The organism is Pseudophaeobacter arcticus DSM 23566 (genome assembly GCF_000473205.1).
GTDB lineage: Bacteria > Pseudomonadota > Alphaproteobacteria > Rhodobacterales > Rhodobacteraceae > Pseudophaeobacter > Pseudophaeobacter arcticus.
Genome location: NZ_AXBF01000005.1, coordinates 114,215 through 169,823 on the forward strand (window position 1 = coordinate 114,215; position 55,609 = coordinate 169,823).

Genomic DNA, 55,609 nt, shown 5'->3' on the forward strand with positions numbered 1-55,609 from the left:
AACGCCGCGACCGCGATGACGGAGGCCAGCCCGGCGACACCGTCGAGCGCCCAGAACAGCCACACGGCGGTAGCAAGCAGCAAGACCCCCATGACGCTTTTGATGATCAGCATCCACCGACCAGGCTTGGGCATGAACGCGACCAGACGCGGGAACGCGGCGATGACGAGATAGGGCAGCGCGAGGCCGAGGCCGAGGCTCGTAAAGACTATGAGGATGTCCAAGCCACGCCCGGCCAAAGCAAAGGCCACAGCGGTGCCGAGGAACGGTGCCGAGCAGGGCGTTGCCATGACGGCACCAAACATGCCAGTGAAAAAGTCGGCGGAATACCCGTTGCGTCCTCCGGCCCCTGCAAGCCGCGTCTGCATGCCGTGTGGAAGGGCGAACTCGAACGCTCCGAACAGATTTGCCGAAAAGACGAGCAGAACAGCGATCATCACCGCAAGAAACAGCGGGCTTTGAAACTGCAGACCCCACCCGACGCTGAGGCCTGCCGTCTGGAGCGCCCAGAGGACGAGCGCCAGACCCCACATGAACATCATGATGCCAGCGGCGGCTGCGACGAAGCCGAACCGGACACGGGTTGTGTCGTGATCGGTGTGTTTGAGCACGGACGACACCTTGATAGACAGCACCGGCAGTACACAGGGCATCACATTCAGAATCAATCCGCCCAGCAGCGCGATCGCGGCAATCCAGATCAGTTCCAACATGTCCGGTGTCGTGGCGGCCAGTTCAAAGGGCGGTGCGATGCCTTGCGCCACGCGATCCGCGATGATCGTGAAGGCCCGGTTCTCGCCGTCGGTGACGGTAATCGACGGCACCACCGTCACATCCGTATTCGACGAGAGGATCGGCAAGCGCGCCCACAGCAAACGATCCTCTTCTCCCAAACGGATATCGGGTTTGCCAAGCGCAACACCCATACCCAGTTCGGGAAACACATCCGGCGACTGGAGTGGTTCATCGACGCGCAGACTGACGATCAACTCCGTGAGGTCTTCGTCGATGAAGGCATTTGCCTCGCTGACGCCACCCGCCTCGGCTCCTTCGGGGACGCGCTCGGAAAACGTGCCAATCAGCCCAGCCGCAGTGCTGTCGATGCCGTTGCCGCGTCCGAGGCGAAGTGACAGGTCAAACTCTTCCGGGACACAGACATTGGAGCACACCAGCAGTTTGACCTGCGCGGAAAGAGTCACAGGTGCGCCGGGATCTTTGAGCGTTATGCGCAGCGGAAAGACGACTTCACCCGCATAACCAAAATTTTCGATGCCGAAGGCGGTGAAGCGTGTCGGGAAAGGCCACATGAATTCGACATCTGCGACGTTTTCGGAACCGGTCCATTCGACCGAAGGCGGTATTCCCACCTCTCCTGGCGACCGCCAATAGGTCTTCCAGTTTTCGTTCAGTTGAAGATGAAGCCCGGCCGACAGAGTCAGTGTGTTCTCGGGAACGCCTTCCTGTGCACTAATGAGATGCGCGGTGAGTGGCGCACTCTGGTATTCAGCAGAGGTTGCTGCCGCGACACTTCCAGAGACAAGGGCCAGGAGCACGAAGGGAATAAGCAAAACCCGTCGCAGGATCAAAAGGCAGTCGATCAAGATACCCGCTTCCTTCCCTTATTTTTACCGCAGATTTCGCCAAGACGGCGGAGGTTGCCTCAACGAATACCCACGGCAAAACCCTGACGACCGTCCGCGCAGTCAACTCGCGCGACGCCTGTCCCAGAAGTTGAAAGATACCGACACCCCTCCGGCAGAAGGTCTGACGCTTGTTTCGTGGAAACGATAGCGCTGCGATCTAAGCAGTCTGCAAGGTTTACCGCACATCCCCCAAGCAACAAACCCGCCAAAAGCAATGTGCTTACCCGTGCCTTCCTCCGCACATCACTGCCTGTTCCGCACGACGACTGGAATCGCGGAGGTCATCGGCTCGGGCGTTTCCTCGATAGAATCATTTGCCTTGTCGGAATGGCACGATTTCCCCATGAATTTGTGCATCGCAAGATGCGCCCCAACGCACAGCAGGAGCGGGGCGAAAGCCGCTGCATTGCCCCACACGCCCGCCAATGTGCCGCCGGCAAGAAAAAACCCCGCAAAGGGCAGCAGCATGACGACGCAACACGCCATCATACCGTAATGCATGAGCCTGTCCGTGATCGGCTTTTTTCTATGGTTCTGGTGGTCCATGTCGCCCTCTTTGTCTCGTTCCACGCGTCATTTGCGGCCCTCCAGCAGGGTAAGGTCAAGGATACAAATGGATACACTTCTCGCGGTCTTGTCAGGTTGCCTGATGCCGGGTCTCCCGTAAAAGACATGTACAAACCGAAGGCTAGGAGTGTGTCATGACGACTTCGCGAAACAACAAGATCAATCGACGAAGCCTATTGGGGTATGCGGCTGTCGCTTTGGTTGCACCAAGCGTGGTTCGAGCCGAAACCATTCGCCGCAACATTTCTTCTTTCCGAGTTCATGACTGGCAAGATCACTTCGACGCACTTGGAAAGGGGGTCATCATCTCAGACACCGTGACGATGGCGCTCCAGCATTGGACATCAGATGGCGAGATGCGGATCTACCCAACTTCCGTTCCTCTGACCGACGAACTCACAAAACGCGGTTATACCGAAGTCGTGGAAAAGCGCAAAAAACCCAGCTGGGCGCCGACGCCCTCCATGCGGGAACGCAATCCAGAATGGCCGGCACGTGTCGAGGGAGGCGATCCTGCCAACCCTCTGGGTACCCGCGCATTGTATCTGTCCTGGCAATACTACCGTATCCACGGAACACAGGACACGCGAAAGATCGGTCGTCGGTCGTCAAATGGCTGCATCGGTTTGTTCAACGAACAGGTTGAAGAGCTTTACGAGCGGGTGCCCGTCGGCACTCAAGTCAAACTCATCTGACCCAAGAGACAAGGCGGAAGATACAGGCATGGATAAATTGACCGCACTTATCGCAGCCGTAGTTATAGCTGGCGGGGGAGTTGCAACTTGGCAGTTCATTTCTGCGGAAGATACAGCGATGGGTCATTCCATGACGCCTCCTGACACAAGTAGGATAGAGGCAGGCGACCCAATCGTTCAGGTCCAACTGCCAGCAGAATTCTCGGAGCAAGCCACGATTGGGAAGACCATATTCGAGGCTAAGTGTTCCGAGTGCCATGGAGCAAACGCAGCGGGACAGAACGGGATTGCGCCACCTCTTGTGCACAAGATTTACGAGCCAAGCCACCATTCAGACATGGCCTTTGTTCTAGCCGCTCAAAATGGCGTGCGTGCGCATCACTGGAAATTCGGTAATATGCCCAAGATCGAGGGGCTGACCCAAGGAGAAGTCAAGATGGTTGCCGCCTATGTTCGCGAACTTCAGCGGGCCAACGGGATCGACTGATGCGTTGGACCCGGATCAGCAGATGGATCCTGTCGCTCGTTTTCGGCCTTTTCCTCGTGGTTCTGGGAATGCCTGAGGCACCAGTACATCATGGTGAAGTGTCCTTGGAGCAAGAATTCCACAATCATGAAGATGTAGGGTCACCCTCGAACGAGGCCTCTGGCCACTGTCATCCAGGACTCGATTGTTCTGTCACGGTAGCGGTGTTGCTCCAGACAAACGTGGTTTACGAGCCTCACTTTCTGAAGGCCGTCATGCAAGACGGCGCGACCCAACGAACCGAGTTGCGCCCCACCAGCGATCCTCCACCGCCGCGACGGTGGCTCTGATTTCACATCGCTCGAAAAGCAGACCCAAAGAAGGATCGAAGACATGAAAAAGACAACTATCGCAGCGGCAGTGTTGATTGCAGGTACTGCGGTCACGGCATTCGCGCATAGCGGTGCCACCGGCATCGTGAAAGAGCGCATGGACGCCATGCTTGCAATGGGGAAGGCGGTCAAGACCGTGGCCCCGATGATGCGGGGCGAAACGGCCTATGAAGCAGGGGCTGTGGGCGATGCAGCGCGCCTGTTCCAGCAGCACGCCGGTGAGAGCATGACAAAGCTGTTCCCAGAGGGCACAGGGGGCATGCCCTCGGAAGCCAAAGGCGAAGTGTGGACCGACTGGGACCGCTTCGCAGCATTGGCAAATCAGCTGGAAGAATACTCTGAGGGCCTGGAACGCGCAGCCGACAATGGATTGGGCGGCATGGGCGGCAATACCTCCATGGGTGGCACCTCGATGATGGGCGGTGGGTCCATGATGGGAAGCGATACAACCATGATGGGCGGGAGCACGATGATGGGCGGAGGCGGCATGATGGATGCTGCCGCCATTGCCGAAATGCCCGCCGACGCGGCTTTCACGATGACGACCCAGGTCTGTTCCGCGTGCCATGAACGCTTCCGGGCGGAAGAAGACTAACCATGCGCCGGTTTTTGACACTCGTCAGCGGGGTCGCCGTGCTGGGCACGGCCGGCCTCGGCGCGGTGATTGCATGGCCTGTCGGCAGTACAGTGTCTCCGATTGCAACAGAGGGCAATGTCGACCGGGGCGCGTATCTGGCGCGCGCCAGTGGGTGCATTGCATGTCATACCAATTTTGAAGCGGGCGGCGCACCACTTGCCGGAGGGGCGCCGCTCGAAACCCCGTTCGGAACGTTCTATCCGCCCAACCTGACGACAGACCCCGAACATGGCATGGGCGAATGGACGGCAGAACAGTTCGCAAAAGCCGTGCGGCAGGGCATCGGTCCCGATGGAACGCCGTACTATCCGTCTTTCCCGTATACCTTCTATGCGGATTTTTCCGACCAGGATATCGCTGACCTATGGGCAGCATTTCAAACCGTGCCGCCCGTGGACGAGCCTGCACCAGAAAACGATGTCAGCTTCCCATTCGACCAACGATGGGGGCTGAAGCTTTGGCGAGCGGCGTTCTTCTACGATCCGGATACAGAGCCGGTTGAAAGGCGAAGCGACGCATGGAATCGCGGACGGGAATTGGTGCGCGGTGCGGCACATTGCGGAGCCTGCCATACGCCGCGCAATCTTGCGGGAGGCCGCGATATCGGTGCTTCCTTTGCAGGCAACGCCCAGCTTCCCGGTGGCAGCAAGGCACCCGCGATACGGCCAAAAGACCTGGCCAAAAATGACTGGACGGTTTCAAACCTCGCTTATGCGCTCCAGACCGGCATCACCCCTTCGGGCGATGCTTTCGGCGGCAGCATGGCGGAAGTGGTTCGCGAGGGAACTCGGTTTCTGACACCTGCCGATCGCGAAGCGATTGCGCTTTTCCTGCTGAACAAGGACACGGTCGAGGCGGAGAACTCCGCTTCGAACTAACATCACGCGGGGGCGACACGCCCCCGCTTTCTCGAGGATCGAAATGAAACAAACACGTAGGGATTTCTTGCGCAATGCAACTCTGGCGGCCTGTGCGGCCGTCATCCCGCGGTCGGCCTATGCCGCAACCCCGTTCGAGGACGTGGTTGCCAAGGTTGCGCGTCGACAACTTCTTCCGGACACCTACCCGGAAACAGAGATCTGGGGCTATGATGGTCTTGTTCCGGCCCCGGAAATCCGGGTTGCACAAGGCGATCGGGTGCGTCGCAGGTTCCGCAACGAGGTACCCGATCCCAGTTCGGTTCACTGGCACGGAATCCGGATCGATAACGCGATGGATGGCGTTTCAGGACTGACCCAGAAAGCCGTGGCACCAGGTGAAACCTTTGACTACGACTTCGTCGTACCGGACGCGGGCACCTATTGGTATCACGCGCATAATCGCTCGTACGAACAAGTCGCGCGTGGTCTGCGCGGCGCCTTAATCGTCGAAGAGGCCGACAGGCCGGACATCGACCGCGAGGAAGTCATCGTTCTGGAGGACTGGTTGCTCGACCCTGAGAGCGGGCAGCTGTTCGACAATTTCGAACAGCCCATGATGATGAGCCACGGTGGACGCATCGGCAACTTTATCACGACCAATGGGCGCTATGACCTGACCTTGTCCGCGAAGCGCAACGAACGCATTCGCTTGCGGATCATCAACGCAGCAAGCGCGCGAATTTTCCCGCTGACGCTCTCGGGGTTGAGTGGCTGGACGGTGGCCGTCGATGGAATGCCAATCGGCCAACCCCAGCAGATTGACGGCGAGTTGATCCTCGGCCCGGCACAGCGCGTCGACTTAATTGTCGATGTGACCGAAGACGAAGGCGGCACCGCCCAGTTGCTTCGCATCGGCGATGATGATCAACTGACCCCGTTGGTGAGTTTTCTGGTCAACGGCACAGCCAGTTCAGTACCAAGAGGCAAGCCACTGCCGTTGCCGCCGAACCCCGCGGCACACGCCCCGGACCTTGCCGATGCGCGTGATTTGCGACTGGTCATGTCCGGCGGTGCAATGGGGCGGATGCAGTCCGCGTTGCTCGGCGGGGAACGTCTTGGATTCCGTCAGCTTGCCCAAGCGGGCAAATTCTGGGCCCTGAATGATGTCGCCGAAATGACCGACACGCCACTGGCCGATCTATCCCTGAACGAGCCGGTGCGCCTGAAGATCGAGAACCAGACCGTTTTCCCGCATGCGATGCACCTGCACGGGATGCATTTCCGCGAGCTGCGCCCCGACGGCGCATTCGGGCCGATGCGGGACACGATCCTGTTGGCCGGCAACGAGTCCCGGGAGATCGCCTTTACGGCAGACAATCCCGGCAAGTGGCTGTTCCATTGCCACATGCTCAGCCACGCCGCATCTGGCATGACAACCTGGATACGGGTCACATGAGGTATCTCGTTTGGTCCGTTCCGATCACTGTCGCAGCAGCCGCCTTCATGTATTGGCTCTCGACCAGTGCATCCTCGGATGTCGGCAGCGCGTCCAAGGCGGAGAGCTACGACATCGAAGAAGGCGCGTTGCTCTACGCAGAAAACTGCGCGTCTTGTCATGGCGCGGGTCTGGAAGGCCAGCCGGAATGGCGAACGCCCGGCGCGGATGGGCGCCTGCCAGCACCACCGCATGATGAGACGGGTCACACCTGGCATCATCCTGACAGCCTGCTCTTCGATTACACAAAACTGGGGGGTGCGGCGCTTCTGGCGCGTCAGGGCGTCGAATTCGACAGTGGCATGCCCGGTTTCGCAGACGTGCTGACCGACCAGCAAATTCACAACATCCTGGCCTTCATCCGGTCCACCTGGCCAGACCGCATCCGCGAAGTCCAGGCCGCGCGGACAGAAGCCGACGAACAACGGGGAGAGAACTAAAATGCGTTTCAGACAAGCCTTCACGACGGTCGCGATAGCTGCCTTGCTTCCGATACCGGCACTCGCCGACGAACTGTCAGAGTCCCGGGTCAAGGAACTTGTGCTCGAGGCAATCCGCGAGAAACCGGAGATTGTCATGGAGGCCGTGGCGATCCTCGAACAAAGGCAGGCGCAAGCGCAGGAGCTCAGTCAGGCCCAAGTTCTGAATGACCAGCGCGATCTGATCGAGAACGATCCGAATGCGCCGGTTCTCGGCAACGCGGAAGGGGACGTCACCGTTGTGGAATTTTTCGACTACAACTGTCCCTATTGTCGGCGGGTCAAACCCGAGGTGCGGGCTTTGATCGAAGAGGATCCAAACATTCGCCTCGTCTATCGTGAATGGCCCATTCTCGGAGACGGATCGGTGTTCGCCGCGAAAGCGGCCTTGGCAGCGCGCAAGCAGGACAAATACGAAGAGTTTCACTGGGCTATGATGGGGCTGGAAGGCCGCGCGGAAGAGGCGTCCGTGCTGCGCGTGGCCGAGGAGATCGGCCTGGATATCGCGCAGTTGCGCAAGGACATGGAGGCCCCCGAGGTCGAAGAGCACATTGCGACATCCATGCAACTGACCCAAGCTCTGGGCTTTAACGGCACGCCGTCTTTCGTGATCGGTGACGCGCTGGTGCCTGGCTTTGTCGAAAAGGCGCAGCTTGCCGACTTGGTCGAAGAAGCCCGCAAAGACGAAGACTGAAATTCTGTGCCCGGACCGCCCTTGGGTGGCCCGGGCACTGCATCAAGCGGCCGCAGGTTCCACGTCGTAGCCCTCATCCCGAATGATCGCTTGGACCTGATCGGCTGGTAACACGCTGTCGACACGCACTTGTCGGGCAGAAAGGTCACATTCTACGCCTGCATTCGGATCTGCGGTTTTCACTGCGCTTTCGATCGCTGCGGTGCAATGTCCACAGCTCATGTCCGGAACGCTGAACTTCATTGGAACCACTCCTTCATCTGATTTCCGTCGGTGACATGGGGTTTCCCCCCGCTGGAAGGTCAAGAGAAGAAATTTTACTGCTTCTCGGTTGACCTTCCGGTAACTGGAAGCCCCATATTCACCTTGAATGGAAAAACAGGTGACACATATGCCCGAACCCAAACAGATCAGCCTGCCGATCGAAGGCATGTCATGTGCGTCCTGCGTTGGCAGGGTCGACCGCGCATTGAATGCAATCGACGGCGTAGAGGATGTGTCGGTTAATCTTGCTTCCGAAACCGCACGTATGAGCGTGGACGCGCTCAAGCGCATTCCGGACATCATCGAAACCCTTCGCGAGCTGGGCTACCCCGCGCGGACGGCCAAGGCCGAACTCACGATTGCAGCGATGTCCTGTGCCTCTTGCGTCGGGCGGGTCGACAAGGCGCTTTCCGCGGTGCCTGGAGTGGTCGAGGTGAACGTCAACCTCGCCTCCGAGACGGCAACGGTGGTTTACGTCGAAGGTCTTGTCACGACATCCGATCTGGAAAATGCAAGCGGCGCGGCAGGGTATCCAGCAACCGTGGCAACGGCCCAAGCCGGTGACGACAGGGTTGCGCGCAAGGAGGAAGAGGCTCAGGCGCTTGCCAAACGGGTCACCTTTGCAGCCATCCTCGCCTTGCCGGTCTTTTTGATCGAGATGGGTGGCCACGTCATTCCGGCCGTTCATATGCTTATCGAGACCACGATTGGTCAGCAGACGAGTTGGCTTCTTCAATTCGTTCTCACGACAATCGTTCTCTTCGGCCCGGGCCGGACGTTTTACACCAAGGGTTTCCCGGCCCTATTCCGGGGCGCGCCCGACATGAACAGCCTCGTCGCGGTCGGCACCGGGGCGGCTTACTTCTATTCCGTAGTTGCGACATTCGTACCATCGGCCTTGCCTGACACGCTGCGCTCTGTCTACTTCGAGGCGGCAGCGGTCATCGTCGTCCTCATCTTGCTGGGGCGTTTTCTTGAAGCGCGCGCTAAGGGGAGAACGGGCGCGGCCATCCAGAAGCTGCTGGGGCTTCAGGCGCGGACCGCGCGAGTGATGCGCGATGGTGAAAGCATTGAGATCGAGATCGATGCGCTGGTTCAGGGTGACATCGTCATCGTGCGCCCCGGCGAACGCATCGCGGTCGATGGCGAGGTCATCGAGGGGACCAGCCGCGTCGACGAAAGCATGCTGACAGGCGAGCCGATTCCCGCTGAAAAGGGTGCCGGAGATCCGGTGACCGGCGGGACGGTCAACGGCGCCGGAAGTCTGCAATTCCGCGCCACGCGGGTCGGCGCCGACACGACCCTGGCGCAGATCATTCGCATGGTCGAAGAGGCCCAAGGCGCCAAGCTGCCGATCCAGGGATTGGTCAACCGGATCACGCTTTGGTTTGTGCCTGCCGTCATGGCAATCGCGGCGGCGACCGTGCTGGTCTGGCTGGTTTTCGGACCTGATCCGGCCCTGACAATGGCCCTTGTCGCCGGTGTGTCGGTGTTGATCATCGCGTGCCCCTGCGCGATGGGGCTTGCGACGCCGACCTCCATCATGGTCGGGACGGGACGTGCTGCGGAAATGGGTGTCCTGTTCCGTAAAGGTGACGCCTTGCAGCAACTTGATTCCGTTGATGTGGTCGCCCTCGACAAAACAGGCACGGTGACCGAGGGGCGACCTGCACTGACCGACCTGGTGCTGGCGGAAGGGTTTGATCGTCCAACGACGCTTTCGAAGATCGCCGCCGTGGAGTCGCTCTCCGAGCATCCTGTCGCGGACGCGATCGTGCGCGCAGCCCGGGCCGAGGGCGCACCTCTTGTGGGGGCCGAAGGCTTTCAATCGGTCACCGGTTACGGCGTGCGCGCCTTGGTCGAAGATGTGGAGGTATTGGTTGGGGCCGACCGATACATGGCGCGGCAAGGCGTTGACGTCTCGGCGTTGGCACAAGAGGAAACGAATATCGCAAGCAAGGGCCGGACGGCGCTTTACGCTGCCATAGATGGACGTGTCGCCGCCGTGATCGGCGTTGCCGACCCGGTCAAACCGGCAAGCCGCGCAGCCATCGCAGCGCTGCACGAAAAGGGTCTTGCGGTTGCGATGATCACAGGGGACAAACGCGAAACCGCCGAAGCCATCGCCCGCGAAACCGGCATTGATCACGTCGTCGCGGGCGTTCTGCCAGACGGCAAGGTCGCGGCGCTCGATACGTTGCGTGAGGGCGGCAAGCGCATCGCCTTTGTCGGCGACGGTATCAATGACGCCCCGGCGCTGGCGCATGCCGATGTGGGTATCGCCATTGGCACCGGCACCGATGTGGCCATCGAGTCCGCGGATGTCGTCCTGATGTCCGGCGATTTGCGCGGCGTGGTGAATGCCTTCGAGGTGTCCCGCCGGACCATGCGCAACATCCGGCAGAACCTGTTCTGGGCCTTTGCCTACAATGTCGCGCTGATTCCGGTCGCCGCCGGGGTGCTTTATCCCGCCTTTGGGCTGCTCCTGTCACCAATTCTCGCGGCGGGCGCGATGGCTTTGTCCTCGGTGTTCGTTCTGACCAATGCCCTGCGCCTGCGAGGCATCGCGCCGGCGATGGACGAGCAGCGCGCAATCCCGGCAGAGATGGCAGCCGCCACTCCTGCTCCAGCAGAATAACGGAGGTCCGACATGAACATCGGAGACGTTGCCCGACAATCGGGTGTGCCCCCAAAAACAATCCGCTACTACGAGGACATCGGGCTGATCCGCCCGAACCGTAGCGAGAACGGCTATCGCGCGTTCACCGAGAACCACGTTCACAAGCTGGCGTTTCTGGGTCGCGCACGGGCCTTGGGGTTCACCATCGAAGATTGCAGGACGCTTCTGGCTCTCTACGAGGATGAAAACCGCGAAAGCGTTCAGGTGAAGGCGGTGGCGGAAGAGCATCTTCGCCAGATCGAGGAAAAGATCGAGAAGCTGCAATCCATGAGAACGACGCTTACCGAACTTGTGGAGAAATGTGCCGGGGATCATCGTCCGGATTGTCCGATCCTCGCAGATCTCTCACCTATACGAATGTCCGAATGAACGGGGCCGGTTCGGCGCGATTCAGAACCAGATTGCGCGGACCGGCATCCAGATACCCATGAAGATCATCATCAGGTTTTCCGTCAGCGAAATGAACCCCAGCCGGACGGAACTGTCACCGCCGACGCAGGCGCATTTCAGCTCTCTCTTGTCGATATAAACAGCCTTGAAAACGCTGACAGCACCAACCGTGCCGATAAACAAGGCGACAGGCGCCGAGAGCCACAGCAGCGCGCCGGCAGTCATCAGGATACCTGCCAACGCTTCGCCGAACGGGTAGACCTTGCCGTATCGCACCCATTTGCGCGCCAGCAGGTCGTAATTGAGGAACATCGTCGAGAACCCTTCGACATCCTGCAATTTCTGGATCGCGAGAATGGTCATGGACAGCGAAATGAACCATTCGAACCCGCGCAAGGTGAGAACCGACCCGTACTGGTGCCACGACAGGCCCAGTGCCAACAGCGCGGCGACGGAAAAGATCGCAATGACCGGCTGGTAGGTCGTGTCGCTTTGCTCTTCCTCGGGTGGGTCGATGTCGAAGAACACCCTGAGATCATCGTAGCCGCCGATCCGTTCTCCGCCGATGAAGGTCTGCGGCGTCGTCTCGACACCGTGCTTCTCCATGAAAGCATCGGTGTCTTCACGGGTCTCAAGCGGATGGTCTTCCACCTCGAAGCCTTGCCGCTCCAGCAGGTCTTTCGATTTCAGACCGTAGGGGCAGACATGGCCCGGCATGACCATGCGATAAAGTTGCGCGGATTTGCTGTCTGTGTCGCGGGGCATGTCCTTTCCTCCTTATCCGCTGCACGTAAATTGACCACGGAACCCGGCTTCGTAGTCGGTTCCCGCGCTGACGATTAGATCGGTCAGGTCACCATCTGTCTCTGCGATGCGGGCCGACAGCGGGCCTTCAGAAAATGCATTTTCGCCCTGCGCATTCAGGCGCACCAGATCACCGCTGATCTTCATTGCGGCGGCAAACCCTTCGCCGGTTTCACCAGTCACCAGTACAGCCGGACTGTCCGAGGTGTAAGCAAAGCGGCAATTTCCGCCATTCGGGAACACCGCAGCGATTTCGTCTTCCGTCAGAAACTCGGGATCGACTTTCGACACGACCTCCGTTTGAAGCGCCTGTTGCGCATTCACGACCTGTGGCGGCGGTTCGGTCGGCGTGGCCGATGCCTCGCCGTTTGCTTCAATATCAGCAATTAGGTAGCGCATTTCGGCGATTTCCTTGTCCTGCGCATAGATGATGTCGTCTGCCAGCCCCCGGACGCGCGGGTCGGTGATCTCGGCACGAGTCGACGTCATGATGGCGATCGAATGGTGCGGGATCATGGCGCGCATGTAGGACCTGTCCTGCACCGTGAATTGCCCGCGTACCGGCCAGAGGCTTGCCGCAAAGACAAGAATGGCGCCTACGAAGATCGCGATGTTGACCTTGGTGTTCTGATACATGGACAACATGCACGCCAACATGATCACGGCCATGGTCGCCCCCATCAGGATGGCCATGTAAAGGCGTGTCTCCGAAAAGAAGATATGGCCCCAAAGATAGGTGTTCAGGTACATCAGAACGAACATGACCACGGTCGATGTTCCGATCATCATAAAGAATCGTGAGTAGTGCATTTCCAGTCACCTCCTTGCAGTTCTTTGTAAAAGAAGAACATTCCAGCGCTGGAGAGTTCCAAAAGCGCGAATTTTCGTGGTTTCAAGGCAACAAAGGCGCGTCGTTTGCCCCGGTTCACGGCTTCTTTTCTTTGCCCCTGGCGCGCACTGAATTTTCATGGGTCCGAGGAGATCGCGCCATGCAGAATTTCACGAGACGAGAATTGATTTGTGCCGGAGCGTTGGGTTGCTTCCTGCCGACAACTGCCTGGGCCCACAAAGTCAAATTGCCCGAACGGTTCGAACCGCAATTGATAAACACCCGTCGTGATGACTGGATGAACGGGGACATCCACGTCGTTCCTGACGATTTTTTCCTCTATTTCATGCTCGAGGACGGGATGGCGATCCGCTACGGGGTCGGAGTAGGGCGCAAAGGTTTGTACGAACCCGGAGAGTTCACCGTGGATCGCAAGGCCAAATGGCCATGGTGGCGACCGACGAACGCTATGATCCGGCGCGAGCCACATAAGTACGCGAAGTACAAGGATGGGCTGAAAGGCGGGCCAAACAACCCGCTTGGGGCCCGCGCGCTCTATCTCCATGATGATGACGGACGCGATACCTATCTTCGCATTCACGGAACGAACGCCCCGGAGACAATTGGGTCGGCCGTGTCGAATGGATGCGCGCGATTGACGAATGAGCATGTGAAGGATCTGTACGATCGCGTTGAAATCGGCGCTCGCGTCTTTCTGTATCCCAAAGTGACAACGGCGTGAGGGGTGCTCTGTCGCCTTGAAGTTCCTCCACCGGAAATGGCACAAGCACAGCAGTTGGCGAAAGCCAGTCCATCATTCATGAGGTGACGGAATTGTCTTTGAGCCGGAGGTCTTTCCTTGGCGGGATGACCGTTGCACTGGCTGGCACTCACTTGCCAGCAGCGACACCCGAGTTGATCCTCGCACCCCAATCGATAAAGGCGCGCCTTGCTGGGTACGACGTGTCGATGTTGGGCTTCAACGGTGGTCTGCCGGGCCCTGAAATCAGAATGCGACAAGGACAAACCGCCCGCATTACCCTCGACAACCGATTGGAGGAGGGCGCTCTTGTTCACTGGCATGGGTTGCGGGTTCCAAATCGGATGGATGGTGTCAACGTTCTCACTCAGGATGTGGTCATTCCGGGCGACTCATATCGTTATCAATTCGGCGTCCCGGATGCCGGCACGTATTGGTATCACTCCCATTACCTGTCTTACGATCAGGTCAGTCGCGGCCTTTTCGGCGCCTTCATCGTCGAGGAGCAAAATGCGCCGGCTGTCGACCATGATATTGTTGTTCAATTCTTCGATCTCCTGCTGGATATGTCTGGACAGTACGACGAAGCATTCAACGCGGCCCATTTTACGACCGAGGGCCGTATCGGCAATATTGCCACGGCGCTTGTTTCCAATGGAACCAGCAAGAATGTGAGACAAGGCGACCGCCTGCGTTTGCGCCTGATAAATCCCTCTATCGACAGGGTTTACCGTGTCGGGCTGGACGGTCTGGCAGGCAAGATCGTTGCACTGGATGGTATGCCCCTGGCGCATCCACGGACGCTCGAACCGATCCTTCTCGCTCCGGGGCAAAGATGCGATGTGATCGGTGATGCGACCGGGCCGATCCGATTCGACGACAGCTTTGGAGAGCGGACGTTGAGCCTCGGCGAAATCGCTGTTTCCGGTTCTCGTGAGCCTGCGAAAGTGCCCATCACCGCGTTGCCCGCCAACCGAATGCCCGCCCCGCAAGACCCCGGCCAAACCGCGGAGCTGGTGCTCCAGGGAGGTGCGGGAAGCGCGTCCCATAACGGCACCGGAACATGGGCGCTCAATGACGTATCTGGACTGCCTCGAACCCCTTTCCTATCCGTCGCGCAGGGGACGACCGTGCGCATTTCAATCCGCAACGAAACCGGGTTTCCACACGTCATGCATCTGCATGGCCACCATTTCTGGGAACTCGATGCGGCGGGGGAAGCCGGTCCATACCGGGACTCGACCTTCCTGGATATCGGCGAGACGCGGGAAATTCTCGTCGTCCTGGACAATCCGGGATCGTGGATGCTGCATTGCCACATGTTGAGCCACCAAGCCGACGGTATGGCAACGTGGATCAGAGTCGGCTGAGGGTCGAGACGGATACATACCGTTACAAATCTCTGAATGATAACAGGCCTTTTGCCGTCTACGTAACCTGACAAGCGAGAAACAGGTCCATCGATTGCCAACGGGAGCGTTCATTGACCCTGACACCAAAATCTCTCGGCATGACTGCGGCGGCAGGATCAGCCGCCTTGCTGTTAGGGGCCTTCGTTTTCCAGGCTCTTGGGTACGCGCCGTGCGCAATGTGCATCTGGCAACGCTACCCACACGCAATCGCCATTGGAATGGGCGCTCTGTTGCTCTTTGCTCTGCCGATTTTGCCAATCCTGATAATCGGTGCCCTGTCGGCACTCAGCACATCCGCGTTGGGAATGTTTCATACCGGGGTCGAGCGCGGCTGGTGGGAGGGACCGACTTCTTGCACGGGATCCGGCCTCGATGTTTCGCAAATGTCGGTATCGGAATTACTGCCCTCTGCCAGTTCAAATGCGTCCACTCTTGTTCTGTGCAATGAGGTTGTCTGGGAATTTCTGACGTTGTCCATGGCGAGTTGGAACGCGATCCTAAGCGGTGTCCTTGCTTGCCTCTGGTTGGTCGCGATCGGAAGACATCAAAAGGTTCGGTGGCATGGGGTCGCGGACGTTTCTTGAATCGTCCCGCATTCATCGAAAACAAACAAAGGGCTTCGCTTCATGGTTACAAGACGACACTTCCTTGCACTTTCCGGCTCGCTGTTTTCAGCGTCTCTGAGTTCGCCAGCATTCGCTAAGACCTGGCCGTCAACAGCCGAAAAAGCAGCTTGGGATGCGCAGATCACGCCCGCCAACTATGACCCGGCAACAACCAACCCATGGGGGCTGCATCCCAGGCTGCTGCCGCAACGCGTTTTGGCGAATGACGGTTTGCGCCCGGGTGACATTCACGTCGATGCGATCGCGCGCTATCTGTACCATATCGAGGAAGGTGGCACCGCGATGCGATACGGGGTGGCGATTGCCAAGGGCGATCTCTATGAACCCGGCACCTATACGATCCGCCGAAAGGTCGAATGGCCGCACTGGACGCCAACGCAGTCAATGATCGAACGCGATCCGGAGGCTTACGAGCGGTTTGCCGACGGTATGGAGCCCGGCCCCAACAATGCCTTGGGCAGCAGGGCTTTGTATCTATTCGTCGGAGATCGGGATACGTACCTTCGAATTCACGGAACGCCGAGCCCTCGCAGCATTGGCGGCCGGGCCAGTTCGGGATGCGTGCGCATGGTGATGGCCCACATCAATGATCTCTATCCGAATGTCGCTGTCGGATCGACGGCGTTCCTTTACTCGGCCGAAGACAGCGTTACCGCTCGAAGCTAACCTATTGCATCTTTGGCTCACACGCCGAGGACAGCGTCGTGCAGGGACATCTTCCAATGAATTGTTGGACGAACACTCACGGCTGTGTCGCAAGTGAACTTTCGAACTGTGCGATCGCTACGGATTTGTCGTCCTCATCGTTCTCGAACAGCTTTGTGGTTCGCACGCCCGGCAACTTGCCAAAATCCGCCATCAGGCGCTTTGGAAAAAATGTGCGTCCGATGGATTCAAATCCTGGTAATTGTCTGAGTACCGCGGAGGTACTGGCACTACAAAAACCGGAAGCGGCTGGGCCGCTGGCAATTGCAAGGCGCAAAGCCTGCTCCGCGACTTCGGGAGACACATCGATCTCTTGTATGACGACATGGTAGGTCTCGCGAGCATGAGCCCGCGCATAAAAATCGGCCACTTGTGGAGTAATGCCATAAAGCACATCTCCCCGTTCCGGTACAGCGCTCAGCCGGACCGTTCCTGCCGGATCGAAGATAACACGCTGCGACCCATTAATCATGACGCTGCTATGCGCACCCGCCCCGGACCTGTTGTTGATCATGGTGTACAACGTCAGCGCGGCCGGTCCATCGTGACGGTAGGATGCGCTACTGATGACTTCGGCTGAAGCATCCGGGCGCATGTCGTTTCCTGCACCGCACCCCGCCAAAATTACCAAGGTTAGAACTGAGAAAATGCGGTTCAAAAAGAGCACCCTGCAGCCTCCTGCCATGGGTTGAATGATTGAATTTTCGGGATATTCAGGGCCTCTAGCAATCTCGACATCAACTCTTCCGGATTTCACCTCTACCGAAACATGGGTTCGGTTTCGGTTGGTATACGGATCCTCGACACCTTTTTTTCTGGATATCGCATGTTTCAGATGAAGAGGAGCGTTCGCCCCGAATTGATTTGTCGCAATTTGTAACAGACCCCGCCTTTGTGACCTCGCGATACAAAACACCGGCTCGCGTGGCATTCCGCATCTGCAGGTGCCCCCCATATGCTGGGTATCGCAACACTGACACGAGGTGATCGAAATGAAACGCAACACTTTACTCGCTGCAATGACCCTGGCTGCAACCGCCCTTGGCGGTGCCGCATTCGCGGACGCCAACCACGGGCGTGGGGGACAATTTGGCGCCCAGAGCGGACCAGGCATGATGCAGAACGGTGGTCCCGGTATGATGGGGAACATGGGCGGAATGATGGACATGATGAAGCGCATGCACGGAAACATGATGGGCGCAGGCATGATGGGCGCAGGCATGGGCAGTGGTATGATGAGCCCAGGCATGGCTGGCGGCATGATGCAAATGTTCGACACTGATGGAGACGGCACAACGACGCCGGAAGAAATGCGCACGCAGCTGCAGGCCAAGCTTTCCGAGTTTGACAGCGACGGGGATGGAAGCCTCTCGATTACCGAGTTTGAAGCTCTCCACAGCGCGATGATCCGCGAAATGATGGTGGATCGCTTCCAACACCTCGATGCCGATGGCGACGGCGCGGTGACGCCGGAAGAGATGGCCGCTCCTGCCGATAGGATGGAGCGGATGCAGATGATGCGGTCGAATATGGCAGATGCGCCTGCGCGGCCTGGCAACGGTCAGGGCATGGGCAACGGCTCCATGATGCAGGACAACTGAGCCAATGGGTGCCGGTTTTTTTCCGGCACCCGTCCTCACAACCCCAAAACCATTCGCGGTCGGGACATTGAACCGAACCGCGACCTGAACCGTTTAGCCTCGGTATGCCAACAAATAGAGACACGGAAAGGAAAATTCCCATGGCCTATACCTATGATCGCGTCCTGAAAGACACCAAAATCGATGACGCAGAGATGCGTGTTCGGGATGCTTTGGCAGACAAGGGCTTCGGCGTTCTGACTGAGATTGACGTCAAAGCGACGATGAAAAAGAAACTTGATGCGGACATGCCGCCTTACCGCATCTTGGGGGCCTGTAATCCGGGCATGGCGCACAAAGCCATCGAGATCGAGCCTCGCATCGGTGCGATGCTTCCCTGCAATGTTATCCTGCGGCAACTGGACGGCGACACCGAGGTCAGCGCGGTCGATCCTGTCGCTTCGATGCAGGCGGTGCAGAACCAAGACCTGGACGCGGTCGCCGGCGAAGTCCGCGATCTCCTTCGGGACGCCCTCGACACCGCGTGATGGCGGGATGGGCGTTGGATGCCCTGTCGCAGATCGAGCGCCTTTAGCGGTGCTCGATCAATGCCATCTAATCCCCACGTAAATTCTTGATGAGGAACTCACCCAGTGCTGCCAGCGGGATTGCCATTTCCGGATATTGGAACCGACCTCTTCTCCTTCGACATCGGGGGGGTCACATTCGCACTCCGCTGGTACGCGCTAGCCTATATCTTCGGTATCCTGATTGGCTGGCGCATTTGTTCGAGTGCCATAAGCCGTCCCGCGCTCTGGACGTCAGCTGGACCGCCGCTTGACCGAACGCAGATCGAAGATCTTCTGACGTGGATCATCATCGGCGTGATTGCTGGTGGTCGCCTGGGCTTTGTACTGTTCTACCAGCCCGCATATTATCTCGCCAATCCCTTGGAAATTCTGATGGTCTGGCAAGGCGGCATGTCTTTCCACGGGGGGTTCGCGGGAGTTGTCATCGCGGCCTTGCTGTTCTGCCTTAGACAGAACGCGTCATTGCTCAGCACTGGCGACTTGCTGGCTTTGGCAACACCACCAGGCTTGTTTCTTGGAAGGCTGGCGAACTTCACCAACAATGAGTTGTGGGGGCGTCCAACGGACGTTCCCTGGGCGGTGATCTTTCCCGGCGAAGTCGCGCAGGCCTGCCCAGGGGTTAGCGGCCTCTGCGCCCGACACCCGTCCCAGCTGTACGAGGCGGTATTGGAGGGGCTCATTCTTGGAATACTGCTCATTTATCTCGCTTGGGGCCGGGGCTGGCTGAAAATGCCCGGTGCCTTGGCTGGCGTGTTTCTGACCGGCTATGGTCTTGCCCGAAATTTCGTCGAGATGTTCCGGCAACCGGACCAGCAGTTCGTGACGGAAGATAACCCAATTGGCCATGCGCTCCACTTTGGTGAGTGGGGTTTGACCATGGGCCAGTTGCTCTCCATGCCAATGGTGCTGGTCGGGCTGGCGTTGATCGTGTTCGCCCGGCGGGAACGGGGCCGGACAGCGCCACCCCGCAGAGCCGCAATGTAATCGCCGTACTGATCTCTCTTGACCCTCCTGTGGATGGAAGCCCCAAGCAAGAGAAGCATTCTCGGAAAGGACCGCAAAATGAGCACCCCCGACAGTTCTGAAACCACAGCAGCTTCCTCGGTATTCGTTTGCCCCATGCACCCTGAGGTGCGGCAGTTTGAGCCCGGCAAATGTCCGAAATGCGGGATGCACCTCGTGCCGGAATCGGAGCTCGAGGTCCATTCAGCACATGATCATCACGAACACCACGCGGGTGCCACGCCGGCCGATGGCCGATATGATCTGGTTCCTACAGGACATGATGGTCCCATTTTCACCTGCCCGATGCACCCTCAGGTGCGGCAGCCTGATCCGGGCGCGTGTCCGATCTGTGGTATGGGATTGGAACTGGAATCCGGTGTGCCGGGCGATGAAGGTCCAAATCCCGAACTGGTGGATTTCACACGGCGGTTCTGGGTCGGCACAGTCCTGACGATCCCGCTCCTTGTCCTCACGATGGGGCCATTCGTCGGTTTCCCCGCAGTCCGGACTTTTTTTGGCGAAAGCACCACACAATGGATCGAATTGATCCTGGCAACGCCAGTGGTCTTGTGGTGCGGCTGGCCGTTTCTGGAACGCGGATGGATTTCGTTCCGCACATTGAACCTCAACATGTTCTCCCTGATCGGCATGGGCGTTCTTGCCGCCTGGCTCTTCAGCGTCGTTGCCGTTCTCGCACCGGACATATTCCCTGATGGGTTCCGAGACTCCGAAGGCCATGTCGGCGTCTATTTCGAGGCGGCGGCGGTGATCGTGACGCTGGTGCTGCTCGGCCAGGTGATGGAACTACGCGCCCGCGAGGGGACCGGCAAGGCGATCCGCGCGCTTCTCGACATGGCGGCAAAGACCGCGCGGGTCATCCGGGACGACGGATCCGAGGAGGAAATCCCGCTGGAGGACGTGCAAGTCGGGGACCGGCTGCGCGTGCGGCCCGGTGACAAGGTGCCGGTCGATGGCGTGGTTCTGGACGGCCGGTCCTCGGTCGACGAAAGCATGATCTCCGGTGAACCCGTGCCGGTCGAGAAGACCGAGGGCGACCCGCTGACCGGCGCGACGATCAATGGCACCGGCAGTCTGGTGATGGAGGCGACGCGTGTCGGGTCCGACACGATGCTGGCTCAAATTGTCGAGATGGTGTCGAACGCGCAGCGCTCGCGCGCCCCGATCCAGAAATACGCCGACAAGGTGGCGGGATATTTCGTTCCGGCCGTCATCGGTATCGCGGTCCTGTCCTTCATCGCCTGGGCGATCTGGGGGCCCGCGCCTGCGCTTTCCTACGCATTGATTTCGGCGGTGGCGGTTCTGATCATCGCCTGTCCTTGTGCGCTTGGCCTGGCGACACCGATGTCGATCATGACAGCGACAGGACGGGGCGCTCAGGCAGGGGTGCTGATCAAGAACGCCGAGGCGCTGGAGCGGTTCGAGAAAGTCGATACCCTGATCGTCGACAAGACCGGCACGTTGACCGAAGGCAAGCCGCGGCTTGTCGACGTACTCCCGCAACCCGGCCACGACGAAGCCGAGGTCTTGCGTCTCGCCGCATCGCTTGAGCGCGGATCGGAGCACCCCTTGGCCGAAGCGATCGTCAGGGGTGCGGAGGAGCGAGATGTCAAAATGGACGAGGCACGGGACTTCGAGGCGGTCACTGGCAAGGGCGTCAAGGGGGTCGTTGACGGCAAAGCGGTCGCGCTCGGCAATTTGGCGATGATCCGCGAATTGGGGCTCGAGGCGGGCGCGTTGACCGCCAAGGCCAATGCCCGCCGCGACGAAGGCGAGACGGTCATGTTCGTTGTGCTGGATGGCGAGATCGCCGGTCTAGTTGCTGTCGCCGACCCAGTGAAGGAGACCACGCCAGAAGCCATCGAGGATCTGCATGAACTGGGGTTCCGCGTCATCATGGCGACCGGCGACAACGAACGCACGGCCAAGGCCATCGGCACGCGGCTCGGAATCGATGAGATCCGGGCCGACGTGCTGCCGGAGGACAAGGCGCGGATCATCCTTGAGTTGCAAGAGGCGGGCCACAAGGTCGCCATGGCCGGGGATGGCGTCAACGACGCCCCCGCGCTCGCGCAGGCCGATGTCGGCATCGCCATGGGCACCGGCGCCGATGTGGCCATCGAAAGCGCGGGCGTCACGCTGGTCAAGGGCAACCTTGATGGTATCGTGCGTGCGCGGCGGCTCGCCCGGGCCACGATGCGCAACATCCGCCAGAACCTGTTCTTCGCGCTGATCTACAACGCCTCCGGCGTGCCGGTCGCGGCGGGAGTTCTGTTTCCCTTCTTTGGCATCCTCATCAGTCCGATGTTTGCTGCCTTCGCCATGAGCGCGTCGTCAATCTCGGTGGTGCTCAATTCGCTGCGCCTTCGCGGCGTTCGTATCTAGAAGCGCGCAACAGCGTTCGGACGAACCAAAATTAAAAGGGGGCCATTTATGCAGAGCGAAAAAGAAACGTACCGCGAAAATTCCATCAGTCTGGGCGGAGCCGTTGCGATGGGGACAGGCGTGATGATCGGCGCTGGAATCTTTGCGTTGACGGGGCAAATCGCGCAGCTCGCCGGCCCGCTTTTCCCGCTTGCATTCATCGCCGGCGCGGTCGTCACAAGCTTCAGCGCCTACAGCTTCATCAGGATGTCGAACAAATGGCCGTCCTCGGGTGGCATCGCCATGATCCTGCAGAAATGCTATGGCCCCGGAGCCATCGCGGGCGGGGCCGCACTGCTGATGGCGCTCAGCATGGTGATCGCGGAAAGCCTCGTCGCCCGGACCTTCGCCACCTATGTCTTGCGCCCTTTCGATATCGAAGGTGGCCCATTGGTCCCCGCTCTGGCCGTGGCCGTAATCGTTTTCGCCTTTCTGGTGAACATGGCCGGAAACCGCTCGGTCGGGCTGTTTTCATTGATTATGGCAGCAATCAAGATCGGTGGCATAGCTCTGTTCGGCATCGCTGCTTTGTGGTCTAGTGGTTTTGCGTTCGCTGCGGCTTCCGAGACGCCTCAATCCTATGGCATCACGGGTTTCATAGCATCCACGGCGCTGGCTATCCTCGCCTTCAAAGGGTTCACGACGATCACCAACAGCGGGGCCGAGATCACCGAACCAAACCGCAACGTTGGCCGAGCGATCATGTTCTCGATCGGGATCTGCGTCGTCGCCTACCTGTTGGTCGCCTTCGGGGTTGGTTCGAGTCTGACGATCGAGGAGATCATCTCAGCGCGTGACTATTCTCTTGCACAAGCGGCGCAGCCCGCCCTTGGACAAACCGGCTTCATATTGACGGTGATCCTGGCCGCTGTCGCAACCGCATCGGGCGTTCTGGCCAGCGTCTTCGCGGTGTCGCGTATGCTGGCGATGCTGACCGACATGGAAATGATCCCGCACAGCCATTTCGGTATGTCCGGCCCTATCCAACGCCACACGCTGGTCTATACCGTTGTCATCGCCGCGACGTTGGCCGTGCTTTTCGATCTTGGCCGGATCGCATCCCTCGGTGCTTTCTTCTACCTTGTCATGGACATGATCATACATTGGGGCGTGTTCCACTATCGTCGAGCAGACGTCGGCGCCTCAGGTATCGTGCTTTTGACTGCCCTGGCGCTCGATGTAGTTGTACTGGCAGCTTTCACCGTGATGAAGCTTCAAAGCGACCCGATGATCGTTCTGTATGCGGCTGTCGGAATGATCGCTGTCTTCGCTTTCGAGCGCGTTTACTTGTCGCGATGGTTGGCACCTCAGGCCGCGCATTCCCACGGTGAATAGCCAGCCATCATTTAGCCCTGAAGGAATGCGATGCCTTGTGCACCGATTGCGATCAATCCGACCGACAGGGCAAACGCAAACAAGGCGAGCAGCATCAAGCCCGCTTTTATTGGCAAGCGACGAACGGTCGGTCCAAGAAATTCCGACTGCCCGAAAGCTGAAACATATAGCGGCAGCGCGCTGATCATTGTCGCATAAAGATAAACTCCGGAGATGTTCTCAAAAAACGCCGAACGCGCAAGGGTTGGGGCAACGACCGACAACGCGGTTGCACGACTGCCCCCGAATGACTCGAACCAGTCGGCAGACAAAACGTAGATCAGTGCGTGGAGGCTTGGAAAGAGAATGGCTCTGAGCAAGATATCCACCAGCACGAAAAACGCCGTATCTCGGCGGGCGACCTTTGGTTTCTGTATCACCGCGAAAAGAAAAAAACTGACATAGTTTATGGCAAAAACTACGGGCAGACCGTTGGTCGTAACTTGCCTCAGAAAGCGGGCCAGCGATGGCCCGCCGGCGGCAAGAGCCGCTGCAAAGCCCGGCGAAAGCAAGATATAAAGGCAGAGGACCGCCAGTAACGCTGCGAGGCTGAATGCCAAGACAATGCTCACAAATTGAACACCGGGCATGTCGACGGAGAAAAACCTCTGCATGTTAGAACGTTGGCACATATACGGCTTGAGATCGAGGATGTTGAACCTGCGTTTGGGAACCAAGCATTCGCTCCAGGTCTTTGGGACGAATGAAATTTAAGTTTCGAAATCTCCTGAACCGCGTTCCATGTCTCGACTGCAGGCCGAGCGACATAACAAATGGTAGGTTACTGCCGGACCTAGTTGCGGAAATGTTGATAGCATTGGAAAGTAGCTTTTCTGCATGTCTTACGCTGGCGGTAATTTTCAGAACGGAATATTCCTATCCGAGTGGGCGGACTCCTTTCAGGGTCTATTGCAATCTGCGCGGAGATCGCGGCCATCGTGCCGCTTCCATGCAAAAGCCCATCATGGCTGCCGACCCAGATGCAAAAGTTTCGTGCGATCTGACTGCACCTATCGTCGGCGTCGACAGCACTCTGGATGAAACTGCATTGGCGGTAGCGATCAGCGACGCGGGCTACAGGTCTGAGAAGCTGGCTGAAGTTCGGTAGCACAAGACGCGTCAGCATCGCTCCGCTGACCGGAGGGGAATATTGGCTCTTTATATGTTTCTGATATGCAACATTTTCTGACGGCAGCGGCCGAATCTCGCCTTTTTCACAAAAAAGCGACAAACCTTCCTGCGCAGGACGGATTGACTGGATTGCTTCGGTATCCGATATCTAGAGCATGAGCTTTCGAGTTTTCATATCATGCTGGTTCAAGACGTTTACGTGCATTGCGTTTGCGTTAGCCTTGGTATTTTCACCACCTTCTGCCGCTCACGCGGCGTCCGGCATGCATGACGGACATCAAGCCAAGTCTATTGTTGTCGTTGGTGCCGCCATGACTCATGACACCGGAAGCGATGCGCATCACGCGCATGAGAAGCTTAGGGTCGCAAGCGACATCGCAGCGTCCGACAAGGATGGCAAAGAGCAACAATCCCAAGAGTGTTGCAACGGTATCTGTATTTCTGTCGTCTTCCTCGAAGACACCAAGATCGAAGCAGAGCCGGTTGGTACAAGTGAATATGTCATTCTCGACGGTCAAACGTATTCGGTGGAAACAGCAGGGTTCCTGCGGCCCCCTCGATTCCTGATCTGAACCGACGCCCAAAACGGGTGTGAGCCTTGCGCAGAGTCTGCGTGAGACAACGTTCACCAATCAGGTTACTTTCATGAAAATTCATCTACTTATGGGGGCTTCGGCCCTCGGGCTTGGCGCATGCGCCTATGAGCCCACCCCGTTGCCGTCCGTCGCGACCCAACAGGCCGTCGTCAACACGGCAGTTTCATCGCCGATCAGCTATCAGGACCCCTTGGCGGGCTACACCTATCGCGGCCCTACAGGTCCCCGCGACTGGCGTTCCGTCAATCAAGAACAGACGGAGGGCAACTGATGCGGGTATCGAAGTTTCCGCTGGTTTTCGGCTTTCCGCTAATCCTGGGTGCCTGTGCTACCGCTGTGCCGGGCATCTACACGGAACCAAAAGCTGGCTTCGCCAATATTTCCAGCCAGGTCACACCAGCCCTCGGCAAACGGACAGCCTTCGCCGAAACCCAGGCCGAAAACGAGGCCTTGAAGAAGCAGGTGCACGCAATGGTGCACCGCAAGACCATTTCGGCGGACACCGCCGTTCAGGTCGCGCTTCTGAACAACAAAGGGTTGCAGGCGTCCTATGCAAACGTCGGCCTGTCTGCCGCAGAGGCCTGGCAGCAATCGATGCCGGAAAACCCAATCGTGTCGATTGGTATACTGGGCATCGGTGCGCCCGAACTGGGTGCCTACAGGGCGATCGAGGGACTGATCCGGTCGAACGTGCTCGATGCCACCACTCGCAAGCAGCGTACGGCCATTGCAGACGCAAACTTCCGGCAGGCTCAACTGAGCGCCGTGAACGACACACTCGCACTGGCCAATCAGACGCGGAAGGCATGGGTCGATGCCGTAGCCGCCTTCGAAGCTGTGAGTTATCTCCGCCGTGCGAAAGCGACGTCTGACGCCGGATCGGAATTAGCGATGAGACTGGGCGAGACCGGCGCGCTTAACACAGCCGGGCAGGCCCGTGAACAGGCATTCAATGCCGAACTCGCCGGACAACTTGCCCAGGCACGCTTGAATGCTACCCGGTCCAAAGAGCAGCTGACCAGGCTCATGGGGCTGTGGGGCACCGAAGTCGACTATTATGTGCCCGATGCTCTTCCTGCGCTGCCGCGTTCCGTCGGCCGTGTGACTGACATCGAAGCGAAAGCATTGCGAAATCGGGTTGATCTGCGCGTTGCCAAACTTGGCCTGGAAGCACAGGCCAAGGCGTTTGGTCTGACTGATCAGACTCGCATTATCAGCGATCTCGAATTCATTGCCGGGTTCGAAGCGGAGCGGGAAATTGAGGACGGAGAAACGGAGACCGTGACCACCCCTCAGGTGGAGGTGGAGTTCGCAATCCCGATCTACGACACCGGGAAGGCACGGATGCGCAAGGCGGAATTGTCGTACCTGCAAGCAGCCAACGTGCTGGCAGAAAGAGCCGTCAACGTCCGGTCCGAAGCGCGTGGTGCTGAAGCCTCCTATCACGCCGCGTATAAGATCGCCCGCCACTATCGCGACGTTCTGGTGCCGCTACGCACGACCGTCGAAGAAGAGGGGCTGCTGTCTTATAACGGCATGATCACCAACACTTTCGAGCTGCTGACAGACGTGCGCGAGAAACTGGGCGCATCACTGGAAGCGGCAAACGCAAAACGCGAATTCTACATGGCACAGGCTGATCTGACCGCTGCGATCTATGGCGGCGGCGAAGGCGGTGGCGGTGCTGGTGGAGAAGGCGCGACACTTGCCGCCGGTGGCGGCGCAGGACACTGAAAGGAACTGACATGCTAAATAGACGTCAATTACTCGGAGCCGGCGCGGCAGGTGCAACGCTGGTCTCTTCGAAAGCCTGGGGTCAAACCCTGAACATGGGCCTGCCCGAAGCTGCCCAAATGGATAGCGCAGCAACGGCGATCACGGCGCGTCCTAGTACCGGGCCGGACTACACACCTGTGGTCACATTGAACGGGTGGACCCTGCCGCACCGGATGAACAACGGGGTGAAAGAATTTCACCTCGTGGCCGAACCGGTAGAACGCGAGCTTGCCGACGGCATGATCGCGCATTTGTGGGGCTACAACGGCCAATCCACCGGCCCGACGATCGAAGCAGTCGAAGGCGACCGGGTGCGCATCTACGTCACCAATAAGCTGCCGGAAGGCACAACGGTGCACTGGCACGGGCTCATTCTTCCTTCAGGCATGGATGGGGTCTCCGGATTGAGCCATCCAAGCATCCCGCCGGGCAAAACCTTCGTCTACGAATTCGACTTGGTGAAGTCCGGAACGTTCATGTACCACCCCCACGGCGATGAAATGACCCAGATGGCGATGGGGATGATGGGCATGTTCGTGGTCCACCCCAAGGATCCCACATTCATGCCGGTGGATCGTGATTTCCTGATCATGCTGAATGCTTTCGACATCGATCCGGGTACCTATGTACCCCGCATCATGACGATGACGGATTTCAACCTTTGGACCTGGAACAGCCGGATCTTCCCCGACATCGATCCGCTGGTCGTGAACAAGGGCGACCGGGTGCGAGTACGGGTTGGGAACCTTACGATGACGAACCACCCGATCCATATGCACGGCTATGACTTCAAGGTCACCTGCACGGATGGCGGCTGGGTGCCGCCTGAAGCACAGTGGCCGGAGGTCAGCATCGACATTCCCGTAGGTGCGATGCGCGCCTACGAATTCGTCGCCGATCATCTGGGAGATTGGGCGATCCATTGCCACAAATCGCACCATACGATGAACGCCATGGGCCATGACGTGCCGACGTTCATCGGGGTGAACAAGAAGCCGCTGACCCAGAAGATCCGTCAATTCCAGCCGGAATACATGCCGATGGGCATGTCCGGCATGGGGGACATGGCAAAAATGGAAATGCCGCTACCCGACAATACCATCCCGATGATGACGGGTTGGGGCCCGTACGGACCCATCGAGATGGGCGGCATGTTTTCGGTCGTGAAGGTGCGGGACGGCATCGACGCGGACGATTACTCCGATCCCGGCTGGTACGAGAACCCTCCGGGCGAGATGGCCTACGAATGGACTGGCGAATTACCCGACTTTGCCTCCAACAACAGCCCCAAAACCATTCTCACACCGAAACCAACCTCGAAGGGCTGAGCGGCCCTTCGTCATCTCCAACCGAACCAACCTACAGGACAATAAAATGAGAAATCTTCTTTTGACGACAAGCTTCGCGATCGCGCTATCAGCACCGGCCTTTGCTGCAGGTACACACGACGGCGGACATGGGGAGACCAAGCCAGCCGCAATGATGGTCGGCATGCCGGGTGACGCCGCCAAGGTTGACCGCACAATCGACGTCACTTTGCTCGAAAACGATGAGGGCCAGATGCTGATCGAGAGTGAGCCGATGGATATCAAGGAGGGCGAAACCATCCGCTTCAACATCACCAACAAGGGTGAGCTGGAGCATGAATTCGTCCTCGACACGGTAGAGCGTAATGCCGAGCACAAGATCGAAATGGCCAAGATGGACATGGAACATGACGATCCGAACCGTATCCGTCTCGATGCGGGCGCCTCGGGCGAAGTTGTCTGGACTTTCGCAAATTCTGGCACATTCGAAGCAGCGTGCCTGATCCCGGGCCACTACGAATCGGGAATGCACCGTGAGGTCGCAGTCGGTGACCAGATGGCTCAGGCTGACGTGGAATACACAAGCGGCACCATCAAGAAAATCGACGCAAAGGCCGGCAAGGTCACAATTATCCACGGCCCTCTCGTCAACCTGGATATGCCGGCAATGACCATGGTGTTCCGCGCCGACGAGGCGATGGTGGCCAAGATGGCGGAAGGTCAGGACATCGAGTTCGTTGCCGACCGGGTCAAGGGTAAACTGACCGTCACGCAGATGAAGTAACTACTAACAATGGGGCCGGGGGTAAACACTCCGGCCCCATCGCCTTGATCGCTTAGCCCAAGCAAGCAAGAAGATCCCATAAAATCAAGCGCTACGGAGGTAGCCGAGCATGAAGAATTTCCTGAGAACCTGCACCATCGCCCTTGCGCTTGTCCTTCCGGCTTTTTCAGTGGGCGCTTCCAGTGGCAAGGGCCAGCAGCCTCACGCGCGAGCCTTCGAAGTGCCTGGCCATGATCCGATCGGGAAACCCGGTGATGGCTCCTCGATCGACAGGACGATTGAAATATCCATACGGGAGACGGAAAGCGGCTACATGCTTTTCGAGCCGGACGCGATCCAGATTGAAAGCGGCTCGGTTGTCCAGTTTTCAATCAGAAATACCGGCGCATTGGATCACGAGTTCTTTCTCGGTTCCTTTGACGAGGTCGCAAAACATCAGCAATGGATGCGCGAACATCCCGATATGCAGCATGACAGCGCCAACTCGGTTTCGATCCCTAGTGGGCAAAATGCCGAGTTGATCTGGGATTTCTCCGATATGACCAACCTGGAGTTCGTATGCTTGATTCCCGGCCACCGGGAAGCGGGCATGTGGGGCGTCATCATCGTGCACGATCACCTTGCGCCGAAGTCCAAGGATTAGACATTTTCAATGTCACTCTTGGATAGGTATCACCTGCTTGTACACGACGTAGCTGCCGCCCTTGGGTACGACTACAGCGATGCCACGCCGGACTGGGTTCATCCGTTCATTCATCTCATACTGGTCTTGGCCCCCGCGCTGCTGATCAGTGTTGGCTCATATCTTGCTATTCGCGGCATTCTGAAGCTTTGGAAGTACCGCAGCACGCCTGCGATCCACCCAGAGCCCATACGAGGGCTCGAAGGAAGTCTTTTCAGCACCGTCTTGCGCTATTCAAGAAGGCAGCAAGCGTTGATGATCGTGGTTAGCCTCATCGCGATGCCTATACTCTATCTGACTTTGGAACTGCCAAAACAGATCGTAAACAACGCTCTGGATTCTGGCCGTTTCCCAGTTGCCGTTTTGGGACGAGACGTCGACCAGGTCGTTTTCCTCATGCTTCTTTGCGGTCTCTACCTTTTGGCTATTATCCTGAATGGGCTAAACAAATATAGCCTTAACGTCTTCAAAGGGTATGTCGCCGAGCGTTTTCTGCGGCGCTTCCGCCTGCTGGTCTATCGGCAATGGCGCAGCGATCCAGACTCCGGAAACCAAAGCGAGATCGTCCCTATTCTCGCACAGGAAGTCGAGCCCATCGGTGGCTTCGCGGCAGATGTCCTTACGCTGCCAATCCTGCAAGGCGGTACGCTTCTGACGATCCTGTTTTTCATGTTCGTTCAGGACCCTGTCTTGGGTGCCGCCGCACTGACGGTACTGCCAATTCAGCTCGTGCTGCTGCCCAAGCTGCAACGGCGGGTCAACGCGCTTTCACGCACCAGGATCAAGGAGGTCCGACAGCTTGGCAGGCAGCTCAGCGATCAATTGCGCGAACGGCAGGTCAATCCGGCCGGGCTGCTGCCAGTAAGCGCAAGTTTTAGAGAGCTTGAGCACGTGCGCAGGAAGATTTTCCGTCTGAAGTTCTTCATCAAGGCCCTCAACAATTTTCTGACCGCGCTGACGCCATTCCTGTTCTACTCTCTGGGTGGATATTTCGTCATCGAAGGGCGGATCACACTCGGCGCGCTGGTGGCCGTCCTGGCAGCGCACAAGGACTTCTCGGCACCGCTGAAGGAACTTTTCCGCTACTATCAGACCTTGGAAGACACCCGAATCCGGTATCACGAAATCACGGCTTTTTTTGCCGGGTCAGGCCACTCGTCCGAAGTGGCCCAGGCTGATGACAGTACGCTGGAAAAGGTCAGCCAATTCGAGCAATCGCCGCTCAGAAAAACGACTTTGCCTTTCGAGGGGCATGGAGACCTCGCTTCACAATGAAGGAGTTTGATAGCATGAAATGGGCAGCAATATTTTTTGCTCTGATCGCCGTTTCTGCGGCAGGATGGTACATCCTGCAGCCGACCCACTCCCAGACGAGTACTCAGACGGACGAAAGAATGGCACTTCCCGCAGGTGCGCTTGCAACTGTCAGGCTGCCCCCAAGTTTCACCGAGCAAGAGCAAATCGGCAAGCGTGCCTATGGTGCGGCCTGCGCGACCTGCCACGGCGTCAATGGGCAGGGTCAGGACGGCGTTGCTCCACCGCTGGTGCACAAGATTTATGAGCCGGGCCACCACGGTGACATGGCGTTTGTCCTCGCAGCACAGAATGGTGTTCGGGCGCACCATTGGAAGTTTGGCAACATGCCAGCTGTCGAGGGCGTAACACGAGCAGAAGTATTGAATATCGTGGCATATATACGGGCTCTTCAAAGGGAAAACGGAATTAACTGAGTGACCTGTCGACCTGAGGCAAAAGCATAACAGCCATCCAGTAGATAATAACTGTCATCAACGGGGAGAGAAACGAATGAAACCTAAATTTATCGCAACGCTAGCATTGGCATTGTCCGGAACAGGTGTTCTCGCCGATGGACATGCAACCGGCGACGCATCGGCCGGAGACAAGGTATTTAACAAGTGCAAGGCCTGCCACTCAATCGTCAGGACGGATGGTGACGTTATCCGAAAGGGTGGCGCGGTTGGGCCAAATCTTTATGGTGTGTACAACCGAACAGCAGGGACCGAAGAAATGTTTGGGAATAAATTTCGGGACTCTATTCGTGAAGCGGGCGAGAATGGCTTGGTCTGGAACGAGAGCGATTTCGTAGCCTATATTGCAGATCCGAAGAAGTTCCTCGCGACTTTTCTGAACGACAGCAAGGCGAAATCTGGCATGTCATTCAAATTGAAGAAAGAAACGGATGCCAAGGCAGTCTGGGCTTATCTCGTTTCGGTTGGACCGGAGGTTGAGGCCGATTAGATTTTTATTCGTTTGCACGGCTCTTTTTATGCTCGGTGCGCCCTTTGTAGCGGCTGAAGATGCCCCTCTGTTTCCAGTCAGACCACTGGTTGCACCGGTTGGGGATCACGCACGTGAACCCTCGCTTTCAACACTGCCCGATGGTCGGATCGTGATGAGTTGGACCGAAGGTAACAACGCCGTTCGGATGGCCCTGTTCGATGGCACCTATTGGACGGAGGCGCGTACAATTCATCAATCTGAGACACTGTTTGTGAACTGGGCCGACTTTCCGTCAGTCGTTGGGCTTAGCGATGGGACGCTTGCAGCGCATTGGTTGGAATTGAATGGGCCGGGCAGCTATCAATACGACGTAAAGATCGCTTTCTCCTTCGATGAGGGTTTGAACTGGACAACGCCAATCATACCCCACGATGACCGATCAAAGCGTGAACATGGTTTCGTGTCGCTAATCCCTGATGATAGCGCTGGTTTGACAGCTCTTTGGCTAGATGGTCGTGCATACGATAATCAAGCCGCAGACGACAGCTATGAGAATGCCATGCAGGTCCGCGCACGTCGCATTGCGCCGGACGGTTCAATGGGACCGGAAAGCCTGCTCGACCCACGCGCTTGTACGTGCTGTCAAACATCGGCCGTCCGCAAGGAAGCAGGTAACATCATAGCGGTTTACAGGGACCGAACAGCCGAAGAAATCCGCGATATTTCGGTTGTCAGGTTGGTCGAAGAAGAATGGACCGACCCCGAAACAATCTACGGCGACGGCTGGGAAATCGCAGGATGCCCTGTCAACGGACCTGCCATCGATGCGTTGGGAACGTACGCGGTAGTCGTGTGGTTCACCGGTGCCAATGGCGAGGCAAAGGCTCGAATTGCGTTTTCCAGGGATGGGGGCGCATCCTTTGAAGACCCGTTGCAACTCGATCTCGGCACACCCGCAGGTCGCGTAGATGTCTTGCAGATGGGTGACGGCAAAGCACTTGCTCTTTGGTTGGAGTATGCGAATGGCGGTGAAGCAATAGTCGTGTGTCAGGTGTCGCCGGAGAGCGGGTGTACTTCGCCACAAGCACTCCACATCAATCGTGGGCGAGAGTCGGTAGGATTTCCAAGGATTACGCGATCAGCAGCTGGCGTTGTCGTTGCGTGGACCGGGTCTGCACAGGGCAACTTGGCGGGGACAACCGTGGTTGGTGTCGAAGTAGCGATACCGTCTCCCGCAAGGTAATCTTCAGGACCAAAGCGACAAGTCGGTTCAAGGCTGTTCCATGGCGGTGAAAGTCAATATTCCGTCCTACTCTTAGAACCCCGCAAACGGATTATTCTAGCCTTGGAGGTTTATCGCTGCGCGAGGATCTCGTAGCCAAACAATCTGGTCACTAGAGCTTCGAAATCGTGAAATCTTTAGATCAAGAGCGCAACAATTGGACCGTCGAGGAATCGCTTCAAGATCGTCGGTAAACCATGGATAAAGATCCCGTCATTATTTACGGGACTGGTGTGATTGTTGTAGGTGCTTCAAGTTGTTGTGCGCCTTACTGTTTTCGAAAACATGCTGCGAAGAGACAGCGAAGGTGGAGTTTGGACTTTGTGACATTTAGCCAGATTGAATGACCGCATTGGCAACTTGAGCTGCAACGCAGCGACAAACCTGCCGCATGCGCGAAGCCGTGCTGCGTCAGCGAAATATGAAAAACGAATGACGGCATTGTCCCGCGATGTGCACCTTTACCAAGCATAAGCGAAGGTCGGCATTAGCCGGAGAAGAAATAACATAAACTTCATTATGCGACTTTATACTTAGCGTTGCGATAGTATATTATTGTATGTATGCTGAACTCCTATCACGGAGGCTCCACAGCATGCGCCATTTACTCAAGAAGCTCCTCCCCTCGGTCGCAGTCGCTTTGACCGTGACAGGTTCTTCGCTGCCAATACCCGCCCGCGCGCAGACATACCCGATCGATTGCGCGATCCTCTTGTGCCTGTCTGGCGGCTGGCCTGCTTCCGTCCCTTGCGCCCGAGCCCGCGCCGAATTTATCCGGCGGATTACACCTTGGCCGGTCGAACCACCGCTGCAAATCTGGCGCTGTCCCATGGGCGCCTCCTACGAGAACGATCGGTTACAAAACAACGCTGGCGGCATCTTTGAAGCCTTGTACCGAACCGACAGCCGTCGACCGCTTCAATCCTTGCCAGTAGATAATCTCGTTCCCACCGACCTCGCCCTGCGGCTCGTTCAGGACCGCGCGGACATCGATATCAGCGGGCCAGAGTTCAATTTCGTGCGGTCCATCCGCGTCTTCGATGTACGGTATGCACGACAGCACGAGTCCGGGCGCGATGGGGATTGTAACCGAAGCGCGACCGTGGTCCTCGGCACCTACGGGACCCAAGGCGATTTCTCATGGCAGCGATCTTCGATAACTGCCCTGCCCGAGGCCCATGTGGGACTTGAACGTTGGGGCGAGCATTGCCCTGGCATTTATCACCGATCCGTCTTCGTCGATTGGCGTGACTATGACGGCAACTACGGGTTCGAGCAGGTGAACTACTGACCTGCCGCTACGTAGATTTGTCATGGAAGACGGCTTCTTTGGCTTGCACGACCGCACCGCATACGCTTCGCGGTCCACATGCTGTTTGGCGTTTAGGCAAACACCGCGGGTTCGCTCTGTTCACCCGTCGTCGCTTCTTCCGATCCTCGTCAGCGCATCGAAGTCGATTTCTTGCTTCTGTTCGTCACTTATATCCGGCCGGGTTTCCGATACCGGCTGGGGCCCTTGGACGTCCCACATCACCGCATGTGAGCCTGTCCTCCAGCGATAAACCCAACCAACAACACTGCACCCATCGGTCCCGATCAGATTGGCGATCGCGACGCCCTCACCCTTATCTTCGTTCACTGTTTACTGGCTTCCTGCACTGCGGCGCTGCGAATTGCGGCGTGGGGTTGCAGAGCGTTCACTACGACCGCGCGCCGGGCTTCTTTGATGTTGGCTAACTGGTCCTCGATGAGGAAATGATCATCAGACCGGGAAAGTGGGTTCCCGTGTTCTCAACAATTCATTGGCTTCAAATCCTGTGGTCGGGCTCCGTGGCGGCTTCAACGATCGCCAGAACCTCGAACGGGTCAAAGCCGATGGCGCGCGCCAAGACGACCAGCTCGACAACGTCGACCCGGCGCTGGCCGCTCTCAAGGCGGGCAATAAGGGACTGGTGGCATCTGAGCCTGTCTGCCAGGTCTTTCTGACCAAGGCCCGCTTTGACACGGGCGTCGACCAACGCCTGACAGAGTGCCACTTGTCCCTTGCTTCTGATTGTCTTTGCCACGCGTCACATACCTTTTGTGACGTCGCTAGCGGATGAAATCTGTTATCTAAAAAGTAGATATATGAGGGTGTTATCGGCGTCTGGTTTCCATGGGCTGCAAGTCTGATGCTCCCGAGGTTGCCCATCAATCCCCTACCAATTGCAGGAACCGGCCATATTCCTCGCTGACTTCGCGCGCTTCCTCGAAGGCGCGGGCCCGTTCACCGTCGAGGCAACGGAAGTAGCTCTGGATATCCTGAATGTAATCTTCGAAGTCGCCGCGGATGATATCCGCATAGTCCCGCGCGGCCTGCGAATCGCTTGGCAGGAAAGGACGGGATGGCGCAAAGCAGGATTCCGCCAAAACCGGCCCAGGAACGCAGATCAGAAGGGCCATAGCTTGCAATGGGAGCAGGCATGTCAACCTTGGGTTTCTCAAACCTGTTATCTCCTTGATCGCGGACACTGGCCGTGACTAGTGTTTGCGTAACCAAACTACAGCCAAACCACGATATTACATCTTGCGGTTGATAATATACTATCGTAACTCTGGGCTTCAAGTAGGAATGCCTGGGGTCGCGCCATTGGAGAAAGCGTGAGCCGGGCCATGAACTGGGACATCGAAGCACCAAATGTGGTTACGGAAGCCAGGTTCCGCGAGCTCGTGGAAAGCGGCTATAGCGCAGAAATCCTGTGCCAGGAGTCGGCACATAAGAAAGGCCCCAGCTATTACGGGGTCTGGATCATGCGCGTTGTCTCTGATGATGGGGTGGAAAAGCTCCTCGTCACCGCCCGCACACGGACGACCTACAACGATATCAAGATCCGCGAGTTCAAGACGATCTCCGGCGTGGTGTCTTTCTTCATTGGCCTTGGCTTTGCGCATGTCGACCTGCCGCTTGAGGCGGGCACAAGCCGCACGCATAAACTCGCCCCGTCAGACAAAGCCTCGTCAGACAAGGCCGCTGACAACTAACCTCGTCTGCCTCTGGCTGGTCGCAGCACCTGCCTCAGCGCAAATGGTCCTGGTCATGGAGAGCGACGGCTCCCTGATCCCGTCCCGCTCCCAAAGCAGCTTTGCTCGAAACTACTATGACGGGATTGGTCAGAGTTCGGCTTCCGATGGGATCGCGATCTTCGGCGAGGTAGAGGCCGAGCAAGAGGGCGTCCAAGTCGCGGCCCTTGCCCGCATGACTCCCCTGCCCCGCGCCGATGTTCTCTCCGGGATTCAGACCACGGCCTTGCGCTATGCCGGCCATCCTGGCCTGCGTCGCGCGGGGCTTTCCGTGACGGATTGGCTGGCTCTCTATCGGGCCAATATCGAGGTTGAGAGCGCCTACCGGCAGGATGCGATTTCAAGTGCAGGTGCCATTGGCCTTGGTCAATTGATGCCAGCGACGGCGCGTGATCTGGGCGTCGACCCGCGTGATCCGCTGCAGAACCTCGACGGCTCCGCCCGCTACCTCGCGATAATGCTGGAGACGTTCGGCGATCCGCACCTGGCGCTGGCTGCCTACAACGCCGGACCCGATGCGGTCCGCCAGTATGGCGGCGTTCCCCCCTACCGAGAAACCCAGAACCACGTGGCCCGCGTCATGGCCGTCGCGGCCCGATTGGAAGGATCAAATTCATGAAACAGATTTCAAACCTCTTTGTCGCCTCGCTGGCGCTATTCCTGCTGATTGCCGAACCCGCCCTCGCCCAGAGCATTGATCTCTCCCCGATCCAGAGCCTGTTACAGGGCATCGTGGATGCGCTGACCGGCCCACTTGGCGTTGTCATCGCGACGCTTGCCGTTCTCGGCGTTTTCTTGAGCTGGTTCTTCAACATCATCGACCTGCGCCAAGCGCTTTGGGTCCTCGTGGGCATCGCCGGTGTCGCGGCTGCCCCCACCATCGTTGCCGCGGTCTTTGCCGGTGGCTGAGCGCTCGCCTCTCTTTCTCGGCCTCGTGCGCCCGCCGAAGCTTCTGGGCCTGCCCATCATGTACGCGATGGTCTGGCTCTTTGGCTCGGTGCTCTTGTTCGTCTGGGTCCAGCACATCGCGGTGCTGGGCGTGGCCACCCTTCTCTATCCGGTGCTGTGGAAGGCCGCCGATTGGGACCCGCGTTTCATCGACGTGATGATGACGGCCCTGCAGGAGACACCGCCCACGCGCAACAGGTCCATCCATGGCGGGGACAGCTATGCCCCGTGATGACGCCCGTGATGCTGCGCTCGATGCCCGCACGATGACGCCGGACTGGTATGCGCGCGAGACCCGCCTCGCGCATATGCTGCCCTATGTGAGCCTCGTCGACGACCAGACCGTGCGGACCCGGGTGAACGAACTCTTCCGCTGCATCCGGCTCGAGGGGATCAACAGCTACACGACGGACGATGCCTATCTCGACAAGGTGACGGCGCTCTTTGCCCGCATCGTCGCGCAGCTCGGGCCGGAATTCAGCTATTACGTCCACAAGGTCTCCAAGGCCATCAAACCTGATCTCGACCCGATCCGTGAGGACAGCTTCGCAGGCGAGGTTGACCGGCGCTGGCGCGCGAAACTCGAGACCAGCGGGCTCCGCGACAAAACACTGACGCTCACCGTCATTCACCGCCCGCCCCCGAAAAGCCTCCTGCCGTTCCTCAGCCGCAGCGCGCCGGACCGACTGAAGGAGGAGACCCGCAAACGCCTGCAGCGCCTCGGTGAGGCCGTGAACGTCTTCCTGTCCGGCCTCGCAGAGCTCAAGCCGCGCATGCTCTCAGCCGGATCGGGAGAGTTGGTGGGATTCTTGGGCGCGCTGAACACGGGCACCGAGCTGCCGCTCTACCCGGCCAACACCTACGGCTTTTTGTCCTTCAACGTCGCCAATACCCGCGTAACGTTTCACGGAGACCATTTCGAGCTTTCCGAAGGCGTCGTGGGCCATCGCTACGGCAAGAGTTTCACCATCGGGGAATATGCTGAGGCCACCTCCTGCACCATGTTCGACATGCTCAACCTGCCAGTCGACATGATCGTCACGCACTCCTTCACCCCGATCAATTCGAACCTCATGGCGGGCCGGATCAAGCGGCAAAAGCGCCAAATGCAGGCCTCACAGGATGCGGCCCTCTCACTGATGGAAGCGCTCGACATCGCCGCCGATGATCTCGAAGCCAAGCGCCAGAGCTTTGGCGAGCACCACATGGTCGTGACGATCTTTTGCGACACGCTGGACGACCTGCAGACCCTGAGCGCCGAGATCGTCAACGCCGCGGCCACCGAGGGCGTGAAGATGATCGGCGAGCGGGTCGCCGCCAAGGCGCACTACCTCAGCCAGCACCCCGGCAACCAGCCCAAGCGTGTCCGCGCGAGCGCCGTCACCAATCGCAACTTCGCGGATTTCGCGGCGTTCCACCGGACACAGCTCGGCAAACCTGCAGCACTTACCCCCTGGGGCCGGGTCGTCACATATTTGCCCACGCCGGAGCAGAGCGCCTACCGGTTTTCTTATCACGAGCAAGGCTCGCCCGACAAAGAACCGACCAGCGGGCATACCCTGATCATGGGGCGGCCCGGGTCGGGCAAATCGGTGCTGTCGGCCTTCCTGATGACGCAAGCCCGTCGCGCAGGGGCGCGGATCTTCGTCTTCGACTACCGTCTCGGTATGGAGATGGCGGTCCGCGCCAATGGCGGGCGCTACGCCTCCCTGAACGCAGGCCAGCCCACGGGTCTCAATCCGCTCTGGACCGAAACCGATGCGCGGGGGACCGCCTGGCTCTCGGACTGGCTTGCCACGCTTCTCTACCGCGCCGACAAGCCCCTGACGCCGGCACAGACCAATCGCATCCAGGAAGTCGTGCGCCAGAACGCGCAGGCCACCAATCCGGCCCTGCGGAACTGGCGGGATTTCGCATCGCTTTTTGTGTCCACCGATGATGGCGGCGATCTGCACCAGCGCCTGCTCGAATGGTCTGAGGACGGCCGCTATGGCTGGATCTTCGGCCAGAGCCTCGAGGACACGTTCTCGCTCAAGGGCGATGTCGTGGGCTTCGATCTGACCGGCATTCTCGACAGCGAGGCCGACAAGGAACGGATGGCGGTCCTGTCCTATCTTTTCCGCCGGGTCGAGCGCGAGATCGAGGACCGCCGCCCCACCATCATCGTGATCGACGAGGCCTGGAAGGCGCTCGACAACGCATATTTCGCCGAGCGGCTGTCGAACTGGCTGGTGACCGCGCGCAAGCAGAACACGGTTGCCGTGATGATGACGCAATACGCAAGCCAGCTAGAGCGCACCCGGACCGGCAAGACCATCGTCGAAGCCGTTCCGACGCAGATCCTGCTGCCCAATATCCGCGCGCAGCCTGCGGATTACGCCATGCTGAACCTCACGGATAAGGAACTCGACGTCCTTCTCAACACCGGCAGCAATAGCCGCTTGGCGCTGATCCGCGACGATCAGGGCTCGATAGTCGTCGATGCCGATCTCAGTGCTCTCGGGCCCAATCTCACCATCCTCGGCGGCATGGAGAAAGGCGAGGCGCTCGTCGGCGCCGATTACCGCGACCGCCCGGACTTCTGGAGGCTTTCATGATCCGTATTCTTATCGCTTTGGCTGCGCTTGGCGCGCTGGCCTCCTGCACCCAGTACCGGGAGCCGCAGGCGAACTGCTTCACATTCCTTGCGTCCACGGCACCCGTCGCGCCTGATTGCACCTTTACGCCCCTTGGCACCCCGGATCGCGACATTGAAGTCTAGCCTGCCTTATATCCTGGCCCTCTGCCTGCTGCCTGGCGCCGCCTTATCCCAAGGTGTGCCGACCAATGACAGTGGGCTGACCGCGCGTGACATCGTCGAGACTGGCGATCGCGAGGCTGACTTGGCCGTTCAGGCGGACAAGCTTGCCGTGCGCGAACTCATCGCAGAGGTCGAGCGCGAACAGCTGGAAACCCTCCGACGCATCCTCGATGCCCAGACCAGCTTCGGCGGTCAGGGCTTGCCGGCTATGGTCTCGGGGCTGGAAAGCGGCAGCGGGGATCCGGCCCGGTCAGTCGAGGCGGTCTATGGCAATGCCGACATCGACCCCAATCCCGGCGGTGCGCAGATGTTCGGGGATGCGGCGGAAAACATCGAGCAGCTCATCATCCGCGTGGCTCAGGAGACCAGCGGCTTTGCGGGTGTTGGCCGCGCAGGGCTCTCCCCCGTCCAATGGCGCGCACTCCTACAGGCGCTCATCTGGCAGGAAAGCCGGTTCACGATTGGCGCCCGCTCACCCGTCGGCGCCTATGGTCTCACCCAGATCATGCCGGGCACCGCCAGCGATCTCGGCATTAACCCGGAATACTATGACAGCCCTTACCTGCAGGTGCATGGCGGTGCACGCTATCTCGCGACACAGCTCAACACCTTCGACGGCAATATCATCAATGCGCTCGCGGCCTATAACGCCGGACCCGGCCGGGTTTTCGAGTATGGCGGCGTGCCACCCTTCCGCGAGACCCAGCACTACGTCCAGGTGATCCCCGAACGCTATAACCTCTATTTGACCCGTATCGGCGGGATCGAAGCGCTTGGCACGATCGACCCCGCGCTTCTGGCCAATGCCAACCTCTCGCTCACTGGGCACGGCGCGGCCTTCTATGGCAACAACTCCCCCGCCGCGATCCGACAGGCCGCCCTGCGCATTGCGGGTATCGTCGAACGGATTTCGACGACCGAAGACGTTCAGGAGAGCATCGCGCTCAACACCTATGCTCGCGCCGAACTCGTGCGCCTCGTCGCCGCCCGCATTCGGCTGCAAGCGGCGCGCACACGCGTTCTCTCCGCCGAAGAACTGGCGCAGGCCAGCGCCCGTATGGCCGAGGGCGCGTTCATGGAATTCACGATCAGGGAGATTGATTGATGGGACATTTGCTCATGAAGACGGCCTTGGCCACGACGCTGGGGATTGGCCTGCATCTTGGCACCATGTCCCCTGCCCTTGCACAAGGTGTACCGGTCGTCGACACCCAGAACATCGCGCAAAACATCCAGCAGCTGCGGCAGATGATCGAAGACGAGATCCTGCAAAACGAGCAGCTGACGCAGCTCCGCGAACAGCTCGGCCTTCTCACGGATCAACTCGCGGAGCTGCAAAGAACCTATGAAGCGCTCACCCGACTTGCCGAGCTTCCAGAAATCATCCGCACCGAGATGCAAGACGAGTTGAACGGTCTGCTCGACCAGGAGTTCGGGGACATCCTCGCCACGATTGAGGCGATCAAGACTGGGGATTTCTCCGGCCTGTCCGGTTCTGGCGCAGGCGAGATCGAAACCCAGATGGATCGGGTGCTGGCCGATCTCGGCTTCGATGAAGACACGCTCTCGGAAATGGCCACGAGCGGCACTCCCGGGGCCAACCGCGTGGCGACGCAGGCCACCACCGGTGCCCTTGTCTCGGCGGCGGCCCAGAACAGCTATGAGGATGCCGGCCAATCGCTCGAGCGGGTCGACCGCCTTGTCGGACTCATCGACGACATGGACGAACTAAAGGAAAGCATCGATCTCAACACGCGCGTGACCGCGGAGCTCGCCATTGCGCTGGTCGCTATGTGGCAACTTGAAGCCATCCAGACCGTGGGCGATGGCACCGGCGGCGTGATCGATGCCGCCACCATCGCCGAAGAACAGCGCTTCATGGATTTCACCCTGCCGGACCTGCGGGCCGAGTAATCGCGGGGGCATGAATGGTGGCGACTGAACAAGAAATCATCGAGGAAGAACTGGTCTACGGTGCCCTGCGCCGCGAACGGCTCTGGCAACGCCTTGGCCTGATGGGCCTTGTCTTCGGTATCATCGGCTGTCTGAGCGCAGCAGCAGTATCGATCCTCGATGTCGACCCGCCCCCCGTCGTTGTCCCCTATGATCCCGCCACCGGCTTTGCACTCCCCGAAGCCTCGGTGGGCGCCTCCTCGGTGACCGCCAACCAGGCGATCATCGAGGCGGAGGTGTTCCGCTATGTGACCGACCGGGAGGTCTACAACCAGCTCGACAACGATCTGCGCATCCGCAGCGTCCTGCGCCGCTCGGACGGAGCTGCCGAGAGCGGGCTGCGCCAGATCTGGAACAGCGCCAACGAGAATTACCCGCCGACGGTCTATGGCCCCAATGCTCGGCTCGACGTGGAAATCCTCAGCATCAACCGGATCGGATCCAACCGAGCCACCGTGCGCCTGCGCAAGCGGCTGACCTCCATCAACGGCACCCAGACCGGGCTCTTCACTGCCACGCTTCTCTTCGAGTTCCGCCCCGAAACCCGTCGCTCCATCGATGAGGTCTGGACCAATCCATTCGGCTTCACCGTGCTCGAGTATTCCATCCGCTCCGACAGATTGGAGAATTAATGCGCTTCTGGAATTCACTTCAAATTATCTTGTCGTCAATGTGCCGAGAGCGCGCAGCGCGGCAGGGTATCGGTGACACTACTTATTCCGGAAACGCATGTTTGTTGCTCGTACGAACTGCAGTTGTTGTCCTTTTCGTTTTGCTGCCAGTCGTTGCCTTCGCCGAAGCCATCCCGCGTGGCGGGCCCAACGACAGCCGCGTGCGCTTGGCCACCTACCAGGAAGGCCAGGTCTATCGCCTCAACGTCTCGCTCACCCACGTGACCACCATCGAATTTGGCGAGGGCGAAAGCATCCGCTCGATCATCGCCGGCGACACGGAAGGCTTCGAGATCGACGGCGTTCCGGGCGGGCAGGCCTTCGCGATCAAGCCAGTCGCGCGCGGTGTCCATACCAATGTGACCGTCTATACCAACCGGCGCAGCTACTACTTCAACGTCCAGGAGACCCGCAGCCCGACCTTCTACGTGGTCCAGTTCCGCTACCCCGAAGACAATGCGCGGCCCACCCGTGCCATCGCGGCCCAGGCCCCGAACTATAATTACGGGGCCAGCGCGCGCACCGAATTCACCCCTTCCCGCGTCTGGGATGATGGGACCTTCACGTATTTTGAATTTGCGCGGAACGCGCCGGTGCCCGCGATCTTTCGTTACGCGAATGGCCGCGAGCGGACGGTCAACACGCAAGCAACCGAGGACGGCGTGATCCGGGTCTCCGGGGTGAACAGGCAATGGGCGCTGCGGATCGAAGACGAGGTGGTCTGTATCGAGGCCACACCGCCTGCGGGGGTGGGATCATGAGCGACACCGGAAACGCGGAACTCGAAAAGCGTCTTGCCGCCCTTGAGCAAGGCAAGGGCGCAGGTTCGCCCCCTGTCCCACGGCGCTCGCCGCTGCTCGCTTTGGTCGTCGTCCTCGTGATCGGCGCCGGTGGTGCCCTGCTTTATCTCCTCTCACAGCCCGACGAAGAGGAAGCCTTGCCGACGGCCACCCCGGACGTCTTCCAAAACGAGGGCGACGGCTTCGGCGCCATCGAAACCCTCCCCCCACCCGAACCCGAAGTCGTTCTGGTCGCACCAGACCCCGTGGAGCCCAATGCAGAACTTCTGGCCCAGCTCGCCGCCCTTCAAGCCCAGATCGAGGAATTGCGCAACGCGCCCGAACCGGTGGTCGAGGAAGATACCGCCGCCGCCGAAGCCATCGATGCGCTGACCGCGCAGATCGCGGCCCTGCAAGCCGCCTCGGAAACCGCGCAACAGCAGTTTCGCGATGAACTCACGGCACGCGATCGCGAGTTGGAGCAACTCCGCATGGACCTCGAACTTGCGCAACTCGAAGCCAATCGCCCTACCCCCGCGCCTTTAGGCCCATCTGAAGACGAGTTGCGGGCGCGGGAAGAAGAACGGCTGCGCCGCGAGGAAGAAGCACGACGGCTCGCGGAACTTGAACGCCGCGCTGCTGAGGAGCGCGCGTTTCAGGAGCGCCGCATCACCTCGCCCACCATCGCCTTTGGCGGCACCTCAGGCGCAAATGAAACTGCTTTGACCGAACGGACTTTTGGGGAAGTGACGGATTTTGTGCTGAATGGTGCGCTGCCCACGTCGGTGACGCAAGCTGAGGTCATCGCCAACCCCTCCAACACGATCATCCAGGGCACGATGATCCAGGCCGTCATGGAAACCGCCCTCGACAGCTCACTGCCCGGCCAGACCCGTGCCGTGGTGTCCGAGGATGTCTACAGCGTCGATGGCGCGCGCCTATTGATCCCCCGCGGATCCCGTCTCGTCGGGCGCTACCGCGCTGGCGTCGATATCGCGCAGCGCCGCGTCACGATCGCCTGGGACCGGATCATCCTGCCCGACAACCAGACCGTCCAGATCAGCTCCTTCGGGGGCGATGAACTGGGCCGTTCTGGCGTCACCGGTTTCGTGGACACACGCTTCGCCGAGCGTTTCGGGTCGGCCGCCTTGATCTCGCTGATTTCCGCGGCACCAAGTGCCGCCGCCTCCGAGGTCCAGGATGAGACTGCCGCCGACGTTCTCGAAGACGTTGGCGATGATCTGACAGATGCCACGGACAGCGTCATAGGCGATTACCTCTCCATCGGCCCCGTCATCTATGTCGACCAGGGCGCCCGCGTCACGGTCATGGTCGACCGCGATCTGGAGATATTCTGAGCCCATGTCGCTGAGCTATCTCGAAACCTCCCTCGACCGGATCGACGCCGCCGCCCGCGACGATGTCATCGAGATCTGCATCAACCCTGATGGCACCTGCTGGGGCGAATTCCAGGGCGATCACTTCATGCGCGCGCTGGACCAGAGGCTTACGGGCGTTCAGGTCAGGGACCTCGGCAACCAGATCGCCTCCTCTGCCAATACCACGATGAGCAAGGACCGCCCCATCGTCTCGGTATCGATCACCTACAAGGGTCGCCCGATCCGCGCACAGGTCATCACCCCGCCCGCCGTGCTCTCGGCCATGTCGATCAGCTTGCGGTTCTTCTCGAGCCTGCCGCTCGAGGGCATTGCACTCGACTTTCTCTATGGCAAAGAGCGCAAGCTCGAAGACCTGCGCGTGGAAAAGAAGCGCGCCTTGCGCGCCGTGGTGGCTGCCGGATTGATCGATGATGCGCTTGCCTTCTGCGTCGAGAACAAACTCAACATGATTGTCTCGGGCGGCACCTCCACCGGCAAAACCGTAGCCGCGCGCAAGATCCTCTCTCACGTACCGGCCGAAGAACGCATCGTCACCATAGAGGAAGCGGCTGAGCTTCTGCCGACCCAGCCAAATGCCGTGACCCTCATCGCCAATCGCGACGCAGAATTCCAGACCGCCGATGTGCTTCTCACCGCCACGCTGCGCATGCGCCCCGACCGGATCATCCTGGGCGAGGTGCGCGGCAAGGAGGCCATGACCTTTCTGGAAGCCATCAACACCGGCCATGGAGGCTCGATGACCACGCTGCATGCCGAAACCCCGCAATTGGCCGTGCAGCGGCTCGCGATCGCGGCGCTGAAGACCGAAATCCCGATGACCTATGCCGACATGATCCAGTACATCGAGAACTCCATCGACGTGATCATCCAGGCCGGCCGCCATGACGGCAAACGCGGCATCACAGAATTCTACCTCCCCGGCGCAACTGAGATTGGAATTTCCCAATGAAGACATTTGAATACGATATTCTGTCCTTTCCCATGACCCGCAAAGCCAGCCTTGCCGACATGCAGGCCAGCCTGAATGCCAAAGGTGCGAAAGGCTGGGAGGTGGTGTCGATCAGCTCCTCGGAATTCGCCAATGTGGGACACACGGTCTTCCTGAAGCGTGAAACCACAGCCACCGGATCCACGGCATGAGGCAGGCGAGCTGTACCCTCGTACTGACTGCGCTGGTCCTGGGCCTGACGTCGGCACCCGGCTTCGCTGAGCGCAATCTCGTGCCGACCCTCGAGCGCAGTTTCGACGTCTGTCCAGACCGGCCCGCTGAACCCGTGTGGATGCAGGAGATCCCCCTGCGCCAATCTTATCAGCGAGTTCTGGTTCAGGACATCTACCGCGCCCAGAACCTCGAGCGGATTGTCGAGACCGTCAGCTGCGCCTGCGAAATCCGGTTCCCGTCCTGGGACGCTGCCGAAGCGGTGTTTCGGGAGAGCTACGCGAGCGACGAACGATGGGAAATGCTCGAAGCCTCCGACGCCTACAACCGCCGCGCCAACGCCGCCCGAACTGCCGCCAAGGCCATCTGCGACGCCGCAGGTAATTGGTAAGGCAGCCCCGCGATGAGTGTCGTCACCTACTTCGTTGAAACCTCCCAGGGCTATCTCGACACCGCCGCAGAAACCCAGTTCGGATCGGTTGCGGCAACGGTTGGCACGCTTCTGGTGCTGGGAACAACGCTGGTGGTGGTTCTCGTTTTCCTGAACATGGTCTACCAGTACAAGGCGATGGACGGACGCACGGCATTCTGGCTCGCGGTCAAGATCGGGCTCATCGGGATATTTGCAACCAACTGGGTGCAGTTCAACGCCCTCTCCTCCGCCATCCTGGCCGGGATCGACAGCATTGCGGGTGCGCTGGTTGCTTCCGTTGGTGGTGGAACTCCCGGCCCTTCTGGCACTTTCGCAGAAGAGTTTGACCGGCTAATCGCGGAACTAGGGGACTATCTCAACGCCGCTGGGTCCGAGCTGAACTGGATGGCAGGGGCCATGCTCGACATTGTCGGGGTCCTCTTGCTCTCGATCCTCGGCGGGCTGGCCGCCTTCATCCTCGTGGCATCCCGCCTGATGATCGCACTTCTGATCGGGATCGCACCGGTGATGATTTTCCTGACCCTCTTCGAGGTCACCAAGGACTATTTCGCGCGCTGGCTGTCGGCGCTGGTCTCCTTCGCGCTCTACCCCATAGTCGTGGCCGGTGTGTTCGCGACAATCACGGGTGTCTCCTCTGCCCTCATCGGCGAACTCGGCGACCCGGAGGGAGCCTCAAACATCGGCGCGCTCATTCCCTTCTTCATGATGGTGCTCATGGCCAAGGGCTTCATCATTGCCACGCCCTTCATCGTCCGCGCGATCTCCGGAAACATTATGATGCCCGCCCTCTCCGGTGGTCTCGGCGGCGGCTACAGCTTTGCCCGCGCCGCCATGGGAAGCCAGCAGGCCTACAATCGCTACCTGATCGGAGGCGCAAGTGGCGCAGAATACGCAGCCCTCAGGGCGCGGCAGTTCTTCGGCGTGCAGCAGATGCCCGTGAGGCAGGGCATGGGGCAGACGGGTTCCGCAGGAGGCGCAGGATCCGCAGACTCGGGGTCAAAAATGCTGGCGCAGCTGGCGAGACTGGGTCGACTTGGCCGACGGTGACGGCCCGTAGCGGACCTTCACATATCGAGTCGCGAAGGTCCGGTTCCGGGGTGTTACTAACATGAAGGAGTGCGCAACGGAAAGCCGTTGCACCATCAGAACATTGACCCCAAGTCAGAAGCCCCTGTCGGGTAAGCGGCAGGCATCGCTTTCACCTGCGCCGCCGTCAGCCCCAGCTTGATCGCCAGCGAGAAGACGTTGATCAGCTCGGCATACTCCGGGCCGAACATGTGGGCTCCGAGGATCTTGCCATCCTTGCCGGTGATAATCTTCGCACCGGCATGTGTTTCACCGATGCGCTTCTGCGAGAACCAGCCCGAGGTGTCGGTGAAGCTCACCTCCACATCACCCACCTCTCGCGCCTCTTCCTCGAGCAACCCGACCCGCGCCAGCTCGGGTATGGTGAACACCACGCTCGGCACTCCAGTGTAGTCGGGTTCAGTCCGCTTGCCCTTCAGCATGTTGGAGGCGGCGATCTTACCTTCGAACACAGCTACCGGGGTCAGCGGCTTTCCTGGCGAGGCGGCAGCGTCTCCGGCCGCATAGATGCGTGGGTTCGACGGAGATTGCAGCCAAGGCATGACCTTCACGCCACCGTGCTCGGTTTCGATATCGGCAGCCGCAAGGTCAAGATGGTCGATGGCAGGCACCCTACCTGCACCGTGAACGACGAGATCGGCTTCGATGGAATGGCTCTGACCGGCCCTGCGGTAGAGCACCCGGCGCGCCCCATTCGCGTCCTCGATCCGTTCCATTTCGGCCTCGGCCGCGATCTTAATCCCGGCTTCGCGGCTCCGTTCGAGCAACATCTTTACGAGTTCGGGGTCAAACATCTTCAACTGGCGTGCGCCGCGGTCGAGGATTGTCACCTCAGCTCCCGCCAGCGCGGCGATATGGGCGAATTCGAAGGAGATGTAGCCGCCACCGACAAAGGCGATCCGGCGCGGCAGTTCGGCGAGGTTCAGGAAATCGGTGCTGTCGATCAGTCGCTCGGCACCGGGAAATTTCAGCGGCCTCGGCTTTGCGCCCGTAGCAATCAGTGCGCGGCGAAAGGCGATCTCGCCGTAGCCGTCGATCTCGATCCGGTCCTCGGCGGTGAAGCGCGCGCGGCCATGTAGCGTTTTCACCCCGGCCTCTGTCAGCGCACTTTCCATGCTCTCGGGCACCGGGTCGGTGAAGCTCTCCTTGTGCTTCATCAGCGTGGGCCAATCGATCCTGGTCTCTCCTGCGACGCCCTTGCCTTCGAGCAGCCGCACGGCCTCCACCGCCTCGGCGCCGGCGCGCAGCATCTTCTTCGGGTCGCAGCCCCGGAGTGCGCAGGTGCCGCCATAAGGCAGCTCGTCGACGATGGCGACGGACCAACCCGCCTGGCTGCATTTTTTCGCGGCGTTGATCCCGGCCATGCCGGCGCCGATGACGATCAGGTCGAGTGTCTCGGTCATATGTGCTCCTCGTTCATGCTTGTCAGTCTGGGGCCGCTTACGCGTTCAACGATAGCGACCCATCAATCGTTCACTCAGCCCCCAGATCGCCATAGTGCCTCCACCCGTCGCAATGCCGAGCCAACGCCAGCCGTCCTCTCCGAGCGGCACCAGCCCCGTGCCATGGCCCAGCACAGGAAGCGTCATCGCCAGCAGGAAGGGCCCGGTGTAGCGGCAATGGACCCGGCCACAGCGCCGGGCATTGAACAGGCAGGCACTTCCCATCCACACCAATGCCAGCAACCAGATCCCCATCTTGGGTCCATCGGGCAGTGGAATCGCCAGCACCATGGCACCTATCGGCAACCACCAGGCAAGAGCGGCGCCGAGAGTCGAACCGAGGAGGTCGCGCTTCGATTTTCCGCTCATGCCTTCACCCAGCGCAGCAACTGAGAGCGGCCACGTCCTTCTCGAAGGTCTGGGCCGCAAGCTTCAGCCCTTCCACTGTCGTGAGATAGGGCATGATGGTATCGCCCAACTCCTCGTAGGTGAGCCCGGCTTTCAGCGCCATCGCTGCGGTCTGGATGCTGTCTGCGCCCTCGGGGGCGAGGATCTGCGCCCCCAGCAGGCGTTTGCTGCCTGCCTCGGCCACCAGCTTGATCAGACCGCGCGTGTCGCGGGCGGCAAGCGCGCGGGGGACTGCGTCGAGCGGCAGGACCGAGGTGAGGACCTCGTGTCCAGCGGCGCGGGCCTGTGCCTCGCTCAGTCCCACGCCCGCCACCTGCGGATCGGAGAACACGACCCAGGGCATCGTGCTGTTGTCGTAGCTGCGTGCCTCTCCCGCCACCGCGTTCCGGGCGGCGAGCTTGGCGCCGTAGGCCGCCATATAGACGAACTGGTTGCGCCCTGTGACATCGCCAGCGGCCCAGACGTTCGAGTTGGTGGTGCGCATCTGCGCGTCCACCACGATGCCGCCGCGCGCGCCGGTCACGATCCCGGCCGCGCCGAGGTTCAAGCCATCACTGTTCGGCACCCGCCCGGTGGCAAGCACCAGTCGCTCGGCGATGAAGTTCTCACCCCCGTTACCGGTCAAACGTAGGCCGTCGCCGTCGCGCACCACGCTCTCGTAGCCGGCGACCCGCGCCAAGCGAATACCCTCGGAAGCGAGGTAGCCCTCCAGTGCTTCGGAAATCTCGGGTTCGGCCTCGGGCAGCACACCGCGGCGGCTGACCAGCGTCACCGCGACACCGGCACGGGCGAAGAGCTGCGCAAACTCCACGCCGATATAGCCCGCACCGAGGACCAGCATTGAGGCGGGTAGAACGGTGAGTTCCAGCGCCGACGTGCTGTCGAGGGCGCCGATATCCTGAATGCCGGGGATCGCGGGCGCGTGGGGACGCGATCCGGTGGCGATAACGATCTTCGCTGCCGGGAACGCCGCGTCGTCTACGGTAAGACTGCCTTTGCCGTCGAACCGGGCGCGACCTTCGATGTAGTCCACGTTCTCGTGCCGAGGCAGCACGTCGGCGTATTTTGCCGCGCGCAACTCCTCAACGAGCGCCTGCTTTTGCGCAACCGTCGCAGTCCAATCAGTCACGCTGGCTTCGGCACTGATGCCGTCAAACCGATTGGCGGCGCGGGCGTGGTGAAGGCCCTCCACGGCGCGGATCAGGGCCTTGGAGGGCACGCAGCCCACGTTCACGCAGGTCCCGCCAATCGTCCCATCGCCGATCAGCGCGACTCGAGCCCCGGCTTCGGCGGCGGTAATGGCGGCCGAAAATCCGGCCGAACCAGCGCCGATCACAGCGAGATCGTAACCGCCCTTGGGAGTGCAGCAATCTTTCATATCATTCTCTCTTCAATTCGTGCGTTGGCGCCGCCAGAGCGCAAAAATGGTGATGCCGATGAACACTGCCAGCGCCGGCAGGAGCACGAAGTCGAGCCAGCCCAGCATGGCCGAGAGCCCGACCGCGCCCAGCAGGACCACAAGGACCGGGGTGAAGCAGCACAGCGCCACCAGGACGGTGCCGATCAGCCCGTATTTCAGCATGCGGTCGTCCTTGGGGTTTGTCTCGCGCTCGCTCACGAGACGTCTTCCTGGGCCACTGTTGCTCCATAGCCCACTCCGGTGACGGCGGCGATCAGCTGGTCCGGGCCGGTGGCGAGATCGTCATAGTGCAGGACGTAAACGCCATCCTCGGCCTCGCCCTCGAGGAATTCCGCGATCTCCACAGTCTCCACGCGCTTGAGCGCAGTGGCGACGATATAGCTGCACGAGGGGCAGGTCAGACCAGTGACGTGCAGGCGGGTCTCGGCTTCGGCTGCAAAGATCGCGGTCGGCGAGATCCAGAGGATGGCAGCGAGTAACACTTGTCTCATGATGGGCTCCGATATCAGAAGGTTAGGATGCGCGGCGCGACATAGGGAAAGACCAAGGCCAGCAGCACCACGGCCAGCGCACCCCAAAGCAGTCCGCGCATCAGGCCGCGATCCACCGGGCGCGCGCAGACCCCGGTGCCACAGTCCTCGGCAGACACAGGTCGGTAAGCCTTCCAGAATCCATAGCCGAGCGCCGCCAAGGCGAAGGAGAGGGTTATCCACTTGTAGGAGTAGAGCGCTGTAAGTTGGCCGATGAAGACCCCGGTGACGCCAAGGCTAACCAGGACCAGCGGCAGGATGCAGCAGGAGGTCATCGCCAGCGCCCCGAGCACCCCGGCGCCAGTGGCGGTCCATCCGGTCCTGTCGGGGCTGTCGCCCTCCCAACGTTCGGTATCGTTCGTCTCGATCGTCATCGTGTCACCCTGTTGTCGTTCGATGACTGACAAGATAGGGTCTGTAGCAGCTACAGGATCAAGGAGAAATTTCATGTCGGCTGATCACGCCCCCGCGAGCGAGCTCAAACGCTCCGATCTGGCCAGGCTGACCGGCTGCAACCTCGAGACGATCCGTTATTACGAAAATGTCGGCCTGGTGCCTGATCCGCCACGCACCGCATCGGGCCATCGCCGCTACAGCACGGCACATGTGGAGCGGCTGAACTTCGTGATGCGCGCGCGGGACCTTGGCTTTACTATGGAAGAGATCCGCGGGCTGCTATCTCTCGTCGATCGCGGCAGCCACACTTGTGCCGAGGTCGAGCGGATGGGGCGCCACCATCTCGAGGTAGTGCGCGACAAGATCCGCGATCTCCAAGTGATCGAGACCGTGCTCGCTCAGACAATCGCACGCTGCACCGGCTCGGACACACCAGATTGCCCCCTGCTCGACGTCCTTAGTGCGGGACAGACCAAGTCAGAGTAATCAGAAAGCTCGGTGGAATAGCTGTCATACACGCGAATTGCAGCGAATGGCCGTTGTCCGCCCTCTATGACCGTCAGACCATGCCCACCGCCCTACCGGTGAATTGGCTTTTTGCCACCCTCCTCCTCTCGCAGCATCTCTTCCATTTCATCCAATCCATCGACAGCAGAGCGCATCTGCGCCTCATCATCCACGCCCACTGTCTCGGCATCCGCAACCTGGCCCCCAAAATCCATTTCCATCTGTCGCTGTTCCTCGGCGATTACGGCTTGAACGACAGGCGCAGTCTTCTTTGGGGTGACATCGGTTTGCCCTGACGATTGGCCATCAGCAGCGTGGCGTGCGGCCTCAACGTCGGCGTCGGGTCCGCCTGCTCCGTCCGAAGGCGGCGTCATCGGCATGGCGCGCACACTCAGCGGCAGCGTGCCCTGCGGCCCCCCTCCCCCCGGCTTCGGAAACGGCAACTCCCCCGTCTGCGCCGCGTGGATCGCCTTGAACAGCCGATCGTCAAAATATTGGATCCGCTTCGCGCGGACCGGCATCTGGGCATCGATCACCATGACGATCTCGTCGAGCGGCAGGCGGCGCGCCTCATCCTCGGGCAGGAGAGAGCTTTCTTCGGTCCGGGTGGACTGGCTGCGTCCTTCAAAGGGGTTCTTGCCGATGGACTGGGAGCGCGTGATGACGGTCTTCGTGGTCTTGCCAACCGCCTTGCTCAGCTCTTCGACGGTCTTCTCATCAGAAGGCGTCAGGTAGAGCTTCACGCCCGCGTTGCCCTGCAGGGCGCGGCGGGTGTTCTCGCCGTAGATTTCATCGAGGGCGGGGATGGTTTGCGTGACCACAGCCAAATGCCCGCGATAGGTGCGCAGGGTCTCGATGCTCTCGACCACGATGGGCATCTTGCCCAAGCGATTGAACTCGTCGAGCATGATCATCACTGGCCACGGCTCATCCGGCCCGGGGTCCTTTTCCTGCATCGCCGAGAGGAGATCGGAGAAGAAGAGCCGGATCAGCGGCGCGAGGGGTTTCACCATCAGCGGCTGGACCACGAGATAGACCGAAAAAGGCTTCTTGCGGATCGTGCGGAAATCAAAGTCCGAGACTGCCGTCGCCTCATCGATGGCCGGGTTCTGCCATTGATCGAGCCCCGAGGTCATCAGGAGCGAGACGTAAGAGGTCAGCGTGTCATTATTGGTCGAGGCCAGCCGGGTGAAGATCAGCTTGGCGGCCCTGTTGTCGACCTCGTGGCCGCGCGCGAAGTATTCCTTCTGCTTGTTCCCGCCCGAGGCGGCGATCCGATAGATTTCGCCCAAGGTGGGGCGCTTGCGCTGGAAGGCCAAGAGCCCTGCCGCCACGAAGAGATCGATCCCGCCCTTGAGGAGGCCCTGCACCCGGTCATTGTCGCTCTGCAGGAACAGCGTCGCCAGGAGCTGCAGTTCCATCTGCTGGCGCGCGGGATCTTTCAGTTGATGGATGCGCAGGAGCGGGTTGTAGCGATGGGTGCGCTTGCCCTCCCAATCGGTGGGGGCAAAGCGATAGACCTTGTCGCCTTGGCCTGCGCGGTGCCGGGCCGTTGCCTCGAAACACTCGCCCTTCACATCGAGCGTCACGGCGGAGCCTTGCCAGGTCAGCAGGTTCGGAATGACGAAGCCCGTAGTCTTGCCGCGACCGGTGGGGGCCACGATCAGCGCATGCGGGAAAACCTTCGAGCAGATGTAATTGGCGCGGGAGCCCGGCGGCCCCAGCTTGCCGAGGATGAACCCGGTGCCGGGCGCCCCGAAGAACCCATTGGCCTTCATCTCGCGCGCGGTCTGCCAATGGGTCTGGCCAAAGCGTGTCAGGGCGGACCCCGAGAGGGCGAGGCTCAGCATCAGGCCGGCGGCAGCGAAGCTGCCGATGATCAGGTGAATAAGTTGCGCATCCTCCGGGCGGCGGTCCAGGATCGCCAGATAGTTCTGCGCGATATATGCAAAGTCGATCTCGGCCCCGAAACCAAGGTCCTGGTAGGTCAGCACCGCCGAGGCGATGGTATAGCCCATCGCCCCGGTCACCAGCGTCACCAGCAAGACGCCGGTTGCGATCCGCGCTTTTCCCATGGAGGCGCTCAATGGACCTGACCCCGCTCGGTCTCGCCATCCACGTCTGTCGCGCGGTGTTTTTCATATTCGGTGTCGGCAAGATCATCGACCACCTGGCGCAAGGCCTCCGTGTTGGCCGTCGCTGCATCCGATTGCAGGTAAACCTTGGCGACATAGAGCCGGTCGAGACGGTCCTCGAGAACCTTCTCCAGCGCATCGGCATCGCCGGATGTGAGCCGCTCAAGTTGACGGTTATCAAGCACCCGCGCGATCTCGTCGCGGAAGGCGTCCCGCTCCGCCTCGGTCTCGAAGGGCGCGGACAACTCCCCCGCCCGCTCATGGTCCAGGACACCCGCAATATCGTCTGCGAGGCGGTCGGCACTGCCAGACTGCGGCGCAGTTTCACCACGGGCTGCGAGGAGTGCGTCGCGCATGCCAGACCCGAGCCCGTCGCGCATCTCGGTTTCGCGGCGGACCTGATTGATGACCTCCGTGTCGCGTATCTCGACGACGGCCGCATAGGTCGCGCCAAGCCCGCGGGCGAGGTGGGACGGCATGTCCGGATAGCGCGCGCGCAAATCATCCGTAACTGCATCTGCAACGGGCGTGCGGATGTCGCGTCCCTCCATGATCCGGTCGACCTCGCGGGTGATCTCGCTGGCGCGGGCCGCATCGGTGATGGTCTCCCTGTAGGGCTCAGACCGATCGATCACATCGCCAGGACGTGCGAGCAAGTCCGGGTGTGCCTCGAGATAAGCGCGCTGCTCCGTCTCGATCCGGCGCTCCGCCCGTGAGACAACCTCCCAGTCCCGGTCCTCGATCTGCTGCGCTGTCAGGCCGTCTGCGCGCATTTCCTGACGGATTGTCCCTTCCATCGCCCGGACCGCGCCCTCATGATAATGGAACCGCTCGCAAACCGCTTCTGCTTCCACGACGCCATCCCGGCGCAGCACGTTCTCGCGCTCCAACAGCGTACCAAGCTCGACATGCACATCGTTGAGAATGGCTCGCGCCTGTTCCAGATCGGCGCGGCGTTCGAGGTTCAGATCGCGCGTCTCGGCCACTTTGGAGAGATCATTGGCGATCCATTGATGCTCGAGCGCGGCGCTCGAGGCCCCGGTCTCGATCCGGGCCACCACTTCCGATGTGCTGATCCCGGTGCCCCGTAGTGCTACGTCAATGCGCGATCTCAGGTCGGGCTCGGCCAGTCGCTCGCGCTGGCTGGCATCGATATTGGCCTCGGAATAGATCCCGCCTTCCGAGGGGGTCTCTGACAGCGTGGATGATCGCAAACCGAGAGGCTGCATGTGCTGGACCTGCGTCTGGATCTCGATGAGGCGTTTTTCCAGCACGGGGCGTTCCGCGTCAGGCT

63 protein-coding genes (2 of these 63 cut by a window edge) are annotated in these 55,609 nt (G+C 59.8%); 46 read left to right on the forward strand and 17 right to left on the reverse strand.

Features of this window, described 5'->3' with window-relative positions:
* Positions 1–1,601: the 5' portion of a protein-disulfide reductase DsbD family protein gene (locus ARCT_RS0101860; RefSeq protein ID WP_009808009.1), read on the reverse strand. 529 nt of this gene lie to the left of the window's left edge; only the first 1,601 of its 2,130 coding nucleotides appear in the window; its start codon is at positions 1,599–1,601; its stop codon lies beyond the left edge, outside the window.
* A gap of 285 nt (positions 1,602–1,886) precedes the next feature.
* Positions 1,887–2,189, reverse strand: a complete 303-nt coding sequence (locus ARCT_RS0101865) for a DUF2933 domain-containing protein (protein WP_009808010.1) — start codon at positions 2,187–2,189, stop codon at positions 1,887–1,889.
* Between the two features lie 155 nt (positions 2,190–2,344).
* On the opposite strand from ARCT_RS0101865, the gene ARCT_RS0101870 reads away from it, so the two are divergent.
* From ARCT_RS0101870 to ARCT_RS0101900, 7 genes are all read left to right on the forward strand, one after another.
* Positions 2,345–2,905, forward strand: a complete 561-nt coding sequence (locus ARCT_RS0101870; RefSeq protein WP_009808011.1) for a L,D-transpeptidase — start codon at positions 2,345–2,347, stop codon at positions 2,903–2,905.
* A 28-nt stretch (positions 2,906–2,933) separates the two neighbouring features.
* The gene (locus ARCT_RS0101875; RefSeq protein WP_009808012.1) at positions 2,934–3,392 is read left to right on the forward strand and encodes a c-type cytochrome; all 459 of its coding nucleotides are present in this window, start codon (positions 2,934–2,936) and stop codon (positions 3,390–3,392) included.
* Between the two features lie 372 nt (positions 3,393–3,764).
* A complete protein-coding gene (locus ARCT_RS0101880) occupies positions 3,765–4,358 on the forward strand; it encodes a c-type cytochrome (protein ID WP_009808013.1) in 594 nt (197 codons plus the stop codon).
* Positions 4,359–4,360: 2 nt separating this feature from the next.
* Positions 4,361–5,278, forward strand: coding sequence for a c-type cytochrome (locus ARCT_RS0101885; protein ID WP_009808014.1), 918 nt, complete (start codon positions 4,361–4,363; stop codon positions 5,276–5,278).
* Between the two features lie 43 nt (positions 5,279–5,321).
* Positions 5,322–6,716 carry a multicopper oxidase family protein gene (locus ARCT_RS0101890; protein WP_009808015.1) on the forward strand — a complete coding sequence of 465 codons (1,395 nt, stop codon included), beginning with the start codon at positions 5,322–5,324 and terminating at the stop codon, positions 6,714–6,716.
* The gene (locus ARCT_RS0101895) at positions 6,713–7,195 is read left to right on the forward strand and encodes a c-type cytochrome (RefSeq protein WP_027238580.1); all 483 of its coding nucleotides are present in this window, start codon (positions 6,713–6,715) and stop codon (positions 7,193–7,195) included. The genes ARCT_RS0101890 and ARCT_RS0101895 overlap by 4 nt, the downstream gene beginning before the upstream one ends.
* 1 nt (position 7,196) lies before the next feature.
* Positions 7,197–7,928, forward strand: coding sequence for a DsbA family protein (locus tag ARCT_RS0101900; protein WP_009808017.1), 732 nt, complete (start codon positions 7,197–7,199; stop codon positions 7,926–7,928).
* 42 nt (positions 7,929–7,970) lie between these two features.
* Here the strand turns inward: ARCT_RS0101900 and ARCT_RS0101905 are convergent, their stop codons facing one another.
* Positions 7,971–8,171 carry a heavy-metal-associated domain-containing protein gene (locus tag ARCT_RS0101905; RefSeq protein WP_009808018.1) on the reverse strand — a complete coding sequence of 67 codons (201 nt, stop codon included), beginning with the start codon at positions 8,169–8,171 and terminating at the stop codon, positions 7,971–7,973.
* Positions 8,172–8,319: 148 nt separating this feature from the next.
* On the opposite strand from ARCT_RS0101905, the gene ARCT_RS0101910 reads away from it, so the two are divergent.
* Both ARCT_RS0101910 and cueR read left to right on the forward strand, forming a co-directional pair.
* A complete protein-coding gene (locus ARCT_RS0101910) occupies positions 8,320–10,830 on the forward strand; it encodes a heavy metal translocating P-type ATPase (protein ID WP_027238581.1) in 2,511 nt (836 codons plus the stop codon).
* 12 nt (positions 10,831–10,842) lie between these two features.
* Entirely contained in the window at positions 10,843–11,241 is a 399-nt protein-coding gene (gene cueR, locus ARCT_RS0101915; protein ID WP_009808020.1) for a Cu(I)-responsive transcriptional regulator, read from the forward strand.
* A gap of 21 nt (positions 11,242–11,262) precedes the next feature.
* On the opposite strand, the gene ARCT_RS0101920 is transcribed toward cueR, so the two are convergent.
* Together ARCT_RS0101920 and ARCT_RS0101925 are read right to left on the reverse strand one after the other, a co-directional pair.
* Positions 11,263–12,027: a MauE/DoxX family redox-associated membrane protein gene (locus tag ARCT_RS0101920; RefSeq protein ID WP_009808021.1), complete on the reverse strand. Its 765-nt coding sequence runs from the start codon at positions 12,025–12,027 to the stop codon at positions 11,263–11,265.
* Between the two features lie 12 nt (positions 12,028–12,039).
* Complete coding sequence (locus ARCT_RS0101925; protein WP_027238582.1) at positions 12,040–12,876, reverse strand: DUF305 domain-containing protein; 837 nt, start codon at positions 12,874–12,876, stop codon at positions 12,040–12,042.
* Between the two features lie 14 nt (positions 12,877–12,890).
* Here ARCT_RS0101925 and ARCT_RS25135 point away from each other — a divergent pair, with 14 nt between their 5' ends.
* The 4 genes from ARCT_RS25135 (at position 12,891) to ARCT_RS0101945 (ending at position 16,359) form a co-directional block, all read left to right on the forward strand.
* Positions 12,891–13,637 carry a L,D-transpeptidase gene (locus tag ARCT_RS25135; RefSeq protein ID WP_009808023.1) on the forward strand — a complete coding sequence of 249 codons (747 nt, stop codon included), beginning with the start codon at positions 12,891–12,893 and terminating at the stop codon, positions 13,635–13,637.
* Between the two features lie 173 nt (positions 13,638–13,810).
* Entirely contained in the window at positions 13,811–15,025 is a 1,215-nt protein-coding gene (locus tag ARCT_RS0101935) for a multicopper oxidase family protein (protein ID WP_240476202.1), read from the forward strand.
* A 140-nt stretch (positions 15,026–15,165) separates the two neighbouring features.
* On the forward strand, positions 15,166–15,651 hold the full coding sequence (locus tag ARCT_RS0101940) for a disulfide bond formation protein B (RefSeq protein ID WP_036783951.1): 486 nt from the start codon (positions 15,166–15,168) through the stop codon (positions 15,649–15,651).
* 42 nt (positions 15,652–15,693) lie between these two features.
* Complete coding sequence (locus tag ARCT_RS0101945; RefSeq protein ID WP_012187180.1) at positions 15,694–16,359, forward strand: L,D-transpeptidase; 666 nt, start codon at positions 15,694–15,696, stop codon at positions 16,357–16,359.
* Positions 16,360–16,435: 76 nt separating this feature from the next.
* On the opposite strand, the gene ARCT_RS28895 is transcribed toward ARCT_RS0101945, so the two are convergent.
* On the reverse strand, positions 16,436–16,993 hold the full coding sequence (locus ARCT_RS28895; RefSeq protein ID WP_012187179.1) for a hypothetical protein: 558 nt from the start codon (positions 16,991–16,993) through the stop codon (positions 16,436–16,438).
* 397 nt (positions 16,994–17,390) lie between these two features.
* Between ARCT_RS28895 and ARCT_RS25140 the strand changes: the two genes are divergently transcribed.
* From ARCT_RS25140 to ARCT_RS0101975, 5 genes are all read left to right on the forward strand, one after another.
* Positions 17,391–17,999, forward strand: a complete 609-nt coding sequence (locus ARCT_RS25140; RefSeq protein WP_012187178.1) for an EF-hand domain-containing protein — start codon at positions 17,391–17,393, stop codon at positions 17,997–17,999.
* Positions 18,000–18,139: 140 nt separating this feature from the next.
* Positions 18,140–18,526, forward strand: a complete 387-nt coding sequence (locus tag ARCT_RS0101960) for a DUF302 domain-containing protein (protein WP_007803435.1) — start codon at positions 18,140–18,142, stop codon at positions 18,524–18,526.
* 105 nt (positions 18,527–18,631) lie between these two features.
* Positions 18,632–19,552: a prolipoprotein diacylglyceryl transferase gene (lgt, locus tag ARCT_RS0101965; RefSeq protein WP_027238585.1), complete on the forward strand. Its 921-nt coding sequence runs from the start codon at positions 18,632–18,634 to the stop codon at positions 19,550–19,552.
* 78 nt (positions 19,553–19,630) lie between these two features.
* Positions 19,631–21,976: a copper-transporting P-type ATPase gene (locus ARCT_RS0101970; protein WP_027238586.1), complete on the forward strand. Its 2,346-nt coding sequence runs from the start codon at positions 19,631–19,633 to the stop codon at positions 21,974–21,976.
* Between the two features lie 48 nt (positions 21,977–22,024).
* On the forward strand, positions 22,025–23,350 hold the full coding sequence (locus ARCT_RS0101975) for an APC family permease (RefSeq protein WP_027238587.1): 1,326 nt from the start codon (positions 22,025–22,027) through the stop codon (positions 23,348–23,350).
* An 11-nt stretch (positions 23,351–23,361) separates the two neighbouring features.
* Here the strand turns inward: ARCT_RS0101975 and ARCT_RS0101980 are convergent, their stop codons facing one another.
* Positions 23,362–24,066, reverse strand: a complete 705-nt coding sequence (locus ARCT_RS0101980; RefSeq protein ID WP_237455014.1) for a hypothetical protein — start codon at positions 24,064–24,066, stop codon at positions 23,362–23,364.
* 128 nt (positions 24,067–24,194) lie between these two features.
* On the opposite strand from ARCT_RS0101980, the gene ARCT_RS28305 reads away from it, so the two are divergent.
* The 12 genes from ARCT_RS28305 to ARCT_RS0102045 all read left to right on the forward strand — a co-directional run bounded on the left by ARCT_RS28305 (position 24,195) and on the right by ARCT_RS0102045 (position 34,479).
* Entirely contained in the window at positions 24,195–24,497 is a 303-nt protein-coding gene (locus ARCT_RS28305; protein ID WP_123618724.1) for a hypothetical protein, read from the forward strand.
* Positions 24,498–24,783: 286 nt separating this feature from the next.
* Entirely contained in the window at positions 24,784–25,092 is a 309-nt protein-coding gene (locus ARCT_RS0101990) for a hypothetical protein (RefSeq protein WP_232367722.1), read from the forward strand.
* A 73-nt stretch (positions 25,093–25,165) separates the two neighbouring features.
* The gene (locus tag ARCT_RS0101995) at positions 25,166–25,387 is read left to right on the forward strand and encodes a putative periplasmic lipoprotein (RefSeq protein WP_226892491.1); all 222 of its coding nucleotides are present in this window, start codon (positions 25,166–25,168) and stop codon (positions 25,385–25,387) included.
* The gene (locus ARCT_RS0102000) at positions 25,387–26,850 is read left to right on the forward strand and encodes a TolC family protein (RefSeq protein ID WP_027238592.1); all 1,464 of its coding nucleotides are present in this window, start codon (positions 25,387–25,389) and stop codon (positions 26,848–26,850) included. The genes ARCT_RS0101995 and ARCT_RS0102000 overlap by 1 nt, the downstream gene beginning before the upstream one ends.
* Positions 26,851–26,861: 11 nt before the next feature.
* Entirely contained in the window at positions 26,862–28,220 is a 1,359-nt protein-coding gene (locus tag ARCT_RS0102005; protein ID WP_027238593.1) for a multicopper oxidase family protein, read from the forward strand.
* Between the two features lie 46 nt (positions 28,221–28,266).
* Positions 28,267–28,983: a copper-binding protein gene (locus ARCT_RS0102010; RefSeq protein ID WP_027238594.1), complete on the forward strand. Its 717-nt coding sequence runs from the start codon at positions 28,267–28,269 to the stop codon at positions 28,981–28,983.
* Positions 28,984–29,092: 109 nt separating this feature from the next.
* A complete protein-coding gene (locus ARCT_RS0102015; protein ID WP_027238595.1) occupies positions 29,093–29,626 on the forward strand; it encodes a cupredoxin domain-containing protein in 534 nt (177 codons plus the stop codon).
* Positions 29,627–29,635: 9 nt separating this feature from the next.
* A complete protein-coding gene (locus ARCT_RS0102020) occupies positions 29,636–30,940 on the forward strand; it encodes an ABC transporter transmembrane domain-containing protein (protein ID WP_027238596.1) in 1,305 nt (434 codons plus the stop codon).
* The gene (locus ARCT_RS0102025; protein ID WP_036783961.1) at positions 30,937–31,395 is read left to right on the forward strand and encodes a c-type cytochrome; all 459 of its coding nucleotides are present in this window, start codon (positions 30,937–30,939) and stop codon (positions 31,393–31,395) included. The genes ARCT_RS0102020 and ARCT_RS0102025 overlap by 4 nt, the downstream gene beginning before the upstream one ends.
* 76 nt (positions 31,396–31,471) lie before the next feature.
* A complete protein-coding gene (locus tag ARCT_RS0102030; protein ID WP_027238598.1) occupies positions 31,472–31,924 on the forward strand; it encodes a c-type cytochrome in 453 nt (150 codons plus the stop codon).
* A gap of 154 nt (positions 31,925–32,078) precedes the next feature.
* The gene (locus tag ARCT_RS0102035) at positions 32,079–33,149 is read left to right on the forward strand and encodes a sialidase family protein (RefSeq protein WP_096708181.1); all 1,071 of its coding nucleotides are present in this window, start codon (positions 32,079–32,081) and stop codon (positions 33,147–33,149) included.
* Between the two features lie 634 nt (positions 33,150–33,783).
* Positions 33,784–34,479: a hypothetical protein gene (locus ARCT_RS0102045; protein ID WP_173674657.1), complete on the forward strand. Its 696-nt coding sequence runs from the start codon at positions 33,784–33,786 to the stop codon at positions 34,477–34,479.
* Positions 34,480–34,996: 517 nt separating this feature from the next.
* Here ARCT_RS0102045 and ARCT_RS0102055 read toward each other — a convergent pair.
* Complete coding sequence (locus ARCT_RS0102055; protein WP_017470289.1) at positions 34,997–35,254, reverse strand: helix-turn-helix domain-containing protein; 258 nt, start codon at positions 35,252–35,254, stop codon at positions 34,997–34,999.
* Positions 35,255–35,378: 124 nt separating this feature from the next.
* Entirely contained in the window at positions 35,379–35,630 is a 252-nt protein-coding gene (locus ARCT_RS0102060) for a hypothetical protein (RefSeq protein ID WP_008327366.1), read from the reverse strand.
* A gap of 210 nt (positions 35,631–35,840) precedes the next feature.
* Here ARCT_RS0102060 and ARCT_RS0102065 point away from each other — a divergent pair, with 210 nt between their 5' ends.
* The 15 genes from ARCT_RS0102065 to ARCT_RS0102135 all read left to right on the forward strand — a co-directional run bounded on the left by ARCT_RS0102065 (position 35,841) and on the right by ARCT_RS0102135 (position 47,438).
* A complete protein-coding gene (locus ARCT_RS0102065; protein ID WP_027238602.1) occupies positions 35,841–36,209 on the forward strand; it encodes a hypothetical protein in 369 nt (122 codons plus the stop codon).
* Between the two features lie 43 nt (positions 36,210–36,252).
* Positions 36,253–36,867 (forward strand): lytic transglycosylase domain-containing protein, encoded by a 615-nt coding sequence (locus tag ARCT_RS0102070; RefSeq protein WP_027238603.1) that lies wholly within the window; start codon positions 36,253–36,255, stop codon positions 36,865–36,867.
* Positions 36,864–37,157: a TrbC/VirB2 family protein gene (locus ARCT_RS0102075; RefSeq protein WP_009503803.1), complete on the forward strand. Its 294-nt coding sequence runs from the start codon at positions 36,864–36,866 to the stop codon at positions 37,155–37,157. Before ARCT_RS0102070 ends, ARCT_RS0102075 begins: the two co-directional genes overlap by 4 nt.
* Positions 37,150–37,428 (forward strand): type IV secretion system protein VirB3, encoded by a 279-nt coding sequence (locus ARCT_RS0102080; protein ID WP_027238604.1) that lies wholly within the window; start codon positions 37,150–37,152, stop codon positions 37,426–37,428. The genes ARCT_RS0102075 and ARCT_RS0102080 overlap by 8 nt, the downstream gene beginning before the upstream one ends.
* On the forward strand, positions 37,418–39,793 hold the full coding sequence (locus tag ARCT_RS0102085) for a VirB4 family type IV secretion/conjugal transfer ATPase (protein WP_027238605.1): 2,376 nt from the start codon (positions 37,418–37,420) through the stop codon (positions 39,791–39,793). The genes ARCT_RS0102080 and ARCT_RS0102085 overlap by 11 nt, the downstream gene beginning before the upstream one ends.
* On the forward strand, positions 39,790–39,957 hold the full coding sequence (locus tag ARCT_RS28310) for a hypothetical protein (RefSeq protein WP_169731200.1): 168 nt from the start codon (positions 39,790–39,792) through the stop codon (positions 39,955–39,957). Before ARCT_RS0102085 ends, ARCT_RS28310 begins: the two co-directional genes overlap by 4 nt.
* Positions 39,958–40,012: 55 nt before the next feature.
* Entirely contained in the window at positions 40,013–41,101 is a 1,089-nt protein-coding gene (locus tag ARCT_RS0102095; RefSeq protein ID WP_027238606.1) for a lytic transglycosylase domain-containing protein, read from the forward strand.
* Positions 41,101–41,910: a type IV secretion system protein gene (locus ARCT_RS0102100; protein WP_027238607.1), complete on the forward strand. Its 810-nt coding sequence runs from the start codon at positions 41,101–41,103 to the stop codon at positions 41,908–41,910. Before ARCT_RS0102095 ends, ARCT_RS0102100 begins: the two co-directional genes overlap by 1 nt.
* Positions 41,911–41,924: 14 nt before the next feature.
* Positions 41,925–42,581, forward strand: a complete 657-nt coding sequence (locus tag ARCT_RS0102105; protein ID WP_036783978.1) for a virB8 family protein — start codon at positions 41,925–41,927, stop codon at positions 42,579–42,581.
* A gap of 140 nt (positions 42,582–42,721) precedes the next feature.
* The gene (locus tag ARCT_RS0102110) at positions 42,722–43,381 is read left to right on the forward strand and encodes a TrbG/VirB9 family P-type conjugative transfer protein (protein WP_379575202.1); all 660 of its coding nucleotides are present in this window, start codon (positions 42,722–42,724) and stop codon (positions 43,379–43,381) included.
* A complete protein-coding gene (locus ARCT_RS0102115; protein ID WP_027238610.1) occupies positions 43,378–44,757 on the forward strand; it encodes a TrbI/VirB10 family protein in 1,380 nt (459 codons plus the stop codon). The genes ARCT_RS0102110 and ARCT_RS0102115 overlap by 4 nt, the downstream gene beginning before the upstream one ends.
* Positions 44,758–44,761: 4 nt before the next feature.
* Positions 44,762–45,748, forward strand: coding sequence for an ATPase, T2SS/T4P/T4SS family (locus ARCT_RS0102120; protein WP_027238611.1), 987 nt, complete (start codon positions 44,762–44,764; stop codon positions 45,746–45,748).
* Positions 45,745–45,939 (forward strand): hypothetical protein, encoded by a 195-nt coding sequence (locus ARCT_RS0102125; RefSeq protein ID WP_024099331.1) that lies wholly within the window; start codon positions 45,745–45,747, stop codon positions 45,937–45,939. The genes ARCT_RS0102120 and ARCT_RS0102125 overlap by 4 nt, the downstream gene beginning before the upstream one ends.
* Positions 45,936–46,349, forward strand: a complete 414-nt coding sequence (locus ARCT_RS0102130; RefSeq protein ID WP_024099330.1) for a hypothetical protein — start codon at positions 45,936–45,938, stop codon at positions 46,347–46,349. Before ARCT_RS0102125 ends, ARCT_RS0102130 begins: the two co-directional genes overlap by 4 nt.
* A gap of 12 nt (positions 46,350–46,361) precedes the next feature.
* Positions 46,362–47,438 carry a type IV secretion system protein gene (locus ARCT_RS0102135; RefSeq protein ID WP_024099329.1) on the forward strand — a complete coding sequence of 359 codons (1,077 nt, stop codon included), beginning with the start codon at positions 46,362–46,364 and terminating at the stop codon, positions 47,436–47,438.
* A gap of 95 nt (positions 47,439–47,533) precedes the next feature.
* On the opposite strand, the gene ARCT_RS0102140 is transcribed toward ARCT_RS0102135, so the two are convergent.
* Genes ARCT_RS0102140 through ARCT_RS0102165 form a run of 6 tightly spaced genes read right to left on the reverse strand, consistent with a single transcriptional unit; the run spans position 47,534 to position 51,651 of the window.
* Positions 47,534–48,880 (reverse strand): dihydrolipoyl dehydrogenase family protein, encoded by a 1,347-nt coding sequence (locus ARCT_RS0102140; protein ID WP_024099328.1) that lies wholly within the window; start codon positions 48,878–48,880, stop codon positions 47,534–47,536.
* Positions 48,881–48,925: 45 nt separating this feature from the next.
* Entirely contained in the window at positions 48,926–49,288 is a 363-nt protein-coding gene (locus ARCT_RS0102145) for a hypothetical protein (protein WP_027238612.1), read from the reverse strand.
* Between the two features lie 4 nt (positions 49,289–49,292).
* Positions 49,293–50,705, reverse strand: a complete 1,413-nt coding sequence (gene merA, locus ARCT_RS0102150; protein ID WP_024099326.1) for a mercury(II) reductase — start codon at positions 50,703–50,705, stop codon at positions 49,293–49,295.
* A 12-nt stretch (positions 50,706–50,717) separates the two neighbouring features.
* Positions 50,718–50,909 carry a mercury resistance system transport protein MerF gene (gene merF / locus ARCT_RS0102155; protein ID WP_081731463.1) on the reverse strand — a complete coding sequence of 64 codons (192 nt, stop codon included), beginning with the start codon at positions 50,907–50,909 and terminating at the stop codon, positions 50,718–50,720.
* A 32-nt stretch (positions 50,910–50,941) separates the two neighbouring features.
* Complete coding sequence (locus tag ARCT_RS0102160; RefSeq protein ID WP_027238613.1) at positions 50,942–51,238, reverse strand: hypothetical protein; 297 nt, start codon at positions 51,236–51,238, stop codon at positions 50,942–50,944.
* A gap of 14 nt (positions 51,239–51,252) precedes the next feature.
* Positions 51,253–51,651: a mercuric transporter MerT family protein gene (locus tag ARCT_RS0102165; protein ID WP_024099323.1), complete on the reverse strand. Its 399-nt coding sequence runs from the start codon at positions 51,649–51,651 to the stop codon at positions 51,253–51,255.
* A 73-nt stretch (positions 51,652–51,724) separates the two neighbouring features.
* Between ARCT_RS0102165 and ARCT_RS0102170 the strand changes: the two genes are divergently transcribed.
* Complete coding sequence (locus ARCT_RS0102170; RefSeq protein WP_024099322.1) at positions 51,725–52,159, forward strand: MerR family transcriptional regulator; 435 nt, start codon at positions 51,725–51,727, stop codon at positions 52,157–52,159.
* 92 nt (positions 52,160–52,251) lie between these two features.
* On the opposite strand, the gene ARCT_RS0102175 is transcribed toward ARCT_RS0102170, so the two are convergent.
* Positions 52,252–54,255 carry a type IV secretory system conjugative DNA transfer family protein gene (locus ARCT_RS0102175; protein WP_024099321.1) on the reverse strand — a complete coding sequence of 668 codons (2,004 nt, stop codon included), beginning with the start codon at positions 54,253–54,255 and terminating at the stop codon, positions 52,252–52,254.
* Between the two features lie 8 nt (positions 54,256–54,263).
* On the reverse strand, positions 54,264–55,609 hold the 3' portion of the coding sequence (locus ARCT_RS0102180; protein ID WP_027238614.1) for a relaxase/mobilization nuclease domain-containing protein. It continues 988 nt past the right edge of the window; 1,346 of the gene's 2,334 nt are visible here — the last part of the coding sequence; the start codon falls outside the window, past its right edge; its stop codon occupies positions 54,264–54,266.

Coding starts and splice junctions, on each gene's coding strand:
- ARCT_RS0101970 (WP_027238586.1), top strand. CDS start 19,631: ATGAGCACCCCCGACAGTTCTGAAACCACAGCAGCTTCCTCGGTATTC.
- ARCT_RS0102135 (WP_024099329.1), top strand. CDS start 46,362: ATGAGTGTCGTCACCTACTTCGTTGAAACCTCCCAGGGCTATCTCGAC.
- ARCT_RS0102120 (WP_027238611.1), top strand. CDS start 44,762: ATGTCGCTGAGCTATCTCGAAACCTCCCTCGACCGGATCGACGCCGCC.
- ARCT_RS0102045 (WP_173674657.1), top strand. CDS start 33,784: ATGCGCCATTTACTCAAGAAGCTCCTCCCCTCGGTCGCAGTCGCTTTG.
- ARCT_RS0102125 (WP_024099331.1), top strand. CDS start 45,745: ATGAAGACATTTGAATACGATATTCTGTCCTTTCCCATGACCCGCAAA.
- ARCT_RS0101865 (WP_009808010.1), bottom strand. CDS start 2,189: ATGGACCACCAGAACCATAGAAAAAAGCCGATCACGGACAGGCTCATG.
- cueR (WP_009808020.1), top strand. CDS start 10,843: ATGAACATCGGAGACGTTGCCCGACAATCGGGTGTGCCCCCAAAAACA.
- ARCT_RS25140 (WP_012187178.1), top strand. CDS start 17,391: ATGAAACGCAACACTTTACTCGCTGCAATGACCCTGGCTGCAACCGCC.
- ARCT_RS0101880 (WP_009808013.1), top strand. CDS start 3,765: ATGAAAAAGACAACTATCGCAGCGGCAGTGTTGATTGCAGGTACTGCG.
- ARCT_RS0102060 (WP_008327366.1), bottom strand. CDS start 35,630: ATGGCCCTTCTGATCTGCGTTCCTGGGCCGGTTTTGGCGGAATCCTGC.
- ARCT_RS0101940 (WP_036783951.1), top strand. CDS start 15,166: ATGACTGCGGCGGCAGGATCAGCCGCCTTGCTGTTAGGGGCCTTCGTT.
- ARCT_RS28305 (WP_123618724.1), top strand. CDS start 24,195: ATGTTGATAGCATTGGAAAGTAGCTTTTCTGCATGTCTTACGCTGGCG.
- merF (WP_081731463.1), bottom strand. CDS start 50,909: ATGCTGAAATACGGGCTGATCGGCACCGTCCTGGTGGCGCTGTGCTGC.
- ARCT_RS0101905 (WP_009808018.1), bottom strand. CDS start 8,171: ATGAAGTTCAGCGTTCCGGACATGAGCTGTGGACATTGCACCGCAGCG.
- ARCT_RS0101890 (WP_009808015.1), top strand. CDS start 5,322: ATGAAACAAACACGTAGGGATTTCTTGCGCAATGCAACTCTGGCGGCC.
- ARCT_RS0101900 (WP_009808017.1), top strand. CDS start 7,197: ATGCGTTTCAGACAAGCCTTCACGACGGTCGCGATAGCTGCCTTGCTT.
- ARCT_RS0102010 (WP_027238594.1), top strand. CDS start 28,267: ATGAGAAATCTTCTTTTGACGACAAGCTTCGCGATCGCGCTATCAGCA.
- ARCT_RS28895 (WP_012187179.1), bottom strand. CDS start 16,993: ATGCGCCCGGATGCTTCAGCCGAAGTCATCAGTAGCGCATCCTACCGT.
- ARCT_RS0102130 (WP_024099330.1), top strand. CDS start 45,936: ATGAGGCAGGCGAGCTGTACCCTCGTACTGACTGCGCTGGTCCTGGGC.
- ARCT_RS0102030 (WP_027238598.1), top strand. CDS start 31,472: ATGAAACCTAAATTTATCGCAACGCTAGCATTGGCATTGTCCGGAACA.
- merA (WP_024099326.1), bottom strand. CDS start 50,705: ATGAAAGATTGCTGCACTCCCAAGGGCGGTTACGATCTCGCTGTGATC.
- ARCT_RS0102005 (WP_027238593.1), top strand. CDS start 26,862: ATGCTAAATAGACGTCAATTACTCGGAGCCGGCGCGGCAGGTGCAACG.
- ARCT_RS0102165 (WP_024099323.1), bottom strand. CDS start 51,651: ATGACGATCGAGACGAACGATACCGAACGTTGGGAGGGCGACAGCCCC.
- ARCT_RS0102085 (WP_027238605.1), top strand. CDS start 37,418: ATGCCCCGTGATGACGCCCGTGATGCTGCGCTCGATGCCCGCACGATG.
- ARCT_RS0102105 (WP_036783978.1), top strand. CDS start 41,925: ATGGTGGCGACTGAACAAGAAATCATCGAGGAAGAACTGGTCTACGGT.
- ARCT_RS0101995 (WP_226892491.1), top strand. CDS start 25,166: ATGAAAATTCATCTACTTATGGGGGCTTCGGCCCTCGGGCTTGGCGCA.
- ARCT_RS0101910 (WP_027238581.1), top strand. CDS start 8,320: ATGCCCGAACCCAAACAGATCAGCCTGCCGATCGAAGGCATGTCATGT.
- ARCT_RS0101870 (WP_009808011.1), top strand. CDS start 2,345: ATGACGACTTCGCGAAACAACAAGATCAATCGACGAAGCCTATTGGGG.
- ARCT_RS0101925 (WP_027238582.1), bottom strand. CDS start 12,876: ATGCACTACTCACGATTCTTTATGATGATCGGAACATCGACCGTGGTC.
- ARCT_RS0102020 (WP_027238596.1), top strand. CDS start 29,636: ATGTCACTCTTGGATAGGTATCACCTGCTTGTACACGACGTAGCTGCC.
- ARCT_RS0101875 (WP_009808012.1), top strand. CDS start 2,934: ATGGATAAATTGACCGCACTTATCGCAGCCGTAGTTATAGCTGGCGGG.
- ARCT_RS0102100 (WP_027238607.1), top strand. CDS start 41,101: ATGGGACATTTGCTCATGAAGACGGCCTTGGCCACGACGCTGGGGATT.
- ARCT_RS0102075 (WP_009503803.1), top strand. CDS start 36,864: ATGAAACAGATTTCAAACCTCTTTGTCGCCTCGCTGGCGCTATTCCTG.
- ARCT_RS0102170 (WP_024099322.1), top strand. CDS start 51,725: ATGTCGGCTGATCACGCCCCCGCGAGCGAGCTCAAACGCTCCGATCTG.
- ARCT_RS0102115 (WP_027238610.1), top strand. CDS start 43,378: ATGAGCGACACCGGAAACGCGGAACTCGAAAAGCGTCTTGCCGCCCTT.
- ARCT_RS0102025 (WP_036783961.1), top strand. CDS start 30,937: ATGAAGGAGTTTGATAGCATGAAATGGGCAGCAATATTTTTTGCTCTG.
- ARCT_RS0102175 (WP_024099321.1), bottom strand. CDS start 54,255: ATGGGAAAAGCGCGGATCGCAACCGGCGTCTTGCTGGTGACGCTGGTG.
- ARCT_RS0101920 (WP_009808021.1), bottom strand. CDS start 12,027: ATGCCCCGCGACACAGACAGCAAATCCGCGCAACTTTATCGCATGGTC.
- ARCT_RS0101885 (WP_009808014.1), top strand. CDS start 4,361: ATGCGCCGGTTTTTGACACTCGTCAGCGGGGTCGCCGTGCTGGGCACG.
- ARCT_RS0102160 (WP_027238613.1), bottom strand. CDS start 51,238: ATGAGACAAGTGTTACTCGCTGCCATCCTCTGGATCTCGCCGACCGCG.
- ARCT_RS0101945 (WP_012187180.1), top strand. CDS start 15,694: ATGGTTACAAGACGACACTTCCTTGCACTTTCCGGCTCGCTGTTTTCA.
- ARCT_RS0102070 (WP_027238603.1), top strand. CDS start 36,253: ATGGTCCTGGTCATGGAGAGCGACGGCTCCCTGATCCCGTCCCGCTCC.
- ARCT_RS0102065 (WP_027238602.1), top strand. CDS start 35,841: ATGAACTGGGACATCGAAGCACCAAATGTGGTTACGGAAGCCAGGTTC.
- ARCT_RS0102145 (WP_027238612.1), bottom strand. CDS start 49,288: ATGAGCGGAAAATCGAAGCGCGACCTCCTCGGTTCGACTCTCGGCGCC.
- ARCT_RS0101975 (WP_027238587.1), top strand. CDS start 22,025: ATGCAGAGCGAAAAAGAAACGTACCGCGAAAATTCCATCAGTCTGGGC.
- ARCT_RS0101895 (WP_027238580.1), top strand. CDS start 6,713: ATGAGGTATCTCGTTTGGTCCGTTCCGATCACTGTCGCAGCAGCCGCC.
- ARCT_RS0102035 (WP_096708181.1), top strand. CDS start 32,079: ATGAGTTGGACCGAAGGTAACAACGCCGTTCGGATGGCCCTGTTCGAT.
- ARCT_RS0101960 (WP_007803435.1), top strand. CDS start 18,140: ATGGCCTATACCTATGATCGCGTCCTGAAAGACACCAAAATCGATGAC.
- ARCT_RS0102140 (WP_024099328.1), bottom strand. CDS start 48,880: ATGACCGAGACACTCGACCTGATCGTCATCGGCGCCGGCATGGCCGGG.
- ARCT_RS28310 (WP_169731200.1), top strand. CDS start 39,790: ATGATCCGTATTCTTATCGCTTTGGCTGCGCTTGGCGCGCTGGCCTCC.
- ARCT_RS0102015 (WP_027238595.1), top strand. CDS start 29,093: ATGAAGAATTTCCTGAGAACCTGCACCATCGCCCTTGCGCTTGTCCTT.
- ARCT_RS0101990 (WP_232367722.1), top strand. CDS start 24,784: ATGCATGACGGACATCAAGCCAAGTCTATTGTTGTCGTTGGTGCCGCC.
- ARCT_RS0102000 (WP_027238592.1), top strand. CDS start 25,387: ATGCGGGTATCGAAGTTTCCGCTGGTTTTCGGCTTTCCGCTAATCCTG.